Source organism: Sphingomonas sp., assembly GCF_036387595.1.
In the GTDB taxonomy this organism is placed as follows: domain Bacteria; phylum Pseudomonadota; class Alphaproteobacteria; order Sphingomonadales; family Sphingomonadaceae; genus Sphingomonas.
Genome location: NZ_DASVTL010000107.1, coordinates 1 through 45,899 on the forward strand (window position 1 = coordinate 1; position 45,899 = coordinate 45,899).

38 protein-coding genes and 2 pseudogenes are annotated in these 45,899 nt (G+C 67.9%); 19 read left to right on the forward strand and 21 right to left on the reverse strand.

Annotation, left to right across the window (positions count from 1 at the left end):
- Positions 1-1,156 (forward strand): vWA domain-containing protein (locus tag VF643_RS12185; protein WP_331043661.1); only part of this gene is annotated, 1,156 nt, incomplete at its 5' end.
- Positions 1,157-1,430: 274 nt separating this feature from the next.
- Here the strand turns inward: VF643_RS12185 and VF643_RS12190 are convergent.
- Entirely contained in the window at positions 1,431-1,574 is a 144-nt protein-coding gene (locus tag VF643_RS12190) for a hypothetical protein (protein WP_331043662.1), read from the reverse strand.
- A gap of 91 nt (positions 1,575-1,665) precedes the next feature.
- Complete coding sequence (locus VF643_RS12195) at positions 1,666-2,766, reverse strand: anhydro-N-acetylmuramic acid kinase (protein WP_331043663.1); 1,101 nt, start codon at positions 2,764-2,766, stop codon at positions 1,666-1,668.
- Between the two features lie 103 nt (positions 2,767-2,869).
- Between VF643_RS12195 and rimO the strand changes: the two genes are divergently transcribed.
- Positions 2,870-4,222 carry a 30S ribosomal protein S12 methylthiotransferase RimO gene (gene rimO / locus VF643_RS12200; protein WP_331043664.1) on the forward strand — a complete coding sequence of 451 codons (1,353 nt, stop codon included), beginning with the start codon at positions 2,870-2,872 and terminating at the stop codon, positions 4,220-4,222.
- 4 nt (positions 4,223-4,226) lie between these two features.
- Here the strand turns inward: rimO and VF643_RS12205 are convergent, their stop codons facing one another.
- Positions 4,227-4,373, reverse strand: a complete 147-nt coding sequence (locus VF643_RS12205; RefSeq protein ID WP_331043665.1) for a lmo0937 family membrane protein — start codon at positions 4,371-4,373, stop codon at positions 4,227-4,229.
- A gap of 183 nt (positions 4,374-4,556) precedes the next feature.
- On the opposite strand from VF643_RS12205, the gene VF643_RS12210 reads away from it, so the two are divergent.
- A complete protein-coding gene (locus VF643_RS12210; protein ID WP_331043666.1) occupies positions 4,557-5,915 on the forward strand; it encodes a leucyl aminopeptidase family protein in 1,359 nt (452 codons plus the stop codon).
- A gap of 82 nt (positions 5,916-5,997) precedes the next feature.
- Here the strand turns inward: VF643_RS12210 and tpiA are convergent, their stop codons facing one another.
- Positions 5,998-6,747 carry a triose-phosphate isomerase gene (tpiA, locus tag VF643_RS12215; protein WP_331043667.1) on the reverse strand — a complete coding sequence of 250 codons (750 nt, stop codon included), beginning with the start codon at positions 6,745-6,747 and terminating at the stop codon, positions 5,998-6,000.
- A 110-nt stretch (positions 6,748-6,857) separates the two neighbouring features.
- Between tpiA and VF643_RS12220 the strand changes: the two genes are divergently transcribed.
- Positions 6,858-8,792, forward strand: a complete 1,935-nt coding sequence (locus tag VF643_RS12220; protein ID WP_331043668.1) for a peptidylprolyl isomerase — start codon at positions 6,858-6,860, stop codon at positions 8,790-8,792.
- Entirely contained in the window at positions 8,789-10,300 is a 1,512-nt protein-coding gene (locus tag VF643_RS12225; protein ID WP_414713854.1) for an anthranilate synthase component I family protein, read from the forward strand. The genes VF643_RS12220 and VF643_RS12225 overlap by 4 nt, the downstream gene beginning before the upstream one ends.
- A gap of 78 nt (positions 10,301-10,378) precedes the next feature.
- Here VF643_RS12225 and VF643_RS12230 read toward each other — a convergent pair whose 3' ends face one another.
- Complete coding sequence (locus VF643_RS12230) at positions 10,379-10,795, reverse strand: hypothetical protein (protein WP_331043669.1); 417 nt, start codon at positions 10,793-10,795, stop codon at positions 10,379-10,381.
- A 139-nt stretch (positions 10,796-10,934) separates the two neighbouring features.
- Between VF643_RS12230 and VF643_RS12235 the strand changes: the two genes are divergently transcribed.
- The 4 genes and pseudogenes from VF643_RS12235 to moaC all read left to right on the forward strand — a co-directional run bounded on the left by VF643_RS12235 (position 10,935) and on the right by moaC (position 13,934).
- Positions 10,935-11,519, forward strand: coding sequence for an aminodeoxychorismate/anthranilate synthase component II (locus tag VF643_RS12235; protein WP_331043670.1), 585 nt, complete (start codon positions 10,935-10,937; stop codon positions 11,517-11,519).
- Positions 11,516-12,499, forward strand: a complete 984-nt coding sequence (gene trpD, locus VF643_RS12240; protein WP_331043671.1) for an anthranilate phosphoribosyltransferase — start codon at positions 11,516-11,518, stop codon at positions 12,497-12,499. The genes VF643_RS12235 and trpD overlap by 4 nt, the downstream gene beginning before the upstream one ends.
- Positions 12,496-13,266 (forward strand): annotated as a pseudogene (gene trpC / locus VF643_RS12245) (indole-3-glycerol phosphate synthase TrpC); the annotation flags it as partial. The gene trpD and the pseudogene trpC, both read left to right, overlap by 4 nt.
- Positions 13,267-13,463: 197 nt before the next feature.
- The gene (gene moaC, locus VF643_RS12250) at positions 13,464-13,934 is read left to right on the forward strand and encodes a cyclic pyranopterin monophosphate synthase MoaC (protein WP_331043672.1); all 471 of its coding nucleotides are present in this window, start codon (positions 13,464-13,466) and stop codon (positions 13,932-13,934) included.
- Positions 13,935-13,957: 23 nt separating this feature from the next.
- Here the strand turns inward: moaC and VF643_RS12255 are convergent, their stop codons facing one another.
- Positions 13,958-14,356, reverse strand: a complete 399-nt coding sequence (locus tag VF643_RS12255) for a response regulator (RefSeq protein WP_331043673.1) — start codon at positions 14,354-14,356, stop codon at positions 13,958-13,960.
- Positions 14,343-15,377, reverse strand: coding sequence for a sensor histidine kinase (locus VF643_RS12260; RefSeq protein WP_331043674.1), 1,035 nt, complete (start codon positions 15,375-15,377; stop codon positions 14,343-14,345). Before VF643_RS12260 ends, VF643_RS12255 begins: the two co-directional genes overlap by 14 nt.
- 423 nt (positions 15,378-15,800) lie before the next feature.
- On the opposite strand from VF643_RS12260, the gene VF643_RS12265 reads away from it, so the two are divergent.
- The gene (locus VF643_RS12265; protein ID WP_331043675.1) at positions 15,801-16,982 is read left to right on the forward strand and encodes a molybdopterin molybdotransferase MoeA; all 1,182 of its coding nucleotides are present in this window, start codon (positions 15,801-15,803) and stop codon (positions 16,980-16,982) included.
- A gap of 55 nt (positions 16,983-17,037) precedes the next feature.
- Positions 17,038-17,733, forward strand: coding sequence for a transcriptional repressor LexA (gene lexA, locus VF643_RS12270; RefSeq protein ID WP_331043676.1), 696 nt, complete (start codon positions 17,038-17,040; stop codon positions 17,731-17,733).
- A 4-nt stretch (positions 17,734-17,737) separates the two neighbouring features.
- Here lexA and VF643_RS12275 read toward each other — a convergent pair.
- Positions 17,738-19,882, reverse strand: a pseudogene (locus tag VF643_RS12275) (ComEC/Rec2 family competence protein); the annotation flags it as partial.
- An 11-nt stretch (positions 19,883-19,893) separates the two neighbouring features.
- Between VF643_RS12275 and gltX the strand changes: the two are divergent.
- Genes gltX through VF643_RS12290 form a run of 3 tightly spaced genes read left to right on the forward strand, consistent with a single transcriptional unit; the run spans position 19,894 to position 22,820 of the window.
- Complete coding sequence (gene gltX, locus VF643_RS12280; protein WP_331043677.1) at positions 19,894-21,324, forward strand: glutamate--tRNA ligase; 1,431 nt, start codon at positions 19,894-19,896, stop codon at positions 21,322-21,324.
- 3 nt (positions 21,325-21,327) lie between these two features.
- Entirely contained in the window at positions 21,328-22,611 is a 1,284-nt protein-coding gene (locus VF643_RS12285; RefSeq protein WP_331043678.1) for a citrate synthase, read from the forward strand.
- Entirely contained in the window at positions 22,608-22,820 is a 213-nt protein-coding gene (locus VF643_RS12290) for a hypothetical protein (protein WP_331043679.1), read from the forward strand. Before VF643_RS12285 ends, VF643_RS12290 begins: the two co-directional genes overlap by 4 nt.
- On the opposite strand, the gene VF643_RS12295 is transcribed toward VF643_RS12290, so the two are convergent.
- From VF643_RS12295 to VF643_RS12310, 4 genes are all read right to left on the reverse strand, one after another.
- Positions 22,770-24,161 carry a HAMP domain-containing sensor histidine kinase gene (locus VF643_RS12295; protein WP_331043680.1) on the reverse strand — a complete coding sequence of 464 codons (1,392 nt, stop codon included), beginning with the start codon at positions 24,159-24,161 and terminating at the stop codon, positions 22,770-22,772. The genes VF643_RS12290 and VF643_RS12295 overlap by 51 nt on opposite strands.
- Positions 24,158-25,231 (reverse strand): hypothetical protein, encoded by a 1,074-nt coding sequence (locus VF643_RS12300; RefSeq protein ID WP_331043681.1) that lies wholly within the window; start codon positions 25,229-25,231, stop codon positions 24,158-24,160. The genes VF643_RS12295 and VF643_RS12300 overlap by 4 nt, the downstream gene beginning before the upstream one ends.
- Positions 25,232-25,266: 35 nt before the next feature.
- Positions 25,267-26,448: a hypothetical protein gene (locus VF643_RS12305; protein WP_331043682.1), complete on the reverse strand. Its 1,182-nt coding sequence runs from the start codon at positions 26,446-26,448 to the stop codon at positions 25,267-25,269.
- Positions 26,449-26,751: 303 nt separating this feature from the next.
- Positions 26,752-27,045, reverse strand: a complete 294-nt coding sequence (locus VF643_RS12310) for an Hpt domain-containing protein (protein WP_331043683.1) — start codon at positions 27,043-27,045, stop codon at positions 26,752-26,754.
- Positions 27,046-27,127: 82 nt separating this feature from the next.
- Here VF643_RS12310 and VF643_RS12315 point away from each other — a divergent pair, with 82 nt between their 5' ends.
- The 3 genes from VF643_RS12315 to VF643_RS12325 all read left to right on the forward strand — a co-directional run bounded on the left by VF643_RS12315 (position 27,128) and on the right by VF643_RS12325 (position 30,566).
- Positions 27,128-29,401: a hypothetical protein gene (locus VF643_RS12315; protein ID WP_331043684.1), complete on the forward strand. Its 2,274-nt coding sequence runs from the start codon at positions 27,128-27,130 to the stop codon at positions 29,399-29,401.
- Between the two features lie 263 nt (positions 29,402-29,664).
- Complete coding sequence (locus VF643_RS12320) at positions 29,665-30,024, forward strand: hypothetical protein (protein ID WP_331043685.1); 360 nt, start codon at positions 29,665-29,667, stop codon at positions 30,022-30,024.
- A gap of 80 nt (positions 30,025-30,104) precedes the next feature.
- Positions 30,105-30,566, forward strand: a complete 462-nt coding sequence (locus tag VF643_RS12325) for a hypothetical protein (protein ID WP_331043686.1) — start codon at positions 30,105-30,107, stop codon at positions 30,564-30,566.
- Between the two features lie 56 nt (positions 30,567-30,622).
- Here the strand turns inward: VF643_RS12325 and trxA are convergent, their stop codons facing one another.
- From trxA to VF643_RS12370, 9 genes are all read right to left on the reverse strand, one after another.
- The gene (trxA, locus tag VF643_RS12330; RefSeq protein WP_331043687.1) at positions 30,623-30,943 is read right to left on the reverse strand and encodes a thioredoxin; all 321 of its coding nucleotides are present in this window, start codon (positions 30,941-30,943) and stop codon (positions 30,623-30,625) included.
- A gap of 49 nt (positions 30,944-30,992) precedes the next feature.
- On the reverse strand, positions 30,993-34,424 hold the full coding sequence (gene addA, locus VF643_RS12335; RefSeq protein WP_414713855.1) for a double-strand break repair helicase AddA: 3,432 nt from the start codon (positions 34,422-34,424) through the stop codon (positions 30,993-30,995).
- Positions 34,411-37,338: a double-strand break repair protein AddB gene (gene addB, locus VF643_RS12340; protein WP_331043689.1), complete on the reverse strand. Its 2,928-nt coding sequence runs from the start codon at positions 37,336-37,338 to the stop codon at positions 34,411-34,413. The genes addA and addB overlap by 14 nt, the downstream gene beginning before the upstream one ends.
- On the reverse strand, positions 37,331-38,086 hold the full coding sequence (locus VF643_RS12345; protein ID WP_331043690.1) for a nucleotidyltransferase family protein: 756 nt from the start codon (positions 38,084-38,086) through the stop codon (positions 37,331-37,333). Before VF643_RS12345 ends, addB begins: the two co-directional genes overlap by 8 nt.
- Entirely contained in the window at positions 38,083-39,051 is a 969-nt protein-coding gene (locus VF643_RS12350) for an aminoglycoside phosphotransferase family protein (protein ID WP_331043698.1), read from the reverse strand. Before VF643_RS12350 ends, VF643_RS12345 begins: the two co-directional genes overlap by 4 nt.
- An 11-nt stretch (positions 39,052-39,062) precedes the next feature.
- Entirely contained in the window at positions 39,063-39,512 is a 450-nt protein-coding gene (tsaE, locus tag VF643_RS12355) for a tRNA (adenosine(37)-N6)-threonylcarbamoyltransferase complex ATPase subunit type 1 TsaE (RefSeq protein ID WP_331043691.1), read from the reverse strand.
- Complete coding sequence (locus tag VF643_RS12360) at positions 39,509-41,878, reverse strand: PAS domain-containing sensor histidine kinase (protein WP_331043692.1); 2,370 nt, start codon at positions 41,876-41,878, stop codon at positions 39,509-39,511. The genes tsaE and VF643_RS12360 overlap by 4 nt, the downstream gene beginning before the upstream one ends.
- 127 nt (positions 41,879-42,005) lie before the next feature.
- A complete protein-coding gene (gene ahcY / locus VF643_RS12365) occupies positions 42,006-43,427 on the reverse strand; it encodes an adenosylhomocysteinase (RefSeq protein ID WP_331043693.1) in 1,422 nt (473 codons plus the stop codon).
- 106 nt (positions 43,428-43,533) lie between these two features.
- Positions 43,534-44,091 carry a YqgE/AlgH family protein gene (locus VF643_RS12370; RefSeq protein WP_331043694.1) on the reverse strand — a complete coding sequence of 186 codons (558 nt, stop codon included), beginning with the start codon at positions 44,089-44,091 and terminating at the stop codon, positions 43,534-43,536.
- Between the two features lie 122 nt (positions 44,092-44,213).
- Between VF643_RS12370 and VF643_RS12375 the strand changes: the two genes are divergently transcribed.
- Together VF643_RS12375 and VF643_RS12380 are read left to right on the forward strand one after the other, a co-directional pair.
- Complete coding sequence (locus tag VF643_RS12375; protein ID WP_331043695.1) at positions 44,214-44,696, forward strand: peroxiredoxin; 483 nt, start codon at positions 44,214-44,216, stop codon at positions 44,694-44,696.
- 117 nt (positions 44,697-44,813) lie between these two features.
- A complete protein-coding gene (locus VF643_RS12380; RefSeq protein ID WP_331043696.1) occupies positions 44,814-45,137 on the forward strand; it encodes a hypothetical protein in 324 nt (107 codons plus the stop codon).
- Positions 45,138-45,899 lie beyond the last annotated feature (762 nt).

The following is a 45,899-nucleotide window of genomic DNA, read 5'->3' on the forward strand; positions in this document are numbered from 1 at the left end:
CGACGAACTCCGCAGCGCCGGCATCCCCGCCAGCCTCAAGGAGCACCTCATCCTGCTGGAGGCGCTCGACGCCGAGGTGATCGAGCGGACGCCCGAGGATTTCTACTACCTGTCCCGCGCCGTGTACGTGAAGGACGAGGGGCTGCTCGACAAGTTCGACCAGGTCTTCGCCAAGGTCTTCCGCGGCCTAGCCACGGGCACGACCTCGGGCGAAATCCCCGAGGACTGGCTCAAGGCGGTCGCCGAGAAATTCCTGACCCCCGAGGAGATGGCCGCGATCAAGTCGCTCGGCTCGTGGGACGAGATCATGGAGACGCTGAAGAAACGCCTGGAGGAGCAGAAGGAACGCCACCAGGGCGGCAGCAAATGGGTCGGCACCGGCGGCACGTCGCCGTACGGGAACGCCGGCTACAACCCGGAAGGCGTCCGCATAGGCGGCGAGAGCACGCACAAGCGCGCGCTGAAAGTCTGGGACCAGCGCGAGTTCCGCAACCTCGACAACACCAAGGAGCTCGGCACCCGCAACATCAAGGTGGCACTCCGCCGCCTGCGCCGCTTCGCCCGCGACGGCGCTGCCGACGAACTCGACATCGACGGCACGATCGCCGGTACCGCGCGGCAGGGCTATCTCGACATCGTCATGCGCGCCGAGCGCCGCAATGCGGTCAAGCTGCTGCTGTTCCTCGACGTAGGCGGTTCGATGGACCCCTGGGTGAAGCTGTGCGAGGAATTGTTCTCGGCCGCGACCTCGGAATTCAAGAACCTCGAATTCTTCTACTTCCACAATTGCCCTTATGAGGGCGTGTGGAAGGACAATCGCCGCCGTTTTGCCGAGCGCACGCCGACCTGGGACGTGCTCCACAAATTCGGTCACGATTACAAACTCGTATTCGTCGGCGACGCGTCGATGAGCCCCTATGAGATCACGCATCCCGGCGGCTCGGTCGAACATATGAACGAAGAGGCGGGCACGACGTGGATGCACCGCCTGACCACCACCTACCCGGCCGCGGTGTGGCTCAATCCGATCCCGAGCGAGCAATGGGGCTATTCGCAATCAATCCGCATCCTGCGCGAATTGATGACCGACCGCATGTACCCGCTGACGCTCAGCGGACTGGATGGCGCGATGCGTGAACTGACGAGGAAGCGGTGATCGGCCGCCCACTTGCCCTTGCGCTTTTCCCGCCGATCCTCGTCGCGCTATTAGGTTGGGCAGAGGACACCCTGCCGATCGGGCAGGTATCGTCGCTTCTTTTCGAAACCTGGTTCGCCGGGGCCTATCTGGCGGCGCTGCCGGAATCATTCTGTTGCCGCTTGCACATCTGCCGAAGTGCCTCGTCGGCATGCTCTATACGGTGATGATGGTGCCCGCGATGATGTTCGCGGGCCTGCTGGGATCATGCGCCGCTGGCGATTGCCTCTGACGCTCAGACGCCCAGCGCCGCCAGCTTCTGCACATACACCTCGACCAGGTGCATCCGCCGGTCCCGCGCCTCGGCTGTCAGCGCGCGCGCGGCGGCGGCGCGTTCCACGCCCAGCCTGCGCATATAGTAACGGATATCCGATTCCATCGCTGAGACCCCGCCCCCGGTGTCAGTATTTGATACAGGTTGCTAAACTGATAATCCGGCGGATGCGAGTCTTCCTGCGGCGGACGGGTAATCAGGCGCGATGGATGACACCCCCCACCAGGGGCGCCGCCACTCCGGTCGTGTCGGGGAAGCTGATCGGCAGATTTTCCAGCGTTCTGACCGCCATATAGGCGAATCCTTCCGCCTCCATCGCATCGCCGTTCCACCCCAGCGAGTCGCTCGGCTCGGGTGTCAGCCCGGTGCGCGCCGCGATCATCGCGAGCAGGGTCGGGTTATGCCGCCCACCCCCCGCCACGATGAGCCGCCGCGGGCGCGCGGGCAGGTGATCCAGCGCCGTCGCCACCGTTGCCGCGGTAAAGGCGGTCAGCGTCGCCGCCCCGTCCGCGGCCGACAACCCGCGCGCAGGCTGAATGGTGAAGTCGCTGCGGTCGAGCGACTTGGGCGGGGCCGCATCGAACCACGGATGGTCGAGCATCGCGCTCAGCACCGTTTCGTCGATCGTGCCGCTCGCCGCCAGCGCGCCACCCGCATCGAACCGGGCGCCGGTCTCCGCCTCCACCCACGAATCGATCAGACCATTGGCGGGGCCGGTATCGAACGCCATCAGCGCGCCGTCGGTGCCGACGCCGTCCGCGCCGATGAAGGTGATGTTCGCCACGCCACCCAGGTTCAGCACCGCCACGGACCGCGTCAGCCCAGCCGCCAGCGCAGCGTGATAGACCGGCAGCAGCGGCGCACCCTGCCCGCCCCCCGCGACATCGGCTGAACGAAAATCCGAAACGCAGGTGATCCCCGTCGCCTCCGCCATCGCCTGGCCATTGCCGATCTGCCAGGTCCATCCGCGGTCCGGCCGATGTGCGACCGTCTGCCCGTGGAAACCGATCACGCCGACGTCCTGCGCGCTCACTCCGGCCTCGCGCAGCAATTTCTGCACGGCGAGCACATGCGTGCGCGTGATGAGTTCGCCCGCCGCGACGATCGGCGGGCTCGCGCGCGGCCGATCGAAGGTCAGCGCCATGCGCGTGGCTTCCGCCAGCTCCGCCCGCGCCACGTCGGAATAGGCTTCCCCGCGAAACGCGATCGCGCGCACCGCCGCCCGCCCGTCAGTTTCGATGAGCGCGGCGTCTATCCCGTCGAGCGAGGTTCCCGACATAAGGCCGATGGCAAGCATGGCCCATCCTTCGCGGGCACGGCGGCGCAACGCAAGCGCAACCGGACCGGCCAACGCACCGGCTGGAAAAATCTCCACGATGCGCCTATGTGCGGCGCGTTCCATGGCAACGATACTCCCCTCCCCCCCGCGCGTCGGCATGGTCTCGCTCGGCTGTCCGAAGAATCTCGTCGACAGTGAGCGCATCCTGACGAAGCTGCGTGGCGATGGTTATGCGATGTCGCCCGATTACGCCGGCGCCGACATCGTGCTCGTCAACACCTGCGGCTTTCTCGATTCAGCAAAGGAGGAAAGCCTGGAGGCGATCGGCGAGGCCATCGCGGAGAACGGCCGCGTCATCGTGACGGGTTGCATGGGCAAGGATGCCGACGCGATCCGTGCGCGCTTCCCGCAGGTGCTCGCAGTCACCGGCGCGCATCAATACGAACAGGTCGTCGGCGCCGTCCACGCCGCCGCCCCGGTCGTGCGCTCGCCCTATCTCGATCTGGTTCCCGGAGGCGCGGTCGAGGACACCGACCTCAAGCTCACCCCACGCCACTACAGCTATCTCAAGATCAGCGAAGGCTGCAATCACCGCTGCTCCTTCTGCATTATCCCCTCGTTGCGCGGCGACCTCGTCAGTCGCCGCCCCGATGCGATCCTGCGCGAGGCCGAAAAGCTCGTCGCGGCCGGCACGAAGGAACTGCTGGTCATCAGCCAGGACACCTCCGCCTACGGCCTGGACCTGCGCCACGCCTCCTGGCCGCGGAAAAGCGGTGGAGAAGTGCGCGCGCACATGACCGATCTCGCGCGCGAACTCGGCCGCATCGCGCCCTGGGTCCGCCTGCACTACGTCTATCCCTATCCGCACGTCGATCAGGTGATCCCGCTGATGGCGGACGGACTGGTGCTTCCTTATCTGGACATTCCCTTCCAGCACGCAGCCCCATCGGTGCTGAAGCGCATGAAGCGCCCGGCCAACGACGCCAAGGTGCTGGAGCGAATCCGCGGCTGGCGGGCGATCTGCCCCGATATCGCCATCCGCTCGACCTTCGTCGTCGGCTTTCCGGGCGAAACGGAGGCGGATTTCGAGTATCTGCTCGAATGGCTGGGCGAGGCGCAACTCGACCGCGTAGGGGCCTTTCGCTTCGAGCCGGTGGCAGGCGCCGCCGCCAATCTGCTCCCCGACCATGTGCCCGAGGCGGTCAAGGAAGAACGCTACGCGCGCATCATGGAGCGCACCGCCGCCATCTCCACCGCAAAGCTCGCCGCGAAGATCGGGCGCACGTTGGAGGTGATCGTGGACGCGGTCGACCTGGAAGGCGGCGCCACCGGCCGCAGCCAGGCCGACGCCCCTGAAATCGACGGCGAAGTCTTCCTGCGCGATGCCGCACACCTGCGCGTCGGCGACATCGTGTCGGTGGTCGTCGAGGACGCCGACGAGCACGACCTCTACGGCGTGCCCGTCGCGGCCTGACGCGTCACACCACGCGGCGGCCGGTGAACAGCTTCACCAGCACGACGATCACCGCCAGCACCAGCAGGATGTGGATCAGCCCGGCGCCGATGTTCAGCCCAAAGCCGAGCAGCCAGAGAACGACGAGGATGACGGCGATGGTCCAGAGCATGTTTGATCTCCTGTTGGACCGCTAGAACGACGCGGCGGGCGCCCGCGTTCCCGGCCGAATGCGTTGCACTTCCGAACGAGTCACGCCGGCCTCGCGCGCACCCCGAGCGCTTGCGTACGGAGGACGCATCTGCTTCCCTCTCGCGATGCTGTCCTCGCCCTGCCCCGCCCGACGCGCCGCCACGTGACCGATCTTCTTCAACCCGACCGCGGCCAGCCTGCGCACGCGATCACGCTGATCGCACCCCCGGAGTTCGACGCGTGGCTGACCAAACAGCCCGCTCCGACACGCGCCGCGGCGGCGGGCCAGCGCTTCACCGGCAAAGCGGGCAGTCATGCGATCCTGCCCGACGGCGACGACTGGCAGGTCGTGGCAGCGATCGACGAACCCGCGTCGCCCTGGGCACTTGCCCGACTGGCCGAATCGCTTCCGCCGGGCACATACCGCATCAACGGCGATCACCCGCCCGCGCTCGGGTGGGTGCTCGCGCACTATCGCTTCGATCGTTATCGCAAGGCAGAGGGGAACGGCCCACGCATCCTCCTCACCCACGACGTCGCCACGATCGCGCCCACCCTCGCGATGGCCGCTGCCACCTGCACGGTCCGCGACCTCGTGAACACCGGCGCGGGCGACATGGGACCGGCCGATCTCGAAGCCGCCGCGCAGGCGCTCGCCACCCGTCACCAGGCTCTCCTAACCGTCACACGCGGCGATGCCCTCGCCACCGGCTTTCCGATGATTCACACCGTCGGGCTGGCCGCCGCGAAGGATCGCCACCCCCGCCTGATCGAGTTGGAATGGGGCGCGCCCGATCACCCCTGCATCGCGATCGTCGGCAAGGGCGTGACCTTCGACACCGGCGGCCTGGATATCAAACCATCCTCGGGCATGCGGTTGATGAAGAAGGACATGGGAGGCGCCGCCCATGCGCTGGCGCTCGCACAACTGGTCATGGCGGCCAAACTGTCGGTGCGCCTCCACCTGCTGATCCCGGCCGTCGAGAATGCGATCGCCGGCAACGCCTTCCGCCCCGGCGACGTGCTGCGCACCCGCAAGGGGCTGACCGTCGAGAACGCCAACACCGACGCCGAAGGGCGCCTCATCCTTGGCGACGCATTGACCAGGGCTGTCGAAGGCCGGCCCGAACTGATCCTGGATTTCGCGACGCTCACCGGCGCTGCGCGGGTCGCGCTCGGCCCCGATCTGCCGCCGCTGTTCGCCAACGACGACAGGCTCGCCGCAGACCTGCTTGCCGCAGCAGACGCGCAAAGCGACCCGCTGTGGCGGATGCCGCTGTGGGACGGTTACGACGACATGTTGAAAAGCGACGTCGCCGACCTGGTCAACGCGCCCGACGGCGGCTTTGCGGGCGCGATCACCGCCGCCTTGTTCCTGCGCCGCTTCGTGCCTGCGGAAATCGCTTGGGCGCATCTCGACGTCTTCGCCTGGCGCCCGGCGGCAAAGCCTGGTCGCCCCAAGGGCGGCGACGCCTTCGGCCTGCGCGCCGCCTTCGCGATGCTGCAAGCAAGATACGCATAAGGCCACCCACATTCCCTCTCCCCCGGGAGAGGGAGGGAGGCGCAAAGCGCCGAAAGGGTGAGGGCAACGGAGCGCGGAAAACCTACCCGCCGATCACACTCGCCGCCGAGACGATGGGCACGAACTTCGCCGCCGTCAGGCTCGCTCCCCCAACCAGCGCGCCATCGACATCCGCAGCACCCAGCAAATCGGCCGCATTGTCCGCCGTCACCGACCCGCCGTAGAGTATCCGCATCGCATCGGCTCCGCCCCCGATCGACGCCGCAAGCTGCCGCCGGATCGTGCCGTGCATCTGCGCCACGTCCGCCAAGGTCGGCGTCCGCCCCGTCCCGATCGCCCACACCGGCTCATAAGCGATCGACAGCCAATCCGCCGCGGCGCCTTCGGGCAGCGAGCCCGCGATCTGTTCCGCCACCACCGCTTCCGCGCGTCCTGCGTCACGCTCGGCGAGCTGCTCACCGACGCACAGGATCACACTCAGCCCGGCGCGGCGCGCAGCCTCCGCCTTGGCCTTCACATCGGCATCGCTCTCGCCCCGGTCGCAGCGCCGCTCGCTATGCCCGACCAACGTGAAGCGCGCGCCGGCCTCGGCCACCATTGCGGCCGAAATGCATCCGGTATGCGCACCGCTCGCGGCAAGATGGACGTCCTGCGCCCCGATCGTCAGCCCTGGCACCCGCTCGGCGGCAGGCGCGATCAGCGTGAACGGCACGGCAATGCCGACGTCGACGCCTGGCGTGCCCGCCGCCGCCGCGGCAATGCCGTCCAGTTCGGCCAGCGCCCCGCGCGAGCCGTTCATCTTCCAGTTCCCAGCCACCAGCTTGCGTCGCATGTCGTGCCCCCCTTGTCGTCGGCCAGCCCTAGCGCCGCAAAGCCGCCGCTTGAAGCCCGAACCCGCCACCCCTAAAGCGCCGTGTCCCGTCCATCACCGATCGCCCCTTCATGCTCAGCTTCTTCCGTCGGATCATCGGCTCCAAGTTCGGCGGCGTCATCGCCTTCGTCTTCCTCGGGATCATCGCGCTGGCCTTCGCAGCAGGCGATATCACCGGATTGCAGACCGGCGGCGGGGTCGCCAGCGGCGACGTGGCCAGCGTCGGCAAGGCGGAGGTCACGACGACCGATCTGCGCGCCCGCGCCCAGTCGGCGGTGGAGGCCGCGCGCCAGCAGCAACCGGGCGTGGATATGGCGCAGTTTCTGGCGCAGGGCGGCCTGGAATCCACGCTGGAACGCGAGATCGCCGGCATCGCCCTCGAACAATTCGGCCTGTCTCAGGGGATGGCGATCAGCAAGCGCTCAATCGACGCCCAGCTGGCGGCGATCCCCGCGCTACAGGGTCCGAACGGCAAGTTCGATCCTGCCATCTACCAGCGGCTGCTCAGCGCCCGCAATCTCACCGATGCCCAGATCCGCCGCGACATCGCGCGCGACGCCATCGCGCAATCGCTGATCGCACCCACCGCGGGCGCGGCTCAGGTGCCCGCCAGCCTGGCGCTGCCCTATGCCTCGCTGCTGCTGGAGCGGCGCAACGGACAGATCGCGTTCATTCCGTCGAGCGCGATGAAGGGTGGCGCGGCGCCTACCGCTGCCGAACTCCAGACCTATTACACCCGCAACATCGCCCGCTACACGCTCCCCGAACGTCGCGTTGCACGCTACGCTTTGGTTACCCCTGCCTCGATCACCGCACAGCCGACCGAGGCCGACATCGCCGCCGCTTACGCTGCCGACCGGGCCAAGTACGCGGGCAGCGAGCGGCGCACGATCGCGCAGGTCGTCGTCGCCGATCAGGCGGGCGCGCAGGCGCTGGCCGCCAAGGTCCGCGGCGGTGCTGACATCGCCGAGGCGGCTCGCGCGATCGGACTGGAAGCCTCCACCCAGGCAAGCGTCGACAAGGCCGCTTATGCCCGCGCCGCCTCCGCCGCACTTGCCGACGCCGCCTTCGCCGCGTCGCAGGGAACGGTCGTCGGCCCGTTGCGTGGTCCGCTCGGCTGGACGGTGGCGCGCGTCGCAAAGGTCGAACAGATCGCCGGCCGCACGCTTGCGCAGGCGCGCGATGAGATCGTCACCGCGTTGAAGGCGCGCAAGACCACCGAAGGGCTAGCGGAGGTGCAGAACGCGATTGACGAAGCGGTGTCCAAGAACGCGACGTTCGATGAGGTCATCGCCGATCGCAAGCTGGCTGCGCGCACCACGCCCGCGCTGATCGCCACCGGTGCCGATCCGCTCGCGCCCGGCGCCGCGCCCGATCCGGCGCTTGCACCGATCCTCGCCGCCGCGTTCCAGGCGCAGGACGGCGACCCGCCGTCGCTGGTCTCGACCGGCCCCGATGGCAGCTTCGCGGTCGTCGCGCTTGGCCGCACGCTGCCGGCCGCACCCCGTCCGCTGGCCGACGTCCGCGACGCCGTCGTCGCCGACTTCACGGCCGAGCGCACCCGCCAGGCCGCACGCCGGGTCGCCAATGACGTCCTCGCCAAGGCCAATCGCGGCATGCCGCTGCGGCAGGCGATCACCCAGGCCGGCGTATCGCTGCCACCGGTTCAGCCGGTCGCCACCGCGCGCCTGGCGCTGACGCAGAACCCGCGCGGGGCTGCCCCGCCGCTCGTGCTGATGTTCAGCATGACCCCGAACAGCGCCAGGACGCTGGAGGCCGCGAACAATGCGGGCTGGTACGTCGTGCGTCTCGACGGCGTGCAGCCGGGAGACGCGCGTGGGAACACTGCGTTGCTCGATGTGACCCGGGCGGATCTCGGCCGCGCGGTGGGCCGCGAATATGTTGAACAATTCGTGCGCGCGGTTCGCAACACCGTTGGCGTGAAGACCGATGCCGCGGCCGTCGCGGGTGTACGTCGCGACCTGCTGGGCCAGGGCGGCAATTGACGGCCCTGGCGATCGGAGTCCGTGAACAGGCGCTTGCGGCACTTGCCGAAGGTCGCCCGGGCTTCGTCTGGCGCCGCCAGGTCGCGGATACGGAAACGCCGGTCGCCGCCGCACTCAAGCTGATCGAACCCGGCCGCGGCGACTTCCTGCTCGAATCGGTCGAGGGCGGCGCCACGCGCGGTCGCCACAGCCTGATCGGCCTCGCCCCCGATCTCGTGCTGCGCGCCCACGGCCACCGCGCCGAGGTCAACCGGAACTGGGCGCAGGACCGATCCGCCTTCGTTCCGGAAGCGCATGCCACCCTGGACGCCTTGCGCGCGCTCGTCGCGGAATGCCGCGGCGACGTGCCCGCCGAACTGCCGCGTGCGGTCGCCTGCCTGGTCGGTTATTTCGGTTACGAAACGGTCGGCCTCGTGGAAGCCCTGCCGGTGCCCGAAGCCGATCCGCTCGGCCTGCCCGACCTGATCTTCGTCCGCCCCAGTGTCGTGCTGGTGTTCGATCGCCTCGCCGACGCATTGTACCTCGTCGCCCCCGTGTGGCCAGGCGGCGATCCCGATGCAGCCGTCGCGGCTGCGGAGGACCGGCTCGAAGCCACCGCCGCACGCTTGGCCACCGTCGCACTGCCGCCGCCGGTGCGCGGCGACGGCACCGCGCCGGTCTATACCCCCGCCCTTGCCGCCGAAACCTATGAGGCGATGGTCGCACGGGCGCAGGATTACATCCGCGCCGGCGACGTCTTCCAGGTCGTGATCGCCCAGCGCTTCTCCACACCCTTCGCGCTGCCCCCCTTCGAGCTTTATCGCTCGCTCCGGCGGATCAACCCATCGCCCTTCCTCTACCACCTCGATCTGCCCGGCTTCGCGCTGATCGGTTCCAGCCCGGAAATTCTCGTCCGCGTCCGCGATGGGGAGATCACGATTCGCCCGATCGCGGGCACCCTGCCGCGCGGCAGAACGGCGGTGGAGGACGATGCCAACCGCGCGCGCCTGCTCGCCGATCCCAAGGAGCGCGCCGAACATCTGATGCTGCTGGATCTCGGCCGCAGCGACGTCGGCCGCGCCGCTGCGCCCGGCACCGTGCGCGTCACCGACAGCTACACCGTCGAACTCTACAGCCACGTCATGCATATCGTCTCCAACATCGTCGGCACCTTGTCGCCGAAGCACGACGCGATCGACGCACTATTCGCGGGCTTTCCGGCAGGCACGGTCAGCGGGGCACCGAAAGTCCGCGCCTGCCAGATCATCGCCGAACTGGAACCGGAGAAGCGCGGCGCCTATGCCGGCGGCGTCGGCTATTTCTCACCCGACGGATCGATGGATTCGTGCATCGTCCTGCGCACCGCGGTTCTGAAGGACGGCATGATCCATGCCCAGGCCGGCGCCGGCATCGTCGCCGACAGCGACCCCGCGACCGAGCAACGCGAATGCGAGGCCAAGGCCGGAGCGATCCTCGCCGCCGCCCGCGACGCAGTCACTCGCGCAGCCGAAGCGGGATACGGCCAGTAACGCCCTCTCACCGCCGGGAGAGGGAGGGAGCGCCAAAGGCGCGGAAGGGTGAGGGCCGCCGAAACGGCTATCCCCCGGCTACTCCTCCCCGCCCGGAACCGCCGCTTCCTCCGCCTTGCGCGCGGCGCGGTCCGCCCCATAGGCCTGGTTCCACGACAGCGCGCAGCCCGACTGTCCGCCCGTGCCCACCGGCGAGCACGTATCGGGCAATCCGCCCGCGACCCGGCCGATGCGGTCGGCGGTCGCCGTGCGGTTGACCCAGCTTTGATTTGCCGCGGTGACTTCGCGCGTCTGGCGGAGCGGCTTGGGGATACGATAGGGTTCGCCGATAACCGAACACACCACCACCTCGTCGCCTGTCGACGGCGGACACGGCTGGCCGCGTTCGATCGACACGCTGCGCACCCGCTGCGGGATGGTCGACGTATCATCCTGCTGCCCGCCAAAAGCAGCGGCCGGCATCGCCAGCAGCACCGCGACCATTACGCTACGCATCGTCTTACTCCTTCACGCGGGATAACGCCCCCCGGAATGCTTCGATCCACCCCTTGCGTGGCGGCAATATGGCCGCTGCTCCGGGCGTTGCACGCGCGCCCATCTCGGCTATGGAACGGCGCATGATCGCGGTGCCGCTATGATCCTGGTGATCGACAATTACGACAGCTTCACCTGGAACCTCGTCCATTATCTGATGGAACTGGGCGCCGAGGTGGAGGTGGTGCGCAACGACGCCATTTCCGCGGGTCAGGCGCTGTCCTCGGGCGCCGACGCCTTCCTGATCTCGCCCGGCCCGTGCACGCCGACGGAGGCTGGCGTCAGTCTCGATCTCGTCGCCGCCTGCGCCGACACGCGCCGCCCGCTGCTCGGCGTCTGCCTGGGACACCAGGCCATCGGCCAGCATTTCGGCGGTCGGGTAGAGCGCGGCGGGCTGATGCACGGCAAGACTTCGGCGATCGAACACGACGGCACCGGGCTGTTCGACGGTCTGCCTGCCCCCTTCACCGCCACCCGCTACCATTCGCTCGTCGTCAACGACGTGCCGCCTGCCTTGCGGGTCAACGCCCGCACCGCGGACGGGCTGGTCATGGGCGTCGCGCACACCACGCTGCCCATCCACGGCGTGCAATTTCATCCCGAGAGCATCGCCACCGAACACGGCCACGCGATGCTTGCCAACTTCCTCCGGATCGCGGGCGTATCGGTGAAGGCCCTGCCGTGACCCTCCCCGACACCGCAACACCTTTGTCGCGCGAAGATGCCGCGCAGGCATTCGCCGACATCCTCGACGGCGCACCGGAGGAAGACGCCATCGCCGCCTTCCTCACCGGCCTGAGCGATCGCGGCGAAACCGCCGTCGAGATCGCCGAGGCCGCGCGGGCCATGCGCAGCCGCCTCATCCCCATCAACGCACCACAGGGCGCGATCGACGTCTGCGGCACCGGTGGCGACGGCCACCATACGCGCAACGTCTCCACCGCGGTCGCGCTGGTCGTCGCAGGCTGCGGCGTGCCCGTCGCCAAGCACGGCAATCGCGCCGCCTCCAGCAAGGCAGGCGCGGCCGACACGCTGGAAGCGCTCGGCCTGGACATGGCGCACGCGGGCGCCACCGCCGAACGAAGCCTGGCGGACATCGGCATAGCCTTCCTCTTCGCCGCCAATCATCACCCGGCGATGGCGCGCATCACGCCTATCCGCCGCCGCATCGGCAGGCGGACGATCTTCAACCTCATGGGTCCGCTCGCCAATCCGGCAGGCGTTACCCGCCAGCTGATCGGCATCGCCCGGCCCGATTATGCGCCGCTCTACGCCGAAGCCCTGTCGCAGCTCGGCACCGGAGCCGCGCTCGTGGTCTCCGGCGAAGAAGGCCTCGACGAACTCTCCGGCGCCGGCGCCAGCGTCGCAATCGGCGTCGGCGACGTCCGCCTGCCGTCCCGCATCACGCCGGAGGACGCCGGCCTCCCGCGCCACCCCATCGCGGCGATCCGCGGCGGCGACGCCGCCGACAATGCCGCCGCGCTCCGCCGCCTGCTCACCGGCGAACACGGCGCGTACCGCGACGCGGTCCTCCTCAACGCCGCCGCCGCGCTCGTCGTTGCGGTGCGCGCGCAGACCCTGCCGCAAGGCGCCGCCCTCGCCGCAGAGGCGCTCGACACAGGCGCCGCCAATGCCCTCCTCGATCGCTGGATAGCCTACCGATGACGATGCTCGACCGGATCATCGAGACCAAACGGGCCGAAGTCGCCGCGCGCAAGGCCACGACCAGCCTCGCCGATCTCGACGCCGGCATCGCCGCGGTCAGCAAGCCCCGCGGCTTTCGCGCCGCACTTGATGCGAAGTCCGGCTATGCGCTGGTCGCCGAGGTCAAGAAGGCCAGCCCCTCGAAAGGCCTGATCCGCGCCGATTTCGATCCCCCCGCGCACGCCCGCGCCTATGAAGCCGGCGGCGCCGCCTGCCTCTCCGTCCTGACCGACGAACGCTGGTTTCAGGGTTCGGACGCCTACCTCAGGGCCGCGCGCGACGCGGTATCGCTTCCTGTCCTGCGCAAGGACTTCATGGTCGATCCCTGGCAGGTCACCGAATCGCGCAGCATCGGTGCCGACGCCATCCTCATCATCGTCGCAGCGCTGGCGGATACGCAGATGGCGGAGATAGAGGCATCGGCAATCGACTGCGGCATGGACGTGCTGGTCGAAGTCCACGATTCGACCGAACTCGAACGCGCGCTCAGACTCAAATCGCGCCTGATCGGCGTCAACAACCGCGACCTGCGCGACTTCAGCGTGGATTTCCAGCGCACCTACGATCTCGTCCGCCTGGCGCCGCCCGGCTGCACCTTCGTCGCCGAAAGCGGCCTGACGACACGCGCCGATCTCGACGCGATGGCCGAACAGGGCGTCCGCTGCTTTCTGATCGGCGAAGCCCTGATGCGCGCGGACGACATCGAAGTGGCCACACGAGCGTTGATCGAAAACGCCTCTCCGTCCGGGAGAGAGTTCCGGGTCGGTTCTGCCCCGGTCAGAACCTCAACAGCGCGGGGCGCTGTTGACCCGGAACTGGGCCCGCTCGGCGCAGCCGAGTGGGAAGGTGAGGGCGGCGCACCCCCCGAAACCGCCCTCACCCTTCCGCCGCTACGCGGCTCCCTCCCTCTCCCAAAGGAAGAGGGATGACGGAGCTAACCCACCTCGACGAAACCGGCGCCGCCCGCATGGTCGACGTCGGCGGCAAGCAACCCAGCGCCCGCGAAGCCAGCGCCACCGGCCGCATCGCCATGTCAGCGCAAGCCCTCGCCCTGGTCCACGACGCGTCGGCCCGCAAGGGCGACGTCCTCGCCACCGCACGCATCGCCGGCATCATGGCGGCCAAGCGCACGTCAGACCTCATCCCGTTGTGCCACCCCCTGCCCCTGACCCGTGCCGCGATCGACATGGCGGCGGACGACACCGGCATAACCGTCACCGCGACCTGCGCAACCACGGGCCAGACCGGCGTCGAGATGGAGGCCCTCACCGCCGCCACCGTCGCGCTGCTGACGCTCTACGACATGGTCAAGGCGGTCGATAAGACGATGACGATCGAGGGCGTTCGGGTGATCGCCAAAAGCGGCGGCAAATCGGGCGACTGGACCGCCAGATAGCAACTTGCCCGCCCAGCCTCCCCTCAACCGCCGAGCGTCGTTCCCTTGACGGTGATGGCGGCAAGCTGGCGGTGCAGAACCGCACGCGTCAGCGGCTTCAGGCATCGCGGAAGATGCCGGAAGCGCGCTTCGATATTCTCCACGTCATAGCCGGTACATAAGATCGGCGTGATCCCCCGCGACATCAACATGTCTATGATCGGAGTGCTGGAAACGCCTGCGAGATTGAAATCGACGATCGCGCCGTCGACATGGGATGCTCCCGTTATGCAGTGGGTCGCGCTCGCCAGGTTGCCGTGAAAGCCGATGATGTCTGCGCCCAGCGCTTCCAGCTCATCGCAAAGCGCGCGCCCGATCAGGAATTCGTCCTCCACCACGATGAATTGCAGGCCCGTCAGATCGGGGCGTTCAGCCGTGTCCAAAGGAATCGCCCTTCTGGTAATGTTCCAGAGGCAGGTCGATCGAGCAGCGCAATTTATCGCCGGTGATCTCGAACTTCGTCTTGGCACCCAGTTGATGCGGAAGCGCCTGTTCGATCAATGTCCTGCCGTAACCGCGCGCTCGCTTGGGCGTTGCTCGCACGGGCTGGATGCCCGTTTCTCGCCAGGTCACGCACAGCCACGGGACGTCGTCGCGCAGATGCTCGACCCATCCGATATGCAAGCGCCCCTGCTCCGAGCGAAGCGCACCATATTTGAGCGCATTCGTCGATAGTTCGTGGATCGCCAGCGCCAGTGTCTGCGCGCTCGTATAGCGAATGACGATGTCCTCGCCCTTGATGACAACACGGTCTTCGAGGTGTTCGGCACCCAGTGCGGCAAGTTCCATCTGGACGAGTTTGCGAATGGTGATTGGCTCGTCTTCGGACGCGGACAATATGCCTTGCACGCGCGACAGTGCGGACAGCCGATCGTCGAAGCGCTCGCCAAATTGCGTCAGCGACGATGCGTCCCGCAAGGTCTGCGTCGCGATCGAATGGATGACGGCGATCAGATTGCGCGTCCTGTGCTGCAACTCGGCCACCAACACCTTCTGCCGGGCCTGCAGTTTTCTCAGATCGTCTATGTCGGTGCACGTGCCCAACCATTCCGTTAGCGCGCGTTGATCGTCCCGGATCGGCAGCGCCCGCACCTGGAACCAGCGATAGGCGCCATCGACGTTGGCGATCCGCAAATCCACGTCCAGCATGCCGGCAGCTGGCGCCTGGTCCCACGCTGCCGACGCAAGAGGTCGGTCGTCGGGATGCAGCGCCTCCAGCCATCCGTCGCCGCAGCTCTGGCCCTGCGCTTGACCCGTGAATCGCTCCCACTGCGGGCTGGACCAGGTCCAATATCCATGGTCCGCCGCGCGCCAGATCAGCTGAGGCATACCCTCGATCAGCGTGAGCAACCACGCTTCGGCACTTCCCGTCTCGACCGGAAGCCGCACGGCAGTGGACACCATCAATCATGCCCCTCTGAACGGTCACTCCGGCGCCGCCCCCGCGTCGGCCCGGCAATTTCATCTGATCCACTCTAACACGCACTCCAGCGAATATCCACCGACATGCATGAGTATGATTTCTACTATTTAATAACCTTGTTGCATCATTCCCGTCTAGGCGAATTGTTGCTGACGCATCTGAAACAAGTGTCGCGATATCGGTATTGCAAAGACTATCGCGCAACGCCGACCCTATAGACGGGATCGCGTCCGAACGGAAAGTATGAGCGGGATATTTAATCAACCTCCGCCAAGATCCTGGGCGGATAATCCGATTTCTGTCTTCCCGATACATATTGCGGTGACGTCTTGAAAGTACGGTATGGCGCGCCGTCATCCGTCCAGTGCCTTGACCGCGGCGTCGCCACTCCCCACGACGCTTGGGTGACATTGCTTCCAGTTATCGACGCCCAGGCACGCCTTTTCGCCATGACGCCGCCCGTCGCGCGCGAGGATGCGCCGCTGCGCGAGGCCGCTGGTCGCTGGGCTGCGGCCGACGTCCACGCCGCGCGCACCCAGCCTGCCGCCGACCTGTCCGCAATGGACGGCTACGCCATCCGCTTCGCCGATCTGCCTGGCCCGTGGCACGTGATCGGCGAAAGCGCCGCGGGCAGGCCGTTCGAAGGAGCGGTCGGCATGGGGGAGGCGACCCGCATCTTCACCGGCGCTGCGATGCCCCATGGCGCAGACACCGTCCTCATCCAGGAAGAAGCCGAACGCGACGGCACAACCCTGACGCTGGCCGGCGAAGGACCGCTCTATCGTGGCCGCAATACCCGCGCACGCGGCCTCGACTTCCACGAAGGCGACCGTCTGATCCGGACAGGGGAACGCCTGACCCCGGCACGCATCGGGGTCGCCGCTACCGGCGGCGTGTCGGTCTTGCCCGTCCGCCGCCGTGTTCGCGTCGGGATCGTCGCGACCGGCGACGAACTCGCGCCGCCCGGCGCGCCGCTCGCCGGCGCCCAGCTTCCCGAATCGAACGGCGCAATGCTTGCCGCGATGCTCGCCGGCCTGCCCGTCGACATCGTCGACCTGGGCATCCTCCCCGATCGTCTCGACATCATGCGCGATGCTTTCGCCAGGGTTTCATGCGACCTGCTCGTCACGACTGGCGGGGCATCGGTGGGGGACCACGATCTCGTCCGCCCGGCGCTCGAAGCCGCAGACGGCATCATAGATTTCTGGCGGATCGCCCTTCGTCCGGGCAAGCCGATGATGGCCGGGCGGCTCGGCGACGCCACCGTCCTCGGCCTGCCCGGCAATCCGGTCTCGGCGTTCGTCACCGCGATCCTGTTCGTGAAACCGATGATCGCGCATCTGTGCGGAGCCGCCGATCCGCTACCCTCGACATCGCGCACGACGCTCGGCGAAGACCTCGCCCCCAACGGCCCGCGCACCGATTATCTGCGGGCGGCCATCCGCGACGGCAAGGCCTATGCCGCCGCCATCCAGGACAGTTCGATGCTGCTGACGCTGGCCCGCGCAACGTGCCTGATCGTGCGTCAGGCGCATGCGCCGGCGGCCTTCGCGGGCGACTCGGCGGAAATCCTCGATCTGGCTTGACGGGGGCAAGTCCGTTCCTTAGAAGTTCCACGTCTGTTCCGGACGGAGGACCGCCATGCTCACCCGCAAGCAGCACGAACTCGTGTGCTTCATCAACGATCGCCTCGCAGACACCGGCGTATCGCCTTCGTTCGAGGAGATGAAGGACGCGCTCGACCTGAAATCCAAATCCGGCGTTCACCGCCTCATCAGCGCGCTGGAGGAACGCCAGTTCATCCGCCGCCTCCCCAACCGCGCCCGCGCGCTGGAGGTGCTGCGCATGCCCGAACGCGGCACCGCGCCCGAAACTTCACGCCGCGCGATCGTGCCGCCTATGCGCGATGATGGTGAAGTTTCGCACAGGTCGCCCCTCCCCGCCCCTGCCAATGACGTGATCGAAATTCCGTTGCACGGTCGCATCGCGGCGGGCGTGCCGATCGAGGCATTCGAAAGTTCGGCGATGCTGGCGGTGCCGGCCGCGCTGCTCGGCCAGGGCGAACATTACGCATTGGAGGTCGCGGGCGATTCGATGGTCGAGGCGGGCATCCTCGACGGCGACTTCGCCCTCGTGCGCCGCACCGAGACCGCACGCGACGGGGAAATCGTCGTGGCGTTGATCGAGGAGAGCGAGGCCACGCTCAAATATTTCCGTCGCGAAGGCGCGATGATCCGTCTCGATCCCGCCAACCGCGCCTACGATCCTCAGCGTTACGCCCCCGCTCAGGTGCGTATCCAGGGGAAGCTCTCCGGTATCCTGCGCCGTTACGATTGAGTGCGGGCGCCGCGGTCAGCGGCGGCACCCGCCACGGATGACGGTCGGCGGGGTCGAGGACGGTGACGGTTCGCCCGGTGGCCAGGGTCACGGCCACCCCGCCGCTCTTTGACAGCGTCGATCTATCAAGCCGCAACCACCGCGGCCGGCACCGCATCGGCAAGCGCCGCTCGCTGACCACGATGTCGGCCGATCCGCACGCCGCGATCAATTCGCCCGCCGGCACCAGATACGCGCTACGCGTCGCCAGCACCCGCCATCGCCGCCCCGCCGCCACGATGTCGGCGGCACACAGGTCGCGGCTGCACGAAGCCCGCGCCTGCTCCGCCAGCACCCCCGGCTCGACCTCGACCCCGGCGTTGGCGGCGAGCGTATCGCGGACATAATCGCCCGCTCGATCCCTTAGCAGGGCAACCCCGCCGCCCATGCGGACCGCGACATGTCGGCCATCGCCCGTGACGAGCACATCAGGCGCGGGCGTCGCCACAGCCCAGATCAGCCCTGCAACGAGCGGGATCATGCCCAGCCGCCGCACCCGCGTCCGCCACAAGGCGATCCACAGCCCGCCCGCGACGGCAAGCGCATAGGCGCCGTCCGGCATCGCGGGCAGCGCCGCCACCGATCCCGGCGCCGCCGCGACGACATGCGCCAGCCACAGCAATCCGCGTAGCGCCCGCTCGGTCAGCCACCATATCGGCGCACCCAGACCAGCGGCATCCAGCATCAGCGCAAGCGCCTCCAGCGGCATGATGACGAAGGTCGTCAGCGGGATCGCGACCATGTTGGCCAGCGCGCCGTACAGCCCGGCCTTGTGGAAGTGATAGACCGCAATCGGCATCAACGCGGCCTCGACCAGCAGTCCGGTCGCCAGCAGCGAGACGACACCGCGCCCCATCCGCCGCCATCGTCCTTCCTCATGCGCTGCAAAGAACGCCGCCACCTTGGGATGCTCGTGAAACGCCACGATCGCGGTGATCGCCGCGAACGACAGTTGGAAGCTTGGCCCCGCCAACGCCTCCGGCCACATCAGGAGCACGGCCATCGCCCCGGCCGCGACCAGTCTCAGCGTCACCGCCTGCCGTCCCAAAGCCAGTGCGGCCAGCACGAGCAACGCCGCGACGCACGAGCGGATCGTCGGCACCTGCGCCCCCGTCAACAGCGTATAACCGATCGCCGCCGCCGCCCCCGCACCGGCCGCGACCAACGGCAGCCGCATTCTGAGCGCCAGCCAGGGACTGAGCGCCAACAGCCGCAACACCACCAGCATCGTCGCAGTCACCGCCGCGGTGATATGCAACCCGCTGACCGACAGCAGATGCGCCAGCCCCGCTCGCCGCATCGCCTCGGCATCCTCCTCGCCGATCGCGCCCACATCGCCAGTCGCCAGCGCAGCCGCGATGCCGCCTGCGCTGCCCTCGACGCGCGCCGTGATGTGCTGCGTCAGCGTGGCTCTCAGCCCGCCGCCTGTGCCTGCGCCAGACACCACAACGACCGGCGCGAACCCGCGCCCGATGGCTCCTATGCGGTCGAACCATGCCACCGGTGCATAATCATAGGCGCCGGGAACAGCCGCTGCGGGCGGGGGCATCAGGCGTGCCCGAAGCCGGATGACCGCGCCGATCGCCAGGCTGCCGGGTGCGTCGGCATCGGTCAGGTTCACCCGCAATCGCGGCGGCAGCGCCACCTGGCCGCGGGCACCCTGCCCCAGCCCGACCTCCTCCAGGGTCAGGCGCACCAGCCCGCGCGCGGCCAGCGGCTCGATCCGATCCACGCGCCCCTGGAATGTCACCACGACCGGGCGCGCCAGCACCGGCGCGGCAACCCTTTCCGCGCGCCACCATATCAGCGTCATGCCCAGCGCAGCCGCGAACCCACTGATCAGGATCGCACGGGCCGCACGCCCGCCGCCCCCGATCGCACCGCCGAATGCCCCGCAGGCAGCAAACGCCAACCCGCACGCAGCCCAGGACCGTGCATCGGGCAATGAGAAATAGGCGGCAACTCCCGCGCCGAGCATCACCGGCAGCCACAGCGGCAGTTGATCCCGCTCAGCCTCCAGCCACCGCTCGATGGCGCCGCGACGCCGGCCAGCCCAGAATTGTCGCCACCAAAGGTGCGTGCTAGGGGCTCCGGCGGCCGTGTCGGTCATGCGGTTTCGAGATGTGGAAGGATGCGCGGTTGGGCGCAAGCAGGGATGATGACAGGGCAGCCGTGGTGACGCGGTTCGCACCTTCGCCGACCGGATTTCTCCATATCGGCGGCGCGCGTACCGCGCTGTTCAACCTTCTCTACGCGCGGCATCACGGCGGCAGGTTTCTGCTGCGGATCGAGGATACCGACCGCGCGCGTTCGACGCAGCCGGCGATCGACGCGATCCTCTCCGGGCTTCGCTGGCTGGGGCTGGACTGGGACGGCGACGCCGTGTTCCAATTCGCCCGCGCCGATCGCCACGCCGAAGTCGCTCATGCGATGGTCGCCAGTGGCCATGCCTATCGCTGCTGGATGACCGCCGAGGAGATCACCGCACAGCGCGAGGAGGCGCAAGCCGCCAAGCGGCCGATGCGGATCCGCAGCAGCTGGCGCGATCGGTCGGACGGCCCCGTCGACGCGCCGTTCGTGGTCCGCCTGCGCGCGCCGCAGGATGGCGAGACGACGATCGAGGATCAGGTGCAGGGCACGGTCACCGTCCAGAATGCCGAGCTCGACGACCTGATCCTGCTCCGCTCCGACGGGACGCCGACCTATATGCTGGCGGTCGTGGTCGACGATCACGACATGGGCGTCACCCACGTCATTCGCGGCGACGACCACCTCAACAATGCCTTCCGCCAATTGCCGATCTACAAGGCGAACAATTGGGCAGAGCCGGTCTATGCGCATATCCCTCTGATCCACGGAAGCGACGGCGCCAAGCTGTCGAAACGGCACGGCGCCGTGGGTATCGAAACCTATCGCGACGAACTCGGCATCCTGCCCGAAGCGCTCGACAACTACCTGCTTCGCCTCGGTTGGGGCCATGGCGATTCCGAGATCATCGGCCGCGAACAAGCCGTCGAATGGTTCGATCTTGCTGCGGTCGGCAAATCGCCTTCGCGCTTCGATCTCAAGAAGCTCGAAAACCTCAACGGCCATTACATCCGCGAAGCCGAAGATGCGCGGCTAGCTGATCTGGTCGCCGAACGAATGGGTGCGGGCGATGCCGATCTGCTGCACCGCGCCATGCCCGCGCTCAAGCCGCGTGCGGCCAACCTCAACGAACTCGCAGACGGCGCCCGCTTCCTTTTCGCACCGCGCCCGCTGGCGATGGACGATGCTGCAAAGGCGCTGCTGGCAGGGGAAGCATCGGCAATCCTGACGGCGGCACAGGCGGCGCTTGACGCGGTGCACAACTGGGATACGGATGCACTCGAAGGTGCGGTACGTCAGGTGGCCGAGGCTCGGGGCTTGAAGCTCGGCCAGGTTGCACAACCGCTTCGCGCCGCGCTCACGGGACGCAAGACGTCGCCGGGCATCTTCGACGTGCTCGCCCTGCTGGGCCGCGACGAAAGCCTGGGGCGGATCGCCGACGCCACGATTTTGCAGGAAAGGTAGACCATGACCGAAGCCGCCAAATTCTCGATCGGGACCAGGGATTTTGACTACCCGGTCATGTCGGGGACGATCGGCCCGGATGTCATAGATATTCGCAAGCTCTACGCGCAAACCGATTCCTTCACCTACGATCCCGGCTTCACATCGACCGCGAGTTGCCAGTCGGCGCTGACCTATATCGACGGTGATGAGGGCGTGCTGCTCCACCGCGGCTACCCGATCGGCGAACTCGCCGAACAGTCGAGCTTCATGGAAGTGTCGTACCTGCTGCTGAACGGCGAACTGCCGACCAAGGCCGAACTGGAGACATTCTCGACCACCATCACCCGCCACACGATGGTTCACGAACAGCTGGCAACCTTCTTTCGCGGCTTTCGTCGCGACGCGCATCCGATGGCCATCCTGTGCGGCGTCGTCGGCGCACTCAGCGCCTTCTACCACGATTCGACCGACATCCACGATCCCGCGCAGCGCGTGATCGCCTCACACCGACTGCTCGCCAAGATGCCGACGATTGCGGCGATGGCGTACAAGTACAGCGTCGGCCAACCCTTTCTCTATCCCGACAATTCGCTCAGCTACACCGGCAACTTCCTGCGCATGACCTTTGGCGTGCCGGCAGAACCCTATGTCGTGAACCCGGTGATCGAGCGCGCGATGGACCGCATCTTCATCCTCCACGCCGATCACGAACAGAATGCCTCGACCTCGACGGTCCGCCTGGCGGGCTCGTCGGGCGCCAATCCGTTCGCCTGCATCGCTGCAGGAATCGCCTGCCTCTGGGGGCCGGCGCACGGCGGCGCGAACGAAGCCGCGCTCAACATGCTGCGCCAGATCGGCACGCCCGATCGCATCCCCGAATTCATCGCGCGCGCCAAGGACAAGAACGACCCGTTCCGCCTCATGGGCTTCGGACACCGGGTCTATAAGAACTACGATCCGCGCGCGACCGTGATGCAGAAGACGGTGCGCGAGGTTTTCACCGAGCTGAAGGTTACCGATCCGCTGTTCGACGTGGCGTTGCAGCTTGAAGAGATCGCACTCAACGATCCCTATTTCGTCGAGAAGAAGCTGTTCCCGAACGTCGATTTCTATTCGGGCGTGATCCTGTCGGCGATCGGTTTTCCGACATCGATGTTCACGGTTCTTTTCGCGCTCGCCCGCACCGTCGGCTGGGTCGCGCAGTGGAACGAGATGATAACCGATCCCGACCAGAAGATCGGCCGCCCGCGCCAGCTCTACACCGGCCCGACCCAGCGGTCGTACGTGCCCGCGGATCAGCGATGATGCTGCGCAACGTCCTGCTCGTTCTCGGCATTCTCGCCACGCTGATGGGGCTGCTGTGGATCGGGCAGGGTCTCGGTTACATCCACTGGCCCGCGTCCAGCTTCATGCTGGATCAGCGACCCTGGGCGGATCGCGGTGCGGCGCTCGCCGTGGTCGGGCTATTGCTGATCCTGGTCGCCCGTCGCGTCGGCCGCCCGCGCGGACGGTAGCGACAGGGTGAAGCGCGCGCCGTCGCCCGGCGCGCTTTCCACGATCAGGTCGCCACCCATCGCCCGCGCCAGCCGCCGGGAAATATACAGCCCCAGGCCATTGCCGCCCGGTTCGCTGGCATCGACCCGCCCGAACTTCTCGAAGACGCGCGTCTGATCGGCAGGGGCTATGCCTTTGCCGGTGTCGATCACGATCGCCTCGACGAACGCGCCAGCGGGTCGCACCGCAACCGTCACCATCGTACCCCGCGGCGCGTATCGCACCGCATTGCCAAGAAGGTTGACCAGGATCTGCAGCGATCGTCGGAAATCGCCGATCGCAAATAATGCTACTTCGGGTTCCGGTGCCACGATCGTCACGCCGGAATCGGTTGCCCGGACCCGCAACAGCCCCACCGCACGCCGGGCGACGTCGGCGAGATCGACCCGCTCCGCCGGCGGCGCAAAATCCGGCCGCTCGATCGCCTGCATATCAACGAGATCGTCGACCAACCCGAGCAGATGCCGCCCTGCACTCGCAATATCGGCGGCATAATCGGCATAGGTGGGTTCGATCGGGCCATCGGCTTGCGCTGCGATGCTGTCGGCATGGCCGATGATCCGCCCCAGGGGACGGCGCAGCGCACGGTCGAGACCGCTCGTAAATTCCTCTGATAGCGGCAGGGCGACATCCCGCGTCGGCGGAGCGACCGCGGCCCCGCCGATGAACCCCGCGAATTCGCGTCGCTCGTCCCGACGGACGCTTGCGGACAGCAACATCGCCTTGCCCGATCCGCGCACTCTCGCAGGCTGCGCCTCGAACGCGCGCCGCCGCGCCAGGGCATCGAGGATCGGCAAGCCGCCTTCGGTGTCGTCGCCCAGCACGAACAGCAGGGTGAGCGGCTGCCCCAACATGGCCAGCGCGTCGAACCCGTATCGCGCGCCCGCCTCGATCGAAACGAAGGTCAGGCGCAAGGCGGCATCCGTCTCCCATCGCCACTCCGCGCCTGCGGTGACGAAATCCGCCTCCGCACGTTCGCCGCGCGGCAGGCGGACGGGCATCCGTTCCTGCCAGCCGCTGACCGACAGCCGCACGGTCTGCCCTTCAGGTTGTGCCCGCACCCACAATTGCAGGTCGGTATCGACATCGGCGACGATTACGCCCCGCGACACGACAATCCCCAAGCGGCGCGCAAGCCGCGCCACGGTCGCCAGCGTGGGAACTGCCAGAGCCGCTCCAACGACTCCTCCGGCACGCAGGTTCAAGGCAGCGATCGCCGGATCGGCGGTAACCAACCGCCCATCGGCATCGACGACGGCATGCGCCACGCCGCCACGGGCGATGGACTCCGATGCGTTCATCGCCGCTCCGATCGCGCGAGCACGGCCATGGCGGCGCGGAAGTCGCGGTCGAGCGCGAACGGCGCCAGCGCGGCACGCGCCGCCTCCGCCGGCACCGCCGCGATCGCGTCAAGTCTATCGGCGAACGCTTCGATGTCCCTTCGCGGATCGGCCTCGGACAATGCCAGGGCAATCCGTGCGATCGTTTCCCGGTCCAGCGACACCGCCCGCAACGCCAGCCACAATCGTTCGCCCTCCGGCTCGACCACCATCGCGCGCAGCTGGTCGTGATCCATCGCGAGCGCATGCGCCAGGATCGCCGCGAACAGCGTCAGGCTGCGGTCACCCAGCGCCTCCAGCAGCAGCGGCGCAAGTTCGGCCGGCCGCGCGTCGACCGCCCTTGCAAGCCGCATGGCGCCCCCCTCGGGCCGATCGTCCTCGTCATACGCCGCAAGGCTGCGCATCGCCGCCTGGGCGATCGCGCGATCCACCTCGGCGTCATCGCCACCGCGCAACGCCGCGGCGACCCGCCACACCAGCCGGTGCTGGACGTCCGCGGGCAGCGCGCTCGGCTCGGCGCTGCCTGCATCGTTCGCGGCCTGTCGCCGGTTCTGCGCCACGAGCAGCGCCGATGCCGTCCTGGCTACCAGGCCGTCGGGCACCTCGGTCAGCCGGATCAGCAGGCTAGGGGCATCCCGCGCGACCAGAGTAACCGGCAGCGCCTCGGCGATCAGGTCCATGCGCACCCGGGCCAGGATCTCGTCCAGCAAATCCACGTCGCGAAGTAATCCCGCTCGCGCCAGCCGGGCGAACACATCCCCGTGTTCGAGCAGCGCTTCCGCCCGGGCCGTGTCGCCGGTGCCGGCCAGCACTCGGGCGGCATGCCGTCGCAGGTCGATCTCGATTCCAGCGACCATGGCAGAAAGGATATGCGTCACCCGCGCGCGGACACGGTCGTCGAGCCGGGAATCGTCGGGCAGAAACAAATCGTCGATCGCCCCGGCCAAACGTGCATCCGCACGTTCCCATGCCTGGGTGGCGCGCCGGGTTGCCGCTTGCGCGGGCTGGGGGTCATGGGAACGGACCGACATCGCCGCGCCATAGCCGCCGCGTCGTTAAGAGCGCACTAAGGCTGTTGCCGCAGCTTCTCGATCGCATCGGCCAGCGTCACCGCTGCATAGATGCTGGCGACCGCCAGCCCCAGCATCGGCACACCGAGCATCGCCGACACCGTCACGACGACGAGGTGGGCCGAGGGGCTACCCCACCAGCTTCGTCGCGTCGCCGAGGGAATGGCGCGCTCGCCCAGCCCCGCCAGCACCGCGAGGGTTATCGCGCTCGCCAGCGGCGCCCCATCCTCGGTTGCGGCCCGCACCGCCCAGCCAAACAGCAGGATCGCGATCAGCGGCATCGCCACAGCCGCGATCCGCTCGGCCAACACCAGCCGCGGCTGATCGCGCAAGTCGCCCAGCGTGGCGCCCAGCGCCAGCGTCATCGTCGCCAGCAGCACCGCGATAAGGCCGGTTGCCGCGAACCCGGATGCGATGCCGAACAGCCCAAGCCCCCCCAGGATCGCGCCCGCCGCTGCAACACCCTCACCCGGCACTTTGCGATACACCAGCAGCGGCAGCGTCCAGCGCGCCACCGGCGCCAGCACATAGCGGTCAAACCATCCGCGCCGCCCCGCCACGGACGCGGCGAGGACGGTACGGCTGCGGCGGTCCAGCGATCCGGCATGATGTTCGATGCCGTGCCCGTCGCGCAGCGCAGTCACCGGCAGTTCGACATGCGCCGCGCGCGCCTGCGCCGCGACGCGGATCAAGGTCGACTGGACATCGTAATCGCGCGGCAGACGGGCGACTTCGGCAATTCTGCCGGGCTCCAGCCGGGCGACCCCGGCCCACGCCATCTGCCCTCCCACCCGTTCGAACCCGGTCGGGGCGTCGGTTTCGGGCACGACCAGCAGGGCGTCGCCACCTTCCTGCGCCAGACCGGCGACGATTCCTTCGGTGGTTACCAGCCCGTCGGCGATCATCAGAACCCGCGCCAGCGGATGGATTTTCTCCGCCGCTTCCGCGGCCGATCGCACCGCATCCACCGCCACCCCACGGCGTCCGATGCGGCTGATCGCGCCCAGCAGTTCGGGCGTCGCCCGCGCGACGATCAGGATGATCTGCGCCGCCCCCGCCGCGATCAGCAGCCGCGCCTGATATTCGATGAGCGTCAGCCCGCCGAACGGCAGCGTCGCAGCCAGCCGGTCGGGCTGGTCGTCGGCATCGTGGATCGCAAAGAGGAGGCCGGCCAGCATTGCCTCGCCTGTACCCGCGACGACGCCGGATGCAAGGTCGACAGGCCGTGGCGCGGCAGACGGGTCGCCGGGTGCAAGCAATGCAATACGGGCATTTCGGTCGTGAAATCTCGGATCGGAACAAGGTGGACTGGGCAATCGGGCGATCTACGACGATGCCTTCCACCAGTGTACGCAGTTCATGGGGACGGCGGATTTTCCGGCCCGCGAAGGCGGTGGCCGATACGATGCGCTTCATCGACGTAATGCGTTAAAGCCTCAATCCAGCGTAGGCCGGACTGGTCGATCGTTTGAAAGATCGCCCTAAAGCCGAGCCGCGGCCCGCTCCAGCTTGCGCAGCATCTCGGCATCGCCCGCCGCGCCATCGCACGCCGACGCGGCCAGCGCCATGAGCCTGACCGCCCCAAAACTCGCAGCCAGTCCGCGCAACCGGCCGGCGGCGGTGCGCCATGCCTCCTCGTCCCTCGCCTGTCGCATCGACAGCAGCGCACGCGCGACGCTTTCGGCCAACGCCGTGCGCAATTCTGCGATCAGTGCGGCATCCTCGCCGACCGCGGCGGACAGCGCCGCGTCGATCGCTCCGGGATCATAGGCCATGTCACGGGTTAGGACCGCAGGGCTTAACGCGGCGTATCCGTATTCGCTTTGCGTGGCCCGGAAAGATGGTAAACGCGCTCCCATGAACGGGGGTTCTTCGATCATCGGCATCCGCAGCGAAGCGGCTCAGGCGGATGCTGCGGCACCGGGCCAGCATGACGCCTACGCGCCTTGGTCGCTCTCCGCCGAACCCTTCGATGTTGACCCGCCAAGCCCCTGGCCGTTTGCGATTGCCTGCCTGGTGGTGATCGCATGGCTTGCCGGCATGCTGTGGTATGCGCGCGATTCGCTTGCCACGCTGGCGCCAGTCGACCTCGCGCAGTTCGTGGCGGCCTTGTGCGTGGTCCCCGCGCTGATTGGCATCGTCTGGCTGCTCGCCAACCGCACGAGCCGTGCCGAGGCGCAGCGATTCGGCACCTCCGCACGTGCGATGCGCGCCGAGGCTGCCGCACTGGAACGCACGGTCGCCGCCCTCGGCCAGGCGCTCGACGCGAATCGTGCGCATCTGGCCGATCAGGTTCTTTCGCTCACGACGATGGGCGACGCCGCGAACGATCGCCTCGCCAATCTCGGCCAGAATGTCACCGCCGAAGTCTCACGGATCGACGCGCACGCCCGCGGCCTGGCCGAATCGTCCACAACCGCGCAGGCGAGCCTGGCGGTTCTCCTCGCTTCGCTACCGCGTGCGCAGGCCGAGGTGGAGACCGCCGCCAAACTGCTCGAACGCACCGGTCTGTCGGCAAGCGAACACGCGGGGGCGCTCGAAGCAGCCTTGGTCGCGCTTGCGGAGCGCGGGCGGGAGGCGGATCTTGTCGCCGGCGGTGCGGCGCAGCGGCTCGCCGCGCATATCACCCGCATGGAAGCCACCAGCGAGACCGCAGGAACCCGTCTGGAAGCAGTCACCGCCGGCATGTCCAGCGCCGTCGATGCGCTGCTCGGCCGCACTGCCGATGCGGTGGATGAATCGCGCAAGGGGATAGCCGCGCAGGGCGATGCGATGCTCGCGATGATCGGTGCGAACCAGGCCGCGCTCGATCAGGCCGCGCACGCCAGCGCCGATGCGCTCGCCCGGCGGATCGCGACGGTCGATCACGCGATCGAGCAGGTGACCGTGCGCCTGGACCTCCAGCGCGAGGCCGGTGACGCTATCGTCGGTTCCCTCGAAACCGGCCTGGCGCGCGTCGATACGCAGCTGGACGCGCTATACCATCAGGGTGTCGATCGGTCGCAACTGCTCGCCGCCTCCATCAGCGCGCTCGGCGGATCGGCCGAGGCCATGACGGAGGCGTTGCGCGCGGGCGAAACGATGGCGAACCGGACGATCGGCACGACCGAGTCGTTGCTGATCGCGCTCGATGCCGCTGCGCGGGAGATCGACGAAACCCTCCCCGATGCGCTGGCCCGCCTCGACGATCGCGTCACGCGAAGCAAGAAGGTCATAACCCAGGCCAAGCCCGAATTGCTGTCGCTGGTCGCTGCGGCGGAAAATACGCATGACGCGGTCGAGGCGATCGCAGGCGTCATCGGCGAGCAACGCCGTGCCCTCGATCACCTCTCGGGGACGCTGCTCGATACGCTGACGACCAGCCGGGCCAAGGCCGACGCGCTCGGCCAGACGGTCGACGATACGGTCGCGCGTGCCCACCGCTTCGCAGAGGAAGCCGCGCCTCGGCTGGTGGATGCTCTCCTGCGGGTTCGCGACACCGCTGCGATGGCGGCCGATCGCGCGCGCGAAACCATGGCCACGGTCATTCCCGAAGCGGCCAATGCACTGGAATCCGCCAGCATCGATGCGATGCGTCGCGCGACCACGGATACTGTGGAGCGCCATATCCGCGCAATCGTCGACGCCACCACGCTTGCCGTCGACGCCGCCAGCCGCGCCGGCGAGCGCTTGGCGACCCAGGTTCAGGCGATTGCGGATCAAACCGCAATCGTGGAAACCAGGATAGAAGACGCGCGGGCCGATCGGGAAGAAAATGATCGGGACACCTTTGCGCGACGCGTGTCCCTGCTCATCGAAACGCTCAATTCGGCGTCGATCGACATTACCAAAGCGGTGGCTCCCGAAATCTCCGACAGCGCCTGGGCCGCGTATCTCAAGGGCGATCGCGGCGTCTTCACGCGTCGGGCGGTGCGCATCCTGGATGCCAGCGAGGTACGCGATATCGTCCGCCTGTATGATGACGACAGCCGCTTCCGCGAGATGGTGAACCGCTACATCCACGATTTCGAAGCCATGTTGCGCACTATCCTGGCTCAGCGCGACGGCTCTCCTTTGGGAGTGACGTTGCTGTCCTCGGATATGGGCAAATTGTACGTGGCGCTGGCCCAGGCGATAGAGCGCCTGCGCTAGGCGCATACGTGTCGATTGCTTACCCCCTTCGTGTGGCGCTGGTGAGCGCGTGCGAGAGCCATTTACGGGGGACAACAAACATGCAGCGTTTTTCGAAGATCGCCGTCGCTTTGTGCATCGCAGCGGCTGCAAGCGTTCACGATACATCGGCCTGATGCCGCGTCGAAGGTCAAGATCGGCAAGCCCGTCCAATACGCTGGCGCGGCGACGATCGCACAATCGCGAACTTTGGTGCAGCAATCCGCGAAGGGGACTTTTCTCGCGTGAAGCGGGTGGTGATCCCCTATTTCCAGATCGAGGTGCAGAGCAAGGGCGGCAAGGACGCGAGTTCGAAGGGCTTCATGTCCAAGATGAAGAACAACGTGAGCGTGACCTACACGATCGACGGTGTGGATCAGGCAGCCATGCAGGCGCTGGCCGACTCGCTTTATGCAAACCTGGTCACGTCCTTCAAGGCGCGCGGTATCGAGGTCATCGACCGCAAGGACGCGCTTCCACGCAGCAAGAATTACGCGAAGATCGAAGCGGCCTATCAGCAGACGCCAATTGAAAAGGGCATGGCCGGCGGAGGCAAGTCCATGTTCTATGCGCCGACGGGGATGGGCGTGTACTTCGTCGGGTAGAGAATGCCGGCAATGGGCAGGCCAAGGGTTTCGGCAGGCTGGGTGGCGCACTCGGCGGCTTCTCCCAGATGGGCAACGCCATGGCCGAGATTTACGCGCTGTCCGAACTGGACGCTGCCGTCGTCGGGATGCGCCTGAAGGTGGTGTTCGTCGATGCCGACGCGTTCAAGATGGACGGGTTCGTCAGCGTCCGTCACAAGGCCGCGATCACGATCGAGCCGCTCGACACCCAGATGTGGATCATGGCACCCGCGAGCCAGATGGCGAAGTCCGCCAACACCCGCGTTTCGTTCCAGCTGACGTCGCCGATCGTTCCCGCCATCGACCCGATCGTCTCGGTCGATGACACCATGTCCACCGGCAAGAAGATCGACACGACGATCGGCAACGTCATCGGCGGGCTGACCGGCACCAGTTCGTACAAGGTCGAGCAATATACCGTTCGCCTCGACCCGGCGAAGTTTTCGGCCGCGATGGGAGAGACGATGTCAGGCACGCAGTCATTGCTGGTCGGCCGCCTGGCCACGGCTCCAGCGCCCTGAGCATGACCCGCGGCCCCGGCCGACACCGGAGCCGCGGGTTGTTCTCCGAGAGGCGGCTATAGTTCGCCCTGCAACCAGCCCTTGATCTGCCCCTTGGGCGCCGCGCCGACCTTCGTCGCGGCGGGGGCGCCGGCCTTGAACAGGATCATCGTCGGGATACCGCGCACGCCATATCTGCCTGGCGCGTCGGGGTTGTCGTCGATGTTCAGCTTGGCGATCGTCACCTCTTCGCCCAACTCCTCCGACAATTCCTCCAGGCTCGGCCCGATCATCTTGCACGGCCCACACCATTCCGCCCAGAAATCGACGAGCACGGGCTTGTCCGAATCGAGCACATCGGCCTGAAAGCTGGTGTCGGTGATCGTCTTCGTCGCCATCGCGAATTCTCCTTGGTTGCCCACCATCTAGGGTGGGGTGTAGCCGTGCTCAACCAACGTCGGCCAACCTTTGCTCCCCGTTGCCCAAGCCGGGCTTGTAGGGCGCAAGCACGTCGGTCGGCAGTTCGATGAGCGACGGCCCTGCGGTATAGAGCAATGCCGCCTCGATCGACCTGCCCGGAAAGACCACCGAAAGCGCAGCGGCATAGGCTGCCATCTGGCGCAGGTGATAGACCGGCACCGCTGCAGCATCGGCCGGCACCTGCCGCCCGGTCTTGAAATCGACGATTCGAACCCGGTCGGCCTCGACGACCAGCCGATCCACCGTGCCCGATACGACGATGCCGTCGCCTATGACCGCAGTTACCGGCGCCTCCGCCAAGGCACCCGGCGCGAAGAGACCGGCGAAGCGCGCATCGGTCAGGATGGCGCACACACGCTCGACGATCGCAGCCCGCTCGTTGGCGTCCGCTACGCCGCCGGCATGCGTCAGCCAGCGATCGGCGACACCCGCGCGCTCCGCAATCGGCACCGCGGGCAGACGTTCGAACAGCGCATGCTGCAATCGCCCACGCTCGGCGGCTGCGCGCATGGCGGCGGTCGGCGGCGGGTCGGCGACCTCATCCTCACCCAGCGCTGACGGCGCCAGTGGCCGTGAAGGTCGCGCCTCCACCGGTGCGGCCTGCCGTGCCCATCCCGGCACAGGCTGGGGCGGAGGCGCCACGGCCTTGGTAAGCGCGGTTGCGCGGACCGGCGATTGCGGCGCACTCCCGGCGAACACCCGCTCGCCCTCGGCCGCGGGTACGCCAACCGCAGCGAATGCGCGATCCGCCGCAGCATACCAACTCGCCTCGGGCGGCACGCCTTGCGCCCGCGGCCCCAGCGACCCGGCAATCACCAATTGCTCCTCGGCGCGGGTCGCAGCGACATAGAACAGCCGCCAATGCTCGGCCAGTTCGCGCGCTTCCGCCGCCTCGACGACCGCATCGAGCGGCCCGCCGCGCTCGGACGCGCGCGGGCGGATCACCGGCACCGGCTCGGCATCGGCGTCGGGTTTCCAGCGCAGGATCGATCGCAGCGCCTGTGTCGGATCGACGCACGCATCGGCCAGGATCACCACCGGCGCCTGCAATCCCTTGGCGCCGTGCGCGGTCATTACCCGCACCGCGTCGAGCGGCGCCGCCGCATCCCGGACGATATCGACATCGCCTCGGTCGAACCAGTCGAGGAAGCGCTGGAGCGAAGGCGTGGTCGCGGTCTCGAAATCCAGCGCGGCGTTGAGCAGTTCCTCGATCGGATCACGTGCCTCCGCCCCCAGCCGGCGGATCAGCTTGCGCCGCCCATCGAACGGCCCGGAAAGCAGATCCTCCAGGAAGCGATAGGGCGTCGCGAAATCGGCGCGCGCCAGCATCATGCGCAGCGGCGCCAGTCGTTCCGCTTTCTGCGTGTCGGTCAGGTGCCGCCACAACGTCCCCGAAGCCCGCGGCGCGGCACGCATCAGTTCATCCTGCGTCCATCCGATCAACGGCGACACCAGCAACGACGCCAAGCTCAAATCGTCACCCGGCTGCAAGACGAAGCGGATCGCCGCCAGCAAGTCCTGCACCGCCAGCGGCGCGTTCAGCCGCAGCCGGTCGACTCCCGCCACCGGCACGCCTTCGGCATACAGCCGCGCCACGATCAACGAGGCCAGATCGCCTCGCCGCTTGACCAGGATCATCACGTCCTCGGGCCGCATCGGCCGCCCCTTGGATGCCAGCATACGCCCCTCGGCAAGCCAGTCTTTCAGCGTCCGCGCGATCCGCACCGCGAGTTCGCGGACCGCATCGTCGATCCAGCCCTCCTCATCCTCCTCCGATCCTCCCGCCGAGACGGGCGGCCACAGCATCACGCTGCCGGGTCCGCGCACCTCGCTGGCATGCCGCTCCACCGCGGCGGCGATACCCAGCCCCGGCTCGCCGATCGCGAGAATCGCGGCATCGACGAATTCCAGCACCGGCGCGGTCGACCGGAACGATTGGGTCAGCGACAGCTGCGCCATCGGCAGCCCGCGATCCTCCTCGGGCCAGTCGTGGTCGCCCTTCACCTCTTCGGCACGTAGTCCGAAATACCGCTCCGCCGCCGCGAAGTTGGTCGGATCGGTGCCCTGGAATCCGAAGATCGCCTGTTTGTGATCGCCCACCGTGAACAGGGTCCGCGTCCGCGGCGCATAGATGCCGCGGCCGACGAAGAACTCGTCCGCCAGCGCGCGCACGATCGTCCACTGCGCGACATTGGTGTCCTGCGCCTCGTCGATCAGCACATGCTCGGTCGTCTGGTCGAGCTTGTAGCGCACCCATTCGCCGATCCCCGGCCGCTTGAGCAGCGCCACCGCCGTCGCGATCAGATCATCGAAATCGACCCCGCCGACCCGGCGCTTGGCGGTCGCATACGCCCGCGCATAGTCTCGCCCGACGTCCAGCGCCTCGGCGAGCAGATCGGCATAGGCCCCCCGCTCGATCAGCGACAGCAGCGCCGCACATTCGCCCCCCAGTTCTGCGGCAAGCTCCTGATACTCAGCCTCGGCATCGACCAGCTTCTTCGACGCCTTGCGCGGCTCGCCCTTGCCGGTCAGTACCACGCCGGCAAGGTCGGCCAGCGTGGCCGCACGCTCGCCCGGCGCCGCGGCCAGCCACGCCTGCAAGGTCGCCGCATGCCCCTGCCCCGTGGCAGTCCCCCAGGCCGTATTCGCCGCCGCCAGCCGCGCGATCGCATCGTGATCGAGCAGATCGCAACCCGCTTCCAGGGCTTCGGCGATGTCCCCCGCAGGCAGGTCGAGCGCGCGGCGGAGCCACGGCGCGATGCCGCTCGGCAGCGCCTCCAGCCCCCTCAGGTTGCGCGCGCATTCCATCAGGAACTGCTCGGCGCCCCCTTCCCCCAGCCGCATGCTCAGCCGCCCGATCGCCGCGATCGGCGCCTCGCGCCCCTGCGCTTCCGCATCCGCCAGCATCCCCGCCAGGGCCTCGCGCGCCAGCGCCGCCTCCTCGCGCGCCTCCAACGGCCGAAAGCCCGGGGTCAGCCCCGCCTCGACCGGAAAGGCGGCGAGCAGCGACTGGCAGAAGCCGTGGATGGTCTGGATGCGCACGCCCCCGCCCGGCGCATCCAGCACCGCGGCGAACAGAGTCCGCGCCCGGTCCTGCATCGCCGGCGTCACGCGCTCGCCCAGCGCGTCCAGGTCGCGCACCAGATCCTTCGCCGGCATCCGCACCCATGCGGCGAGTCGCGCTCCGATCCGCTGCGCCATTTCGGCGGCCCCGGCCTTGGTGAAGGTCAGGCACAGGATCGCGGCGGGATCGACCCCGCGCAGCAACAGGCGAAACACGCGCGCCGCCAGCACCTGCGTCTTGCCCGTTCCCGCCGAGGCCGACAGCCACACATGCGCGTCGGGGCTGCTCGCCGCCGCCTGCGCACCCAGGAGACGCGGCAGGCTACTCACGCCCATACCATTCGTCGCGCCGCATCAGCTGGTCATATTCGGCATAAGGCGCATATTCGGGCACCAGTTTGGCGGTGAACGCGTCGGTGCCCGTCAGCCACTTTCCGGCGGCCTCGACGAAATTCGCCGCCGCGATCCCCGCGAACTCGCTCGTCGGGATCCGGTCGCGCTTGCCATGCTCGTCGACCGGCGTCGCGACATAGCCGAACCCGTCCTTGCCCTTGCCCAGCGACCAATATTCGAACGCCCTTGCCGTGCCCGAAACGTCCGCAAATCCGCCGCGCTCCGCAATCAGCCCGAGCAGCCCCAGTTGCTGGGAGAACCCCGCCCGCACCGCGGCGGCCGATGGCGGCTTGCCGGTCTTGTAGTCGACGATGCCGATGCCGCCATCCGCCAGCCGGTCGATCCGATCGTAGCGTCCGGACAGCGCCACGCCCGCAATGTCGATCCCGCCCTTGCCCTCCGCGCTCGCCACCGTCCGTCCCTCGGCCTCGTTGATCGCGATCTGCCGCGCGATCCAGTCGATCGCCTCCAGCAGGCGCGGCTGCCACAAGGCGCGCATCATCGGGTGCATGCGTTCGTCCGCCAGCATGGCGATCGCGCGCTGCCGCAGCGCATCGACCCGGCACCCGTCCTCCTTGCACCAGCGCTCCAATATGTCGTGGACCGCCGTTCCGCGCTGCGCCGCCGTCGGATCGGCATCGACGCCGTCGAGCGGCATCAGCCGCAGGATGCGCCGCGCGTAAAAGGCATAAGGATCGGCCTTCAACCGGTCGACCTCGGTCACCGAAATCGCACGAGGGCGCAATTCCGGAGGCGGCATCGGCCCGGGCCGCTCGGCCGGTGCATGGACCCCCGGGTCGTCCAGCGCCCTGACCCACCCGGCCAGCGCATCGGCATGCGCGAACCGATCGCCAGCCATGGCCGCCAGCCGCAGCCAGAAACGCGATGCCAGCGTCGGCGACTTGGCATCGCGCCGCGCCCGCGTGAGCAGAACCTGCGGCGCGCCCAGCCCTTGCGCGAAATCATGCGCTGCCACCCCGATCCGCCGCTCCAGACCGGGGAGCGCCAGTTCGGTGCGAATACGCGGCGCCAGCCACGGGTCGGGCGCCGGATTGCCCGGCCACACGCCCTCGTTCAGCCCGCCCAGGATCATCAGATCGGCACGCTGCAACCTGGCCTCGATCAACCCGTATATCGCCAGCCTGGGATGCCCACCCTGCGCCGGCCGCACCACGGCCTCGTCGAGCAAGGTTCGCAACAGCGCCGGCACCACCTGCGGGTCGACCAGCGGCGGACCGACCGCCGCCTGTACTTCCAGGTCGGCCAGCAACTCCGCCGCCGCGCGCCCCGCGGGCCCGGCCCACAGCGCGTCGCCGCACAATGCGTCCGCCGCCTCGCGCAGGCACGCGATCAGTTCGGCCAGCGGTTGAGCACCGCCGGCGAAGGCGCGCTCGACCGGCGCGAGCAGACCCGCCGCCTCGCCCCACCAATCCGCCGCGCGCCCTTCCCCGAGCATCACGCTTACCGCTTCCAGCCCCGGGGCCGGCCGCGGCCCGCGCAGGCGCAGGTCGAGCGCGCGCGCACCGTCCAGCCACGCGAGGCGCGCCTCGCCGCTGCGCACCAGCGGATGCTTTAGCACGGCCAGCAATGCAGCGGGTGCGAAACGCTGCGCCGCCGCCTCGGCAAGTTCCAGGAGCAGCGTTCCCGGCGGCAGGATCGACAGGGCACGCCCCGCGCTGTCGTCGATCTCGATGCCCCATCGCCCGCAATGCGCCGCCACCCGCCGGGCAAGGCCACGATCCGGGGTCACCAGCGCGGCCGTCCGCCCCTGTGTCTCCAGCACCTCGCGCAGCGCCAGCGCAATCGCTTGCGCCTCTTCCGCCGGCGTCGCCAATTCCACGGCGGCCACCCCGGAAAGCCGCCGGTCGGCCGCGGCCAGATCGGTCCACCGCCCGGTAAAGGCCGCTGGCGCCATCGCGTTGGCGATCGCCCGGCCCCGCGCGGCATCCGCATCGACCCCGCCTGCATCACGCCAGGGCGTCACCTCGTCGCGGCCAAGGTCCATCCGATCGAGCATTTGCTTCAGCTGGAACTGCGGGTGAGTCTCGATGGATCGCGTCCGGCCGGCGACTTTCTCCGGTCCCAGCGCGTCCCATTCCTCCTTGGGCATTTCCAGGTCGAGGCCGGCGAACACCGTCATCCCCTGCGGCAATTCGGCGACGCACCGCAGCAGCCTGGCCACCGCCGGCGCCGCGTCGCTCACGCCTGCCGCACACACAAACCCCTGCGGCGGCACCTCGCGCCACCGCGCCGACAGTCGGTCGAGCAGCATGATCCGCCGTGTCGCGGCATCGACCCGGCCGATCCGCTCCAATTCGGCGGGCCAGCGATCGAGCACGACCGCAAACGTCTCCAGCGCGCTCGCCCAGTGCTCGGACAGTTCAGGCGCCATGTCGAGATCGTGCAGCGCGCGCGGCGACACGCCTTCGACCAGCAGCTGATCGAGCGTCCGCGCCACTTCCCCCGCCAGCCGCACCGCTTCGGCGGCATCGACCCTCGCGTCCGCTGGTCGCGCCTCGGCCACTAGCCGCGCGAGGATCATACGGCGCTGGAGAGGCGCAACCGCGGGCGGTGGCGGCGCCGGATCGTCAATCCGGTCGATTGCCGCGCCGACCGCCTCGTCCAGCGCAGGGTCGCCCAGCGCGACGAGCCGCGGCAGCAGAAGGGCACCCCCACTCGCGCGCACAAACGCGTCCGTCACCGCACGCACGCCGCGATTGTTGGGCAACAGCACCAGCCCGCGTGCCAAGGCGAGCGGCTCGCCACCCGCTCGCCGCATCAGCCCCGCGACGAGCGCGTCCGCGAAACTGCGATGCGCCGGGATCGTATGCACAGCGGGGCGGCGGCCCTCAGCCATCTGCCAGGATAGCCTCGGTCGCGGGTATGGCGGCGGGCGAGCCGACGTCGAACCACAATCCCTGGTGAACCTGACCATAAGCGCGCCCGGCTTCGATCGCCCGGTTCCAGAACAGGTTCGTCGAAAACGGACCCTCCGGCGCGTCGGTGATGATCGCCGGGTTGATGATCTGCACCCCCGTATAGACGAACGGCGCCATCCGCCCGCGGCGCTGCCGACCGGTTATCAATCCCTGCCCGTCCAAGTGGAAATCGCCACGCGCCCGGTGGTTGTGCGCACGCGCCAACGGCACCATCAGCAGCAGGGCGTCCATCGTCGCCGGATCGAAGCGCGACGCCAGCAGCCGGATCGTATCGACCGGGCCGTCGATCCAAAGATTGTCGCTGTTGACCACGACGATCGGATCATCGCCCAGCATCGGCCTGGCGCGGACCAGCCCGCCGCCGGTTTCCAGCAACTGCGCCCGCTCATCGGAGATCAGGATGTCCAGCCCGGCCGGCTGCCGCGCCAGATGCGCCTCCAGCGCGTCGGCCAGATAATGGACGTTCACCACCGCGCGCGCTACCCCTGCCGACCGCAGCCGGTCCAGCACGTGGTCGATCAGCGGCTTGCCGGCCACCACCACCAGCGGTTTTGGCCGCGTCGCGGTCAGCGGTCGCATGCGTTTGCCCAGCCCTGCCGCCATCACCATCGCCGTGTGTGGCACGACCCCACCGGGATCGGGGCGGATCGTCAGCTGTCGCGTCATGCGCCGAGCAGATGCGGATCGCCGCGCAACCCGGGCGGTACGTTGGCGTCGAACCATTCGGCGACCGGCGCCAGTACCGGTTGCGCCAGATCGCGCGCCAGATAGGTCCAGACCCGCGGGCACAATGTCGGGTAGCGTAGCTTGCCGTCCCGCTTCCACAGCCGGGTGAAGATGCCGATGATCTTGGCATTCCGCTGCGCGCCGAGCACGTGATAGGCGGCCAGAAACGCCTCCTCGGCACCGGTCGCGGCTTGGTATCGCTCGATCATCGCCGCTTCCACCGCCGGATCGACGGTGCGCCGCGCATCCTGGAGCAGCGACACGAGATCATAAGCGGGATGCCCCGCCAGCGCGTCCTGGAAGTCGAGCAGCCCCAATCGCCGATCCGGCCCGACGAGCATCAGATTCTCGGCATGATAGTCGCGCAGCACCGTCACCGGCGTCGCCGTAGCCGCCAGGTCGAGCACCGCGCGCCACGCGGCGTCCCACCCCTCGCGATCGACCGCGATCCCAAGCGCCGGACAATACCAGTCGACGAACAAGGCCGCCTCCCGCAACATCACCGTCGCGTCATATGGCGCCCACGGCCCTGCCGGTTTGCGCCCCAGTTCGACCAGCAGGTCGATCGCAGGCGCATAATGATCCGCCTCCGCCGCCGGGTCGGCGTCGATCGCCTCACGCAACCGCGCATCCCCGAAATCCTCCAGCAGCACCAATCCCGCCGCGGCATCGGCGGCATGGATGGCGGGCGCAGGGAAACCGTTCGCGCTCAGCCAGTGTGCGACGTCGATGAACGGCTGCGGGTCTTCGTGCGGCGGCGGCGCGTCCATCAGCACCGCGGCCCGCGAGACCTGGGTCACGCGAAAGTAGCGCCGAAACGAGGCATCCCCGGCCAGCGGGGCGATGTCCGCGCCACCCCAGCCGTTCGCGGACAGGAAACCGGCTGCCGCCTCCGGCGGGGACATCGGCGGCGGGATCACATCTGCCATCGCGGCCTCCAACCCTCCGGCACCCGCGCTGTCAAGCGCCGCCCGCCATCCGCCTCGACCTCGAGGGCCAGCGCCAGCGCATCGGGCCAGTAATCCACACCCGCTCGCTCGGGCCATTCGACGAGAAGCACCGAATCCGCCCGTGCCTCGTCCAGCCCCAGTTCGTCGATCTCGCGCACATCTTCTATGCGATACAGATCGACGTGCAGCACCGGCAGGCGAACCTCGGGCGGCGCATAGGGCTGAACGATCGCGAAACTCGGCGATGGCGCCTCCCCCGCCAGCCCCAGCGCCGCGAGCAACCCGCGCGCCAGACTGGTCTTGCCTGCGCCGAGCTCCCCCGACAAGGTGATGACATCGCCGGGCTTTACAGCCCCTGCCAAACGCCGGCCGAATGCCTCCGTCGCTGGCGCATCGGCCAGAACCCAATTCCTCATCGCCGCGGCAATTCGATCGTCACCAGCGTGCCCGTTCCCGGCTCGGAGACCAGGGTGATCGTGCCCCCGTGCGCCTCGACGAACTGTTTGGCGAGTGGCAGGCCAAGCCCCAGCGCGCGCTCGCCGCCGGGCTGGATGCCGGGTTCGGCGAACCGGTCGAACGCATGCGTCACCGCATCCGACTCCATGCCATCGCCATCGTCCGACACCACGATCCGGGCGCCCGTTGCAGTGCCGTCGGTATGCAGCAGCACCCGTCCGCCCTCGGGCGTCGCGCTGATCGCGTGACGCAGGATATGTTCGATGATTTCGCGCAGCCGTCGCGCATCGCCGCTGATCCGTCCGCTCGATCGCGCCAGTTCGATCGCGAAATCCAGCCGCCGCCGCTTGGCGATCGGCATCAGCGTCTCCGCCGCCGCCCGCGCGATGCTGCTGAGTTCCACGTCCTCGCGTTCCAGCGCGCGCTCGTCGCCGGCGCTCTGCGTCAGGTCGAGGACGTCGTCGATCAACAACCCCAGCCGCTCGACCGATTCCAGGATCGCCTCGACATAGCCGTCCGCCTGCGGGGTCAGCCTACCCGCAAATCCCGCATGCAGCATCTCCGCGAATCCGCCGATAGAGGTCAGCGGCGTGCGCAGTTCATAGGACATGTTCGCCACGAACTGGGTCTTGACCTTGTCCGACGCCTCCAGCGCTTCCGCGCGTCCGCGCAGCGCCTCTTCCGCGCGCCTGCTGTCGGTGATGTCGAGCATCGTGAACAGCGCGTTGCCGTCCGGCAACGGCACCGCGGCGAATTCGAAATGGCGTCCGTCGGCCAACGCCACGCGCCCGCCGCGCTGCTGGCGATCGAGCGTGGCGGAGCGGATCATTTCGGGGATCAGCACGCTGCGCGCCGGAATCGCCAGCTGCGGCGCGATCGCCTCGGCCAGCGCATCGACCCGCGGATGCCCTGCCAGGAATTCCTCCTCGAACCGCCACAGTCCACGAAACCGGTTGTTCCACAGCTGGAGGCGTCCGTCGGCGGCAAAGACGCCCAGCGCCTCGAACAGATTGTCGAACGTCGCGGTGCGCACCCGCAACAGCGTGTCGCGCGCGCTGGCGAGCTGGACCTGCTCGGTGCGATCCTCGAAGATCAGCAGCAGCCCGCCGTCCGGCAGCGGCTGCGCCACCACGCGGATGTGCGCGCCGTCCGGCAGATGCCAGGTCTCCTCGACCGCGCTGTCGTGCCCCGAGAAGTCGGTCTGGACGAACCAGTCCCGACGTTCCGCCTTCCACCCCGGAAAGTCGCGCACTTCGGGCAGTCGATTGGCCTCGCGCATCCGTTCCAGCACGCGCTCGAACGCCGGGCGATCCGCCAGCCATTCGGCCCGCATCGCAAACATCCGCCGAAACGGCTGGTTGCAGAACACCAGCGCGCGGTCGCCGCCGAATTGCGCCACGCCGGCCGACAGTCGATCGAGCATCGCGCGCTGCGCATCCTCGAACCGCCGGGTGCGGCTGCGCGCCTGTTCCAGTTCGTCGATGTCGATCGCGAACCCCGCGACGCCGCCGTTGGGCAACGGCACGTCGAACAGCCGGAACGATCGCCTGGCGCCTGCGATGGTGACCGGCAGCACCGCCTCATGCGGCTTGGCGGAATCACGCGCCGCCGCTGCGCCCGCCAATGGCCCGCCGCGCCCCGATCCCTCGATCAGCTCCAGCCCCCGCGCCACGACATCGCCCGAGTCGCGTCCCTCTACGGCCTCGACATACGCCGAATTGACCATCGCGAGCCGCAGGTCAGGGCCACGATACCACATCGGCAACGGCGCCGCCTCGATCAGCCCGGTCAGCGCCTCGAACGCCGCGCTGAGCCGCGCCGTCTCGGCGCCCAGCCGCGCGATCTCCGCCTCGCTGTCGGTGGCATCGAACGCCCAGACCACGACAGTGCCGGTCGCGCCAACCTCGGCCAAAGCGCGATTGCCCCTGAGCGTGATCGCGCGCCGCGATCCGCGCGGCCGCACCGCCCGGACGAAGCCGCGTCCCGCACGCTGCGCGGCCTGCACGTCGCCGATCAGCGCCTGCGCGACGAGCGGTTCCAGCCCGCTCCCGTCCCCCGCGACGTCTGCCAGCAGCCTGGGTGGAGAGGCCATTCCCAGCCAGTCGGCCATTCGCTGCGGCATTTCGACCCGCCCATCGGCGCGCACGACCATCGCCAGCGCCGGCGCCGAACGGAGCATCGCGCGCAACCGCGCATTGTCCGCCACCGCCGCCGCCGCCTCACCGCGCGCGCGCAGCCCCAAGAACAGCATCGCTCCCCCTGCGATCAGCAGCAGAAAAACGATGGCGCCCGCGATCGCAAGCGCGCCCGTGCCGATCTCGGTCATCTATGGGGTGAACGGGGCAAGCAACTGAACATTGCACCCACGTCTAGGCGAAAGCGCGCCACGCAAAAAGGGGGCGTGGCATCGCCACACCCCCCTTCGTCGCATCCGAACCCCTGCGCCTGGACGATCAGTAGCGGTAGTGATCCGGCTTGAACGGCCCTTCGACCGGCACGCCGATATAGCCCGCCTGCTTCGGGGTCAGCTTCGACAGCTTCACGCCGAGCTTTTCCAGGTGCAGCGCCGCGACCTTTTCGTCGAGATGCTTGGGCAGGACGTAAACTTCGTTCTTGTATTCGTCGCCCTTCGTCCACAGCTCGATCTGCGCGAGCGTCTGGTTGGTGAAGCTGGCCGACATCACGAACGACGGATGGCCGGTCGCGCAGCCCAGGTTCACCAGGCGGCCCTTGGCCAGGATGATGATCTGCTTGCCGTCGGGGAACTTCACCAGGTCGGTGCCCGGCTTCACTTCGTCCCACTCGTAATTGCTGAGCGCCGCGATCTGGATCTCGCTGTCGAAGTGACCGATGTTGCAGACGATCGACATCGGCTTCATCGCCTTCATGTGATCCGCGGTGATGACGTCGGCATTGCCGGTCGCGGTGCAGAAGATGTCCGCGCGCTCGACCGCCTCGTCCATCGTCACGACCTCGAAGCCCTCCATCGCCGCCTGCAACGCGCAGATCGGATCGACTTCGGTCACCATCACGCGCGCGCCGCCGTTGCGCAGCGACTGCGCCGAGCCCTTGCCCACGTCACCGAAGCCGGCGACGCAGGCGACCTTGCCCGCGAGCATCACGTCGGTGGCGCGACGGATCGCGTCGACCAAAGATTCCTTGCAGCCGTACAGGTTGTCGAACTTCGACTTAGTGACGCTGTCGTTGACGTTGATCGCCGGGAACGGCAGCTCGCCCTTCTTGGCGATCTCGTACAGCCGGTGGACGCCGGTGGTGGTTTCTTCGCTGACGCCCTTCAGGTTCTTGACCGTCTCGGTCAGGTATCCCGGATATTTGGCGATATACGCCTTCAGCGCGCGCTGGAACTCGACCTCTTCGTCGTTCTCCGGCTCGCCGAGCGAATGGCCCGCCTCAAGCTTGGCGCCCCACAGCGCGAACATCGTCGCGTCGCCGCCATCATCGAGGATGATGTTGGCGGTCTCACCGGTGGTGCCTGCACCCCAGTTGAAGATGTCGCCGACATAATCCCAATAATCGGCCAGGCTCTCGCCCTTCACCGCGAACACCGGCACGCCGGTCGCGGCGATCGCGGCGGCGGCATGGTCCTGCGTCGAGAAGATGTTGCAGGTCGCCCAACGCACGTCGGCGCCGAGCGCGGTCAGCGTTTCGATCAGCACCGCGGTCTGGATCGTCATGTGCAGCGATCCGGTGATCCGCGCGCCTTTGAGCGGCTGCGACGGGCCGAATTCGGTGCGCAAGCTCATCAGGCCGGGCATCTCGGTCTCGGCAATCTCGATCTCCTTGCGCCCGAAAGCGGCAAGCGAGATGTCCTTCACGACATAATCGACGGTCTCGGCGGCAAGTGCAGTGGCCACGCGAATTCTCCTGGAAAGCAGATTGGGATGCACGGCCCTTAGCGGCCCGGCACGCCCGGATCAAATATAAAGATATCTTTATGTCTCACAGACGACTTCCAGGCCGTCACGCCGTGCCCCCCTCGATCCCCATCAGCCGAGGATCGATCCCCTCTCCCGCAAACGCCGCCGCCCAGCGCGCTTCGGCTGGGGTGTCGTAAAGCAAGCCGGTGTCCGCCTTCACCGGCACCCACCCGTATTGCGCCATTTCACCGTCCAGCTGCCCTGCGTCCCATCCGGCATAGCCCAGCGCGACCACCCACCGGCTCGGGCCTCTCCCCTCGGCGATCGCACGCAGCACGTCGATCGTTCCGGAGAGCGACCAGCGGCCGGCGACGTCCAGCGTATCCTGCCCGCCCCAGTCGTCCGAATGCAGCACGAAGCCGCGTCGCGGCTCCACCGGCCCGCCGAAATGCACCGGTGCGTTCGGCGCGCTCCCATGCGCGATGCCGAACTGATCGAACAGATCGTGCAGCCCCAGCCCGCGCACCGTCGCACCGATGCCGATGCCCAGCGCACCGCCCGCATCATGCGCGCACATCGCGATCACCGCGCGCGCGAAACGCGGATCGTGCATGCCTGGCATCGCGAGCAGGAAGCTGCCGGTTAGGTAGGGACTGTCCATGGCGTACCAACATAGGAGCACGTGCCCCCACCGCCAACGTCACCGCCAACGCTTGATCTGGCGCTACAATAGGCCAAATGGGTCGCGCGCCGCCCGCTGCGGGCCGCCACAAGGAGATTCGCATGACCATCGGCATCGGTGACCGGCTTCCCAAAGCGACCCTCATCAAGGTGACGCCCGAAGGCCCCGACCAGGTCGATAGCGAGGCGTTCTTCGCCGGCCGAAAGGTCGCGCTGTTCGCCGTGCCCGGCGCCTTCACCCCCACTTGTTCGCAGCGCCATCTGCCCGGCTTTGTCGAGAAGGAAGCCGAGCTGAAGGCAAAGGGCGTGGACGAGATCGCCTGCACCTCGGTCAACGACGCCTTCGTACTTGGCGCGTGGTCGAAAGCCAGCGATGCCGGCGCGATCACCATGCTGGCCGATGGAAACGCCGAATTTGCCGAAGCGCTGGGATTGACGACAGACAGTTCGCGCTTCGGCATGGGGACGCGCAGCCAGCGCTATTCGATGATCGTCGACGATGGCGTGGTCACCGCGCTCAACGTCGAAGGGCCTGGCGAGTTCAAGGTGAGTTCGGCCGACCATCTGCTCAGCACGATGGCCTGAACTCGGGCCTCACGCACGCGGCATGATCGGTTGCGAGAGGCTTTTCCCTGGAGCAGCACGCCCGATGACCGGCCGTTCCGTCCTATGATGGGATGGGCGACGGACATCGGAGGCACCATGAGAATCGGCGATGCGGGCGCAATGGCGTTCATTCCAGCCAAGGCGTCGGCGCCAGGCAGATCGTCTCTCGACCCTGATCCACCTTCGAAGGCCGATGAGGTGGTGAAGGCCTTTCTCAAGGAAGCCAAGAAGAGCCCGATCGACCGCATGCGGGAACGAATCCTGAAGAGCCATGGCCTCACGCAAGAGCAGTTCGATGCTCTTCCAAAGGAACAGCAGGGTCCGATCCAGCGAGAGATCGAAGAAGCGATGAAGCGTGCGCTCAAGGGGTCGGCTAGTGGAAGTGCCGCAACGGGGAGGAACGCAGACGTTCTCGCATGAAGGCCGGCTCATCGTGCCTTTGAACGATCGGCTTACATCGGTTGCCAAGGATGAAAGCGAAGGCTTTTATTAGAGTTTCAACCGGAGCGCGATGTCGGCGCTTTTTAGAGCGTGACGACGTTGGATTGACTTACATCCGTTCGTCCTGAGGAGCCGCTGAGCGAAGTCGAAGCGGCGTCTCGAAGGACAGGTGAGACTCACTGTCCCTCGATACAGGTATTAGAGTATGATGAAATGAGCCTGACCCACGCCGTTCGTCCTGAGTAGCCATCGAGTAGCTGCGCAGCAGCGTATCGAGAGGGCGTATCGACTCGCGTACCAACGGTGCTTCGATACGAGCCCTCGATACGCCGCTTGCGTGGCTACTCGGTCTCTACTCAGCACGAACGGGTAAAAGTGACGTCATCACGCTTGTCTTATGACTTTGCGGTCCGTTCGGGTCAGGATGGGATGCCCGTTCCGGGGTGGCCACCCCGGAACGGGCGGAAGGGGACGGATCGCAAAACGGCCGGCCGTTAAGGGACCGGGTTAGAGTAGGATCGCCCCTTTCTTTTCCATCAGGCCCGAACGGATACCGGGGCTTTGCGGCCCGGATGACAAGGCTCTCCTGAGCGAAGTCGAATGGGGACTGTCAGGATTTCCGTGTGTGGGCGGGCGGTTGAACATTACGCCGCCATGGCCCTGATGAAGCGCTCGCCGAAGATGAGGGCGAACTGCGCCTTGGCCATGGTCCACTCACGTGGCGGCATCTTCCACTCTTTC

Bases quoted from the DNA above. Each gene is read 5' to 3' on its own strand.
- VF643_RS12190 (WP_331043662.1), bottom strand. From the start codon at position 1,574: ATGGAATCGGATATCCGTTACTATATGCGCAGGCTGGGCGTGGAACGC.
- VF643_RS12195 (WP_331043663.1), bottom strand. From the start codon at position 2,766: ATGCTTGCCATCGGCCTTATGTCGGGAACCTCGCTCGACGGGATAGAC.
- rimO (WP_331043664.1), top strand. From the start codon at position 2,870: ATGGCAACGATACTCCCCTCCCCCCCGCGCGTCGGCATGGTCTCGCTC.
- VF643_RS12205 (WP_331043665.1), bottom strand. From the start codon at position 4,373: ATGCTCTGGACCATCGCCGTCATCCTCGTCGTTCTCTGGCTGCTCGGC.
- tpiA (WP_331043667.1), bottom strand. From the start codon at position 6,747: ATGCGACGCAAGCTGGTGGCTGGGAACTGGAAGATGAACGGCTCGCGC.
- VF643_RS12220 (WP_331043668.1), top strand. From the start codon at position 6,858: ATGCTCAGCTTCTTCCGTCGGATCATCGGCTCCAAGTTCGGCGGCGTC.
- VF643_RS12230 (WP_331043669.1), bottom strand. From the start codon at position 10,795: ATGCGTAGCGTAATGGTCGCGGTGCTGCTGGCGATGCCGGCCGCTGCT.
- VF643_RS12235 (WP_331043670.1), top strand. From the start codon at position 10,935: ATGATCCTGGTGATCGACAATTACGACAGCTTCACCTGGAACCTCGTC.
- moaC (WP_331043672.1), top strand. From the start codon at position 13,464: ATGACGGAGCTAACCCACCTCGACGAAACCGGCGCCGCCCGCATGGTC.
- VF643_RS12260 (WP_331043674.1), bottom strand. From the start codon at position 15,377: ATGGTGTCCACTGCCGTGCGGCTTCCGGTCGAGACGGGAAGTGCCGAA.
- lexA (WP_331043676.1), top strand. From the start codon at position 17,038: ATGCTCACCCGCAAGCAGCACGAACTCGTGTGCTTCATCAACGATCGC.
- gltX (WP_331043677.1), top strand. From the start codon at position 19,894: ATGTGGAAGGATGCGCGGTTGGGCGCAAGCAGGGATGATGACAGGGCA.
- VF643_RS12285 (WP_331043678.1), top strand. From the start codon at position 21,328: ATGACCGAAGCCGCCAAATTCTCGATCGGGACCAGGGATTTTGACTAC.
- VF643_RS12290 (WP_331043679.1), top strand. From the start codon at position 22,608: ATGATGCTGCGCAACGTCCTGCTCGTTCTCGGCATTCTCGCCACGCTG.
- VF643_RS12295 (WP_331043680.1), bottom strand. From the start codon at position 24,161: ATGAACGCATCGGAGTCCATCGCCCGTGGCGGCGTGGCGCATGCCGTC.
- VF643_RS12300 (WP_331043681.1), bottom strand. From the start codon at position 25,231: ATGTCGGTCCGTTCCCATGACCCCCAGCCCGCGCAAGCGGCAACCCGG.
- VF643_RS12305 (WP_331043682.1), bottom strand. From the start codon at position 26,448: ATGCTGGCCGGCCTCCTCTTTGCGATCCACGATGCCGACGACCAGCCC.
- VF643_RS12310 (WP_331043683.1), bottom strand. From the start codon at position 27,045: ATGGCCTATGATCCCGGAGCGATCGACGCGGCGCTGTCCGCCGCGGTC.
- VF643_RS12315 (WP_331043684.1), top strand. From the start codon at position 27,128: ATGAACGGGGGTTCTTCGATCATCGGCATCCGCAGCGAAGCGGCTCAG.
- VF643_RS12325 (WP_331043686.1), top strand. From the start codon at position 30,105: ATGGCCGAGATTTACGCGCTGTCCGAACTGGACGCTGCCGTCGTCGGG.
- trxA (WP_331043687.1), bottom strand. From the start codon at position 30,943: ATGGCGACGAAGACGATCACCGACACCAGCTTTCAGGCCGATGTGCTC.
- addA (WP_414713855.1), bottom strand. From the start codon at position 34,424: ATGGGCGTGAGTAGCCTGCCGCGTCTCCTGGGTGCGCAGGCGGCGGCG.
- addB (WP_331043689.1), bottom strand. From the start codon at position 37,338: ATGGCTGAGGGCCGCCGCCCCGCTGTGCATACGATCCCGGCGCATCGC.
- VF643_RS12345 (WP_331043690.1), bottom strand. From the start codon at position 38,086: ATGACGCGACAGCTGACGATCCGCCCCGATCCCGGTGGGGTCGTGCCA.
- VF643_RS12350 (WP_331043698.1), bottom strand. From the start codon at position 39,051: ATGTCCCCGCCGGAGGCGGCAGCCGGTTTCCTGTCCGCGAACGGCTGG.
- tsaE (WP_331043691.1), bottom strand. From the start codon at position 39,512: ATGAGGAATTGGGTTCTGGCCGATGCGCCAGCGACGGAGGCATTCGGC.
- VF643_RS12360 (WP_331043692.1), bottom strand. From the start codon at position 41,878: ATGACCGAGATCGGCACGGGCGCGCTTGCGATCGCGGGCGCCATCGTT.
- VF643_RS12370 (WP_331043694.1), bottom strand. From the start codon at position 44,091: ATGGACAGTCCCTACCTAACCGGCAGCTTCCTGCTCGCGATGCCAGGC.
- VF643_RS12375 (WP_331043695.1), top strand. From the start codon at position 44,214: ATGACCATCGGCATCGGTGACCGGCTTCCCAAAGCGACCCTCATCAAG.
- VF643_RS12380 (WP_331043696.1), top strand. From the start codon at position 44,814: ATGAGAATCGGCGATGCGGGCGCAATGGCGTTCATTCCAGCCAAGGCG.